Below are 56,550 nucleotides of genomic sequence, written 5' to 3'. Positions count from 1 at the left end.
GCTGTTTTGATGGCGAACCGCATTGACGGTCTGCCAGGCGATCAGCATCGCCATGACGGTCGTCTTGCCCGCGCCCGTCGCCAGTTTAAGCGCGAGGCGCATCAGTTCGGGATTTGCCTGCTCGTTTGCGCCCTTAAGATGGTCCCAGAACTTGGCGCCGCGGGCGCCCATTTTCGGCGCGACTTCGACCAACCAGATCGCTGTTTCGACGGCCTCGATCTGACAGAAGAAGGGCCGGATGCCGTCAAACTTATGAGTCCTCCAATGCTTCAGGAGTCGGGCGGTCTCCGGAGTAACGAGCCACTGGTCCGGATTGGGAAGGGCGCGCCACGTTTCAACGTAGGTTCTGACCTCATTGATGATCGGCGTCGGGTTGTACTCCTGCTCCTCCGACGACAGGCCATCGCCTCCGTCAAAGACCATTTGCGTCTGGCCGCGCGCCTGCCGACGCTTCTTTGGCTTCGGCACCGGCGTGATAAGATCGGAACGACGACGAGTTTCGATGATCCGATTCGTCGGCTGTCCGTCTGCGTCGAGTTCCCAATGGCGCGCCGGGTAGGCGTATGGCGAGTTAAGGATCGGGCGTTCGAAGAATCGCTCTTGCATGCAATCTCACTTCTGAAAATTGTAAGAAGGAGAACATTCGCTCTTGAATGATGCAAGGGACGAATATTGATTTGCCCGCTTTGCCGCCGCCAAAAGGGCCAATATCGATTTTGGCTCCCGCCGCAACCAGGCGAAAGAGTGCGAAAGGGCGTTAAGTCCCCCTTGGAGGCTCTGCATGGGCTGGTCCAGGGCCGGCGACTAACCCGCAGATCACGTACTAACCTGCCCTAACGGTTCATAGTCGCCGATCGCACGAGCGCCTCGGCCCGACGGGATTTCGACTCCATGCCATTCATGTGCGGCGATGCTGTCACCTGCCGGCAGAGGAAAACCGTGAACAATTTTCTCGAAGCCTTGCGGTGGCGACACGGTGGCGACAATTTCTATATTATGGCACCGTCGATTGAGAAAAATACGTCGTAACATATTGATTTTACTGGTGCCGCAAGAGGGATTCGAACCCCCGACCCCCTCATTACGAATGAGGTGCTCTACCAGCTGAGCTATTGCGGCAATTCCGTCTTGATCGAAAGCTCCGATCTTCGGCGTCACCTCTTAGCGATAAGCGCGGCGCTTCGCAACCGTCCTCTGCAAATCCAGTTCAGCACGTTCAGATTGACGCCGGCTGATTCATTTCCGCTTGACGTCGAAGAGCTGCGCGAACTCCTTGGGCTGTTCCTTTTCCTCGTCCTGCTGCTGGACCAAAGCGGCCATCTCCTCGGTGCGCGATTGCTCAGGCGCCGGCGGCTCCTCGTCTGTGACGACCGCCGCGCCCGCCTCAGGCTTTGCGACGGGCGGCTCGGCTTGCGGCGTCACTGGCGCTGAGGAGAGCGATTTGCTCTGCGCCTCACCGAGCAGCAAGGGTGGAACCGGTGGAAGAATCTGAGCGAAAACCGCTTCCTCCACTTCATCGCCAGAACTCAGACGTTCGACCGGCTTTTGCCAGACGAAGGCGTCGAGCTGGCCCGTCACCGGCGAAATCGGACGCCATTGGTCGGACGTTACCCCATCCGCGACCCAAGTCGGATCGCGCGGCGCGTGCGAGGCCCGCGTCAACCATTCGCGAAAATAGCCGGCGGCGCCATGCTGCTTCTCTTCGATCTCCGCCATGAAGCGGCACATGCGGGCGGTCGGTCGCTCCGGCCCTTCGATCAACGGCTGCATCGCTTCGCGGGCGGCCTTGTAATCGCCGGCCGCGATCGCCGCCTGCGCGATCATGATTTTGCTCTCGGCCTCGCGCGGAGCGAGCCGCGCGAGCGTCAGCGCCCGCGCCAGCCGGCCGGCGCTGGAGTCTCCTGGATGCAACCCCAGATAAATCTTGGCGAGATCTGGATGCGGCGTCGCTGCCCAGGAGGTTTCGATCAGTTTCGTCGCTTTGCGCACATCGCCGGAATCGCGAGCGAGCCTTGCGGCAAGCATAATGGCGGGGACGAGAGTCGGCGCGCGTTTCAGAGCGGCGCGCGCGAGCGTCAAGGCTTCGGCCGGTTGCGCGTCCGCTTTTTCGAGCGCAATCGCGGTCTCGAGAACCGCCCTCTGGCGCTCGCGAATCGTCTTGTCAAACAGTTTCGCGCCCGACGCGCCCTCGAGCAACGCCAATGCGCCTCGCCAGTCGCCGGCTGCTACCTTATGGTCGAAATTCGCCTTCGCCGCCCAGGGCAACGGCGCGATCTGATGCGCGGCATCCACATATTGCTGCGCCTTCTCGACGTCGCCCTGGCGCTGCGCCTCGACGTGAAGGCCACGCAGCCCGAGAAGACGCATATCGTTGCGTTTGCTCATTTCCTCAAACGCCGCCGCGGCCTGGCTCGCCTCCCCCGAAAGCTGGGCCGCCTGCGCTTTCAAAAGCAGCGCTAAAGGCTCGTCGCGGAGAAGCTTCTGCGCCTCGGCGGACGCCTTGCGCGCAACCAGCGCATCGCCAGCGCCAACCGCGATCATCCCGCGCGAGAGAGCGGCATAGCCTCTCTCTCGCCGTTGTCCCCGCGTCGCGAGCGCCATCAGGGAGGGAAACTTGAAGATGAAACGGATGACGCTCCATAAGGCGACCAGAGCCGCCGCCGCGACGAAAATGGCGCCAATGCCGACAAGGACAGAGGTTTCAATGCGATACCCCTGCCAATTGAGCACGAGTTCGCCGGGCCTGTCGACGAGCCAGGCCTCGCCAAATGCCAGAGCGATGAGGACAGCGAAGAACAGGAGGACGCGGATCATGTGTTTCCTGTCAAAAGCGCGATTGGGATGTTTGCGAGGCGCAGATCCTCGCGACGATCAAGACTTCGGCTTGCCTAACGCCGTCACCGCGTCCGCTTCGATCGCGCTCGCCGCAGCCACGGCGTCAAGACGCGCTTTCGCCGCCTCGCCCCATGCCGCCGACTTGACCTTAACCTCGGCCGGGAGCTGCGACCAAATGGCATAGGCTTTGGCGACGTCGAGGCGCGCCAGAGCCTTCTCGATCGCAGCGACGCGGCCGGGAAGGTCGGGATCATTGGGATCGCCTTGCCGATGAATGCGGACGAGATTTGCGGCGTCATGCGCGAGCCGATCGAGAATGCCGCTATCGTGCTTTTGCGCCGGCGGCGCGTCGAGCGTCGGCGCGAGAGCTGCGAACCGGTCCGCGAGGTCGCCGACGCTCGCAACCCCGGTCTTCGCGGCTGCGCGCAAGGGCGCAAGTTTTGCCGGATCTTCGCCAAGCGAATCCAGCGCGGCGAGTTCGTCCGCAAAAGGCTCGCCGCGCGTCACGAGCTGCAGCAAGCTGATCGCGGCGACGCCTTTTGCGGGAACAGCAGCCAAAGCCCGCGCGCTTTGAACCGCGGCCTCGCGATCCTGCTGCTGCGCCCTGACGTCGACCTTCGGCGCCGCGAGCTTTGTCTCGAGCGCGCTGACCTTTTGTTCGAATGCGGCGATTTTCGCTTCGAGCGGCGCAATGTCCGGCGCTTCGGCGGCAGGCGATTCGCCGCCCGCCTTCGGCCGCGCGGCAAGCTCCGCGTGCAGTTCATTCAAGGCCGAGTGAGCCGAGGCCGCTGCCTTGCCGGCGCTGTTCTCAGCGCCCGTCAAACGGCTTTCGATCGCGGCTAACGCGGCAGCGGAAGCCTCGCTCTTATGCTCCAGTTCCACAATATGCGCGTTCAATTCGGCAACATGGTCTCCGTCGTCCGGAGCCTGCTGCTGGTCCAGCATGCGCAATGCGAAAGCGCCGCCAAACCCGGCCAGCGCTCCTAGGATCAGCGCCGCGGCCAAAACAGGCGCACGCGAAGGCTGTTTCACCTTTTCGATCCGAGGCGCAACTTTTGGCTGGCCAGGGGCGATGGTCTCTGGCTCCGGCCTCGCCCCGCCAAGCGAATCACCGCTCGACGCCGCCTCAGGCTGGGGGATTGGGGTTGTCGCGGTTTCGCCTGACGCCGCCAGAGAGGAAGTGTCCTCCGCATCGCCATCTGGCGCTGGGCCAGCTTGGGTCGTCTTTTGAAAAAGCTCGTCCTTATCGTCAGCCATCCAGCGCCCTCGCCTTTTCGCCCTTTGTAAAGCAACCCATGGCCGATCGCAACGATGAAGCCCGGTGTGCTGTGCTGTCGAGGCAGCCGCGGATATGACGCTGACGGAACGTCAGATAAGGCGACGGCTGGCGATCGTCCCCGCCGCAACTTCGACTGATTTGCCATGCTCCGCCCAGGCAGACGCCTGCTTGGCGAAGCCGCCTGCGATCCTGCCGCCAAAGCTTCTGAAAAAGAATAAAGAAACCGAATGCAAGAAATACATACGATAATTTCAGGCACAATTCTCGTTTTCTAAAATCTATCTGCCTGAGACACATGTATTCATCGCCAAATACGGTCATGTAGTCAAACATACCCGAAATATATGCACTAAATTTACAATTGACTATTTCCATAAATGAAACGATACCAGAACATGAATGAATTATTCGTAATTATATTTTATCAGCTCACCCGATCGGGTTTAGCACAAGCCCAAATATGATAAATGATATGCCACAACATTTACATGTTGTTGACATAATTTGCAATTACCCGAAAGCTTACGGCTCCGGTCAAGGCTCTGCTTCGGCGGCGCGGTTGGAGCAGATGCTACAAGGAGTGGTGGCCATGCCGGGAACAATAATTCGATTTTTCAATAGATTGCGCTATTTACCTTTAATCGGGCGAGCATCTCTCGCCGGTTGCATTGCCCTTTTCTGCGCCGCGCCTTGCGCGGCCTGGGCTAAAGCGACCATCATCAATGCGCCTTTTACCGCCAATCCGGGCGATTTCATATCCCTCGAGGGCTCGGGCTTTGGCGCAGCGCCGCAGGTATTCATCACGCCCGGCAATACGAATGTCAGAACCCAGGTGCCGGTCACGAAAGGCCAGGACAATGTCGTCGTCCTGCGCATTCCCAAAAACTGGGCGTTCAGCCTCTACACGGTTCAGGTCTACGATAATGCGTCGTCGACCAGCAACTCGGTCGCCATCAATGCGCCGCAGGCTTTTCAGTTCTGGCGAGCGGACATCGCCCCGGGCCGACCCACCCGCCTCTATGGCCGCAATCTGCTCGTCGCCGGCGGATCGCCAAGCATCATTTTGCTCGATACGCAAACCAACGCTCAACTGGCGGCCAGCGTCGCCCCCAGCAACAGCACTTTCTTTTTTCTCACTTTCATACCGCCGTCCGGCATTGTCGCGGGTCACACTTACAAGGCCATTGTGTCGAATGGGCTAGCCTCGACCACCACAGAAGCGACAGTGCTCGGGCATGCGGCCGGAGGCGACTATTTCGGCGTTGACGCGCCCTGGGCCTATGACTTCGTCACGAAGAACGGACCTGGCTATAACGCCGGCGTCGCAGGCACGAAACAGTCTGACCACCATATCTTCAACGTCAGGACGGACCCGAGCCTGAACCCTGTCGCGAGGGGCGACGGCGTCACCAATGACGCCGGCGCGATTCAATCGGCGCTCGACCAGGCGTCAAGAAACGGCGGCGGCATCGTCTACCTTCCGGCGGGAACCTATAATCTCGGAGTGACAGGCATCGACATCCGGGCCGGCGTCGTTCTCCAGGGCCATAGCAACGCGGACACGAAAATCATCTTCGGTCCGACGTCCGCTCAGGGCTCGTCCTTCGGCATGTCGGGCATTGAAATTCCCGACAACGCGGCGCTGACCGGCATCGCCGATCTCTCGATCCAAAATGTCGATCTCACGAGCCAGAGGGTCGTCAATCTCGACACGCGAGGCGGGAGCATCAGCAAGTTCTTCATTCAGCGCGTCAATTGGGAACTCGGCAGCGGAGCGTCTATTTTTCCGGTCGGCGATCGAATCAGCATTATGAATTCCAACTTCCATCAGGCAGTTAACTTCCAGAATGGAAGCCCAGCGACCGGCGGATTGGGACCAATTTATATCTTCGGATCAAGCAATCTCGTGTTCGTGGGCAACACCATCAAATGGGCGACCGATCAGGTTCTGATGAATGACATGGTTAATGCTTTCATCGAAAGCAATCACTTCACGCGCAGCGCGTCCGATAAGGTTGCCGCGACGTCGGCGATGGCCGCCGCCGCGTGCTGCACAAGCACGCCGGTCGGGACCGGTCAGATGGTCAGTCGCAGGCTCGGACGCCAGTTGACGATCCAGTTCGGCAAAAACATCATTATTGCAAACAACATCTTTGACGTGTCGGACGGCTCCCTCGACAGCACCCTGAACGATGGCGAAACGTTCCTGAATGAATCGAGAGGCCGGGAGGACGAAGGCGTCGTGACCTCGGCAAATAGCACGAGCGTCAGCGCCAACGCCAAAAGTTGGAATTATTATTCAAATTCGATGGTCATCATCGTCAGCGGCGCGGGAGCCGGGCAGTGGAGACACATCACACAGTTGAGCAACAACAGCACCTTCACCATTGATCAACCCTGGGACGTCGTTCCTGCGGCGGGCGATCATTTCACCATCGCGGTTCCTTCTTTTGAAAACGCCTGGATCAATGGCAACACCATGAGCAACAATCCCCAAGGGATCAGTCTGTGGGCAGGCGCATTTCTCAACACCAACGTCTCTTCTAACAAAATGACGGACAACGGCGGCATTTATCTCAATCCGATATCGACCAATTCCGACGCCGTTGGGCTCCCCGAGTTCAGCGTGTCGCGAAACATCGAGATAAAAGGAAACACTCTCGCTAACATAAACTCTACGAGATCACCCTTTATCAACATAAACTTGACGAACATCTGGCCGAACACCTTTTGGGGGTATAGCACACTCGGAGTCGAAGTACGCAACAACAGTATCACGACGCGCTCAGGCACCTATTCTTACCCATACCCGCAAGGCTTTCAGAATGTTGTCTATTACCAGGGGCAGACTCCTTATGTGGAACAAGGCAAGTCAGCTCTTGTCGGAAATATTTTCCAGGGAAATGCCTGCATCAATTGCCCGGTAGACTTCCAGATCGGGACCGGGGATCTCGATACGGTCATCTGGAATTCATATACCGTAAACTCCCCCGGAGTTACCTCGACATTGCTGCTCGATACAAGCCAGTTGAATTACTGGGTTCCGGGATCGATTGGCACAGTGATCGGACATGATTGAACGCGCCTTGTTGCTTCATTCGGTCTGAACCGGCCGGCTCGCGCTAGATCGGACACGACGGAGAAATCCGTCGTGTCCGCGCCGTTCATAACCGTAGAACGGCGGCCGCCGAGCCACACCTACGATCGCGAGAATCGCTCGCATTGTCTGCCAATCCCACTCGCCAGCCCCTGACGGCGCCGCGCATCGCGCAGTCCAGCACGGCGCAAGACTGGGATGCTTTTCTTCTTGCGATGATTTCCCGCGCGCTGGATCCGATACAACGCGCAACGGATCTTTGAGGATGGAGTTCGATCGACATGCGGCGCGATCGCCCGGCGCAGGCCACTGACTTTTGAATTGCGATCAAGGACAGCGCGTTGAGGATGGCGTTGACGCGGCCATCGAGCGGTCGATCGCGCAGCTTCGCAGCGGCCGGACCGAGGACGCCCTGCTGGGTGTGCGCCCTTTGGACTCGCAGCAAGTTGCGAGTCCGGAAAAATCCACGCTCATCGGCCTGATTTGCCTCAGCGCCGCGGACTATGAGACGGCGCTTAACTGGTTCAACCGCTCGCTCAGCCTCGATCCCGCCAATGCGCAAGCCTGGCTCCATCGCGGAGCGGCGCTGCAGCAGCTTGGCCGGGCGGAGGCGCTCGCATGCTATGACGAGGCGCATCGTCTTGGACTCGCAGAGCCGGCGCTCTTCTATAATCGCGGCAATCTTTTGCGCGCGGCCGGCCGGCTCGACGAGGCGATTGCGTCTTACGATGCCGCTTTGCGGCTCAATCCTGCCTATCCGGAGGCTTTGCGCGCCGGCGCGCTTGTCCTGCGTGATCTCGGCTATCCGCAGGGCGCCATCGAATTTCTCGACGAGGCGGTGCGCCTCAGCCCGAGCTTTACCGAAGCTCTGATTGATCGCGGCGATATTCTGCAAGGTCTCGATCGTCTGGACGAGGCCATCGCCTGTTACGATCGCGCATTGAACAACGATCCGGACAACGCTGCCGCCTGGAACAACCTCGGCGCCGCTCTGCTGACGCTCGGCCGCTATGGCGAGGCTGACAAGGCGTTTGACGCCGCTTTGCGCGCCGACCCACATTCTCCTCAAGCCTGGAACAATCGCGGCAATCTGATGCTGGCGACGCAGCGCCCGGAGGCGGCGCTGTCCGATTATGAGCGGGCGCTCGCGCTGCGCGCTGACTATTCGGAAGCGTTGATCGGACGCGCGGGCGCGCAAAAGCAGCTCGGCCGGCTCGGCGAAGCTCTGGCCGGGCTGGATAACGCCCTCGCGTTGCAGCCGGACTCGGACCATGCGAAGAACAACAAAGCGGTCCTGCTGCTGCTGCGCGGCGAGTTCGAACAGGGCTGGGATTTTTATGAATCGCGCTGGATTATCAGCAGAACGCCCAAGCACGCGCTCAAGCTTGCCGTTCCCGAATGGGAAGGTCAGAAGCTCGATGGCAAAAACATCATCGTTTTCGACGAACAGGGTTTCGGCGACACGATTCAGTTTGTGCGCTTTTGCCTCATTCTCACCGAGCTTGGCGCCAACGTCACCTTCTTCTGCCGCCGGCGTCTGCACCGGCTTTTCAAGAGCCTCGCGCCGCCGCTTCGGCTTATTGACCGCCTCGAGCCGGGCGATCTTGGACGCGGTGAGCGCTTTGATTTTCAAATCGCCCTTTGCAGCCTGCCGCGCGCGCTGAAAACGCGGCTCCATTCGATCCCGACGCCTATTCCTTATCTTTTTGCCGAGCCGGCTCCTGTCCAAAAATGGGCGGCTCGGCTTGGCTCGCACGGCCTCAAGGTCGGGATTTGCTGGCGCGGGAGCGCCAATTTGAAGGCCGATCGCGGCCGCGCCGTGCCGCTCGCCCTGTTCGAGAGGCTCATAGGCGCAGGGACGACCGGCGAAGGCGTGCGGCTGATCAGCCTGCAAAGGCCGGCCGACCTGCCGCCGCAGGACGATCTCGCCGGCCTACCCTGGCTCGAACGGATGGGCGCGGACTTCGACGCCGGTCCGGACAGCTTCATCGACACCGCGGCTCTCATGCAGAGCCTCGACCTTATCGTCTCCTGCGATACCTCGACCGCGCATCTCGCCGGCGCTCTCGGCCGGCCCGTCACCGTTTTGCTGCAGCCCATTCCCGATTGGCGCTGGCTGCTCGATCGCGAGGATTGCCCCTGGTATCCCTCAATGCGGCTGATGCGGCAAAGCCGACAAGGCGACTGGAGCGAGCCAATGTCGCGCGTCGCGGAGGCGCTGCGAAATCTCGCGTCATGATAGCTTGAATTCTGACCAAGCCCGCGCCGATTCGCGATAGGCTCGTCGCCGCGTCCAAGCCAGCGCCCGCGAGAGGGAATAATCATTTCCGAAACGCGATGAGATGAGCGGCAAACGCAAGCGACGGATCTGTTAAAAACGCGCCCTCCCCGGCCGGAAGAGCCCGGGATCAGCGGTTCAGACGCGTTTGACCGCGGCCATGATGTAATTGATGCTCATATCATGCGCGAGCCGCCATTTGCCCGCCAGCGGATCGAAGACGACCCCTGTCTCATCGAAAACGCGCAGGCCCGCCGCCTCGAGCGACTTTCCGAGCTCAGCCGGGGTGATGAACTGGCTCCAGTCATGCGTGCCGCGCGGCGCCCAACGCAGCACATATTCGGCCCCGACGATCGCAAAGGCGAAGCTTTTGAAGGTTCTGTTGAGCGTCGCGGCGACGAGCACGCCGCCGGGCCGCGTCATCGCGCCGGCGTGACGCAAGAAGCCTTGTACGTCGCGCACATGCTCTAGCACCTCCATCGCGAGGACGACGTCGAAAACCTCGCCCTCGGCGTTCAGCGCCTCGGCGGTCGCGCAGCGATAGTTGATTTTGAGGCCCGCCAGAGCGGCGTGATCCTTCGCGGCTTCGATATTCCGGGGCGCCGGATCAATCGCGGTCACAACCGCGCCATGCCGGGCGAGCGGCTCCGCCAGAATGCCGGCGCCGCAGCCGATGTCGAGCACGCGCAGGCCGGCGAGCGGCTCGGGCCCATGACGGTCGCGCGGGCGCCCGTCGACCGTGAAATGGCGGCTCAGCAGATCGCGCAGATAAGCGACGCGCACGGGATTGAATTTGTGCAGCGCCGCCATCGGCCCGTCAGGGCGCCACCATTCGTCGCTCAGCCGGTCGAATCTTGCGACGTCCTCCGGATCGACGGTCGATTCGGGCGCGATTTTTTCCCTTTGAACCATGGTTTGCATTCCGCTGGGCTTTATTGCATTGACTCGCCGCGCCGGCCTTTGCATGAATGCGCCGCCGCGAGGCGAAGCGATATCGGCTTCGCCGCGCCGGCGAAGGCTGATTCGACTTGATAGGCTCCGGGAGCCTATCGACGCAAATCGGCCGCCGAATGACCCCTCTCGCGCAAGCCCAGCCAAGGAGCGCTTTTCGCCCCGATGTCCCGTCTAGTCATGAAGTTTGGCGGCACGTCGGTCGCAAACATAGAACGCATCCGGAATGTGGCAAGGCATGTCGCGCGCGAGCGCAAGGCTGGCTTTGACGTCGCCGTCATCGTCTCCGCCATGTCGGGCAAGACCAACGAACTCGTCGGCTGGTGCCGTGAAGCCGCGAAACTCTATGACGCGCGCGAATATGACGCGGTGGTCTCGTCGGGCGAACAGGTCACCGCCGGGCTGCTCGCGCTGGTTCTGCAGGACGCCGGCATCCCGGCGCGCTCATGGCAGGGCTGGCAGGTGCCGATCCTCACCTCCGATTCGCACGGGTCGGCGCGCATTCTCGACATCGACGGGTCGGCGATCATCAAGGGATTTGAAGCGCGCGGCGAAGTCGCTGTGATCTCCGGCTTTCAGGGCGTCAACAAGGACACCGGCCGCATCGCGACGCTTGGCCGCGGCGGCTCCGACACCAGCGCCGTCGCCATCGCCGCCGCGATCAAGGCGGACCGGTGCGACATTTATACCGACGTCGACGGCGTTTATACGACCGATCCGCGGATCGTTCCGAAAGCGCGACGCCTCGATCGCGTGGCATTCGAAGAAATGCTGGAAATGGCTTCGCTCGGGGCCAAGGTCCTGCAGGTGCGCTCGGTCGAACTCGCCATGGTGCACAAGGTCAAGACATTCGTGCGCTCGTCGTTTGATGATCCGGAAAATCCGCAACCCGGCACCTTGATTTGCGATGAGGAGGATATTGTGGAGCAGCAGGTCGTCACCGGCATTGCTTTTTCAAGGGATGAAGCGCAGGTCACTTTGCGGCAGGTGGCGGACCATCCGGGCGTCGCCGCCGCCATATTCATGCCGCTCGCCGAAGCTAACATAAATGTTGATATGATCATTCAGGTCGCTTCCGAGGATGCGGGATCGACCGACATGACTTTCACGGTGCCAGCCGCCGATTTTGAACGAACCAAAGCCATTCTGCTTAAGGCGCAGCCACAGATTGGTTTCGCCAGCCTCCATGGAGCGAATGATGTCGTCAAAATCTCCGCCATCGGGGTCGGCATGCGCAGCCACGCGGGAGTGGCCGCCCGCGCGTTCAAGGCTTTGGCGGAAAAAGGCATCAATATCAGGGCGATCACCACGTCCGAGATTAAGTTTTCGGTGCTGATTGAGGCGGCCTACACGGAATTGGCGGTCAGGACCCTTCATTCGCTTTACGGCCTCGATAAAGCCTGAAGCGCAAATTGCCGCGCATTCCTTCGCAAACGCCCTACATTCTCTTGCGGTCCGGGGTTTGCACTGGTTAAACGAACCCAAGGCAGGAGAGAGCAACGGCAAGGGCCTGCTCAGCGCTCTTTTCGCGCCCTTGGCGCATGATCATGAGGCCTCAAGGCCTGGACAGGAAACAGCCATGTATGGCGCCCTCGGCGGACCCCGTCTGCTGCTGCGCCGGCTTCGCGAAGTCATGGCGGAGCCGGTCAGTCCGCAGGCCAGGCTCGACAAGATCGTCGTTCACATCGCCGCCAATATGGTCGCCGAGGTTTGTTCGGTCTATGTCCTTCGCGCCGACGGCCGGCTTGAGCTCTACGCGACAGAGGGCCTGAACCGCGAAGCCGTCCATCTCACCACCATGCGGGCGAGCGAAGGCCTCGTCGGACTGATCGCCGAGACCGCCGAGCCGCTTGCTCTCGCCGACGCGCAAAATCACCCCGCGTTTTCCTATCGCCCCGAGACGGGCGAAGAAATTTACTCCTCTTTCCTCGGCGTGCCGATCCTGCGCGGCGGCAATACGCTCGGCGTGCTCGACATCCAGAACCGGGCGCGCCGGGTCTATACGGAAGAGGAAATCGAGGCGCTCCAGACGACGGCCATGCTGCTCGCCGAGATGATCGCCTCGGGGGAACTGCAATCGATCGTGCAGCCCGGCGCGGACATCGCCCTCGGCCGTCCGCTCAGCCTCAAAGGCTCCCCTCTCGCTGAAGGGCTCGGCCTCGGCCATGTCGTCCTCCACGAGCCGCGCATCATCGTCAAACAGCTCGTCGCCGAAGACGTCAAGCAAGAGATGGCGCGCCTCGACAAAGCCATCGCCGCGATGCGCGATTCGATCGACAATCTGATCGAACGCGGCAATATGGGACCGGGCGAACATCGCGACGTGCTCGAGACCTTCCGCATGGTCGCGCATGATCGCGGCTGGCTGCGCCGCCTGCGCGAGGCCGTGACGACCGGCCTCACGGCCGAGGCCGCCGTCGAGCGCGTTCAAAACGACGCGAGAGCCAAGCTGCAGCGCCACACCGATCCCTCGATGCGCGAGCGCCTGCACGATCTCGACGATCTCGCCAATCGCCTGCTGCACGAGCTGACAGGACAGAGTTTCGTCTCGGCGCATGATGAATTGCCCGATAATGCGATCATCGTCGCGCGCACGATGGGACCGGCCGCGCTGCTCGAATATGACCGCTCCAAATTACGCGGCCTCGTCCTCGAAGACGCGGGCGGCGGCAGCCATGTCGCGATCGTCGCCCGCGCGCTTGGCATTCCGGCGGCCGGCGACGTCGCCAATATCCTTGATTTCGTCGAGCCGGGGGACGCGATCATCGTCGACGGGGCGCTCGGCGACGTGCAGGTGCGGCCAACGCCCGACGTCGAACACGCCTATGCCGAAAAGGCGCGGCTGCGCGCCAAACGGCAGGAGCAGTATCGCAAGCTGCGGGATGTCCCCGCCGTCACGAAAGACGGCGTCGGGATCGACCTCCACATGAACGCCGGCCTTCTCGTTGATCTGCAGCATCTTGCCGAGACCGGCGCCATCTCGGTGGGCCTGTTCCGCACAGAGCTGCAATTCATGCTCGCCTCCCGCTTTCCGAAAATGAGCGAGCAGGAGCGGCTCTACCGCACGGCGCTCGATCTGGCGCAAGGCAAACAGATCACCTTCCGCACGCTGGATATCGGCTCCGACAAGGTGCTTCCCTACATGACCCAGCTGCAGGAGGAGAATCCGGCGCTCGGCTGGCGCGCCATCCGCATCGGGCTCGACCGGCCGGGGCTTTTGCGCACCCAGCTCCGCGGCCTGCTGCGCGCCGCCGCCGGTCGCGATTTGCGCATCATGTTTCCGATGATCGCAACGCTTGAAGAACTCAGCGCCGCAAGAACCCTGCTCGATCGCGAAATGGCGCACTTGCTTCGTCATGGACGCGAGCCGCCGAACGATCTCAAGGTCGGTATTATGGTCGAGGTGCCTTCACTCCTGTGGGACCTGCAGGAAGCATGCAGCCGCGTCGATTTTATTTCGGTCGGATCGAACGATCTCATGCAGTATTTCTACGCGGCCGACCGCGACAACAAGCGCGTGTCGAAGCGCTTCGACTCCCTGTCCGCGCCTTTCCTGCGCGCCCTGAAGCAGATCGTGGACACGGCTCGCGCGTCATCGACGCCGCTAACGCTCTGCGGCGAAATGGGCGGCCAACCGATCGAGGCGCTGGCCCTGCTGGCGATCGGCTACCGCGGACTTTCGGTCTCGGCCGCCTCGATCGGCCCTGTGAAGGCGATGACGCTTGCAACTGATCTGCGTCTCGCCCGCGCCTTCGTCACCGGCCTGCTCGTCGAAAAGACGGCTGGCCATAGTCTGCGCGACGCGTTACGCACATTCGCAGAAGATCAGGGGATACCTATATAAGTCGGGTCCCTGTTCCGCAAACCGCGTCCATTCCCTTCCATTTCAACACAATTATGCTGCCGCAAGAAAAGCTCGATCTCATCTTACGCCGCTTCGAGGAAATCTCCGCCCGCCTCAACGAGGCGGTCGAGCCGGCATTGTTCGTCTCGCTCTCGCGCGAACTCGCCGGGCTTGAGGGCGTCGCGGCGGCGATCCGCGACTATCGCACGCAGACCGCCGAAGTCGACGGCCTTGAGGCGATGCTCGCTGATTCGGCGACGGACGCCGAGATGCGCGGCCTCGCCGAAGAGGAACTGCGGGCCGCGCACATGCGTCTCGAGGAGTTGGAGCAGCAATTGAAGATCGCGCTCCTGCCGAAGGACGCCGCGGACGAAAAAAGCGCCATTCTCGAAGTGCGCGCCGGAACCGGCGGCGATGAAGCCGCGCTTTTCGCCGGCGATCTTTTCCGCATGTATCAACGCTACGCTGAATCGAAAGGCTGGAAGGTCGAGATCATTTCGGCCAGCGAGGGAACGGCGGGCGGATTCAAGGAGATCATCGCCGAGATCGTCGGCCGCGGCGTTTTCGCGCGCCTCAAGTTCGAATCGGGCGCGCATCGCGTCCAGCGCGTGCCGGATACCGAAACGCAGGGGCGCATCCATACGTCGGCGGCGACCGTGGCCGTGCTGCCCGAGGCGGAGGACGTCGACGTCGATATCAACGAAGCCGACCTGAAAATCGACACCATGCGCGCGCAGGGCGCCGGCGGCCAGCATGTGAACAAGACGGAATCGGCCATTCGCATCACCCATATTCCGACCGGCACGATCATTTTCGTGCAGGATGAACGCTCCCAGCACAAGAACCGCGCGCGGGCGATGTCGCTCCTGCGTTCGCGCATCTACGACGCCGAAAGACAAAAGCTCGACGCCGAGCGCGCGGCGGACCGGCGCTCGCAAGTCGGCTCGGGCGACCGTTCGGAACGCATCCGCACCTATAATTTTCCGCAAGGCCGCGTGACCGATCACCGCATTAACCTGACGCTCTATAAGCTCGACAAGGTCATGACCGGCGAGGCGCTGGACGAAATCATCGACGCCCTCATCACCCATCATCAAGCTTCCCTGCTGGCGGACAGCGAAAGCCAGAGGCTGTGAAGGGCCTCGCCGCGTCCTGGCTGATCTGGGCGCTTCTCTCCGCATGCTTCGCGGCGTTGACGGCGATTTTTGCAAAGGTTGGCGTCGCCAACGTCAATTCCGACTTCGCCACACTCATCCGCACGGTCATCATCGTCGGCGTGCTCAGCGCGATTCTCGCGGCGACGGGGCAGTTTCAGCCGCTCGCGTCGATTTCGCCGCGCACCTATCTTTTTCTCGCCCTCTCGGGTCTTGCGACCGGCGCCTCCTGGATCTGCTATTTTCGCGCCCTTAAGCTTGGCGAGGCCGCCCGCGTCGCCCCGATCGACAAGCTTTCGACTGTTCTTGTCGCCATCTTCGGCGTCGCTTTTCTGGGCGAACGCCTCAGCGGTCCCAATTGGGCCGGAGTCGCGCTCATCGCCTGCGGCGCGTTGCTCGTCGCCTACAGGGGCTGAGCGGGCCGCGCAAAGCTTTCGCTTCGAACCATTCGGCTTCCGGCGCGTTACCTCAGCTTACCAAAAGAGGTGATCCATGCTCGGGAAATTGCCCTCGTCGATCGGCCATGCGCTCAAAAATGTGAGGCCGGGGCTCGAAAGGCTGATCTACGCCGACGCTGCTTTGGACGCGCCTGAAATCATCAGGGTCGAGAGCGTCGCCTTTGACGACAACGAAGCGATCCCCCCGCTTTTCTCGGCCGATGGCGAGGGCGAATCGCCGCCGCTGCGATGGCGCGGGGTGCCGGACGGCGCCGCCGGCATCGTGCTTGTCGTTGAGGACGCGGACAGCCCGACGCCGGCGCCCTTCATTCACGCTCTGGCGATCAAGACGCCGGCCAGCGACGATGATCTCATTCCTGGCGCATTGACGCGTAAAAGCGCCGCGGCGACCGAGGGATTGCTGCTTGGCCGGAACTCTTTGATGCAGGCGTCATGGACGCCGCCCGATCCGCCGCCGGGCCACGGGCCGCACCGCTATGTATTCGAAATTTATGCAATTGATCATATCCCGGAGCTCAATGAGCCTCCCGGCAAAAAGGAAATCCTTAAAATCCTGCGTGGGCACACGCTGGCCAAGGGGTGCATGATCGGAATCTACGAGCGCAATGCCTAACTTATGGGCTGAGACGCATGGAACTCGAAACGTCGTCGGCGCTTTATGACGCGAATTTGACGTTGCGAGGGACACGCGTCTGGCGGTCCCTTCAGCCGACAGAGATGAACGGGACCACACATGCTGATTCGCTACGGATACGAACTCACGTTTCAATGCTTTCAACCCACATTGATGGTGTGTCTTCTCGATTCGCATCCCGAATATGATTATCGCATCCGCTACAAAACCCCCTTTAGCGCCGATCCGTCGATCGCGACGCATACCTATCTGGATTCATTCGGCAATCAGGTCCGGCGGTTCGTCGCCCCGGCCGGCGACCTTACCGTTTCGCGCGATTTCGTCATCGAGGACAATGGTCTCCCGGACGGTTATGAGCAACACGCCCAGGAAGTCCCGCTGGAATTTCTCCCGAGCGAAACGCTGGTTTATCTCCTCGGCAGCCGCTACTGCGAGACCGACAAGCTCGGCGACATCGCCTGGCAATTGTTCGGATCGGCGCCGCGCGGCTGGGCGCGGGTGAAGGCGATCTGCGATTTCGTCTGCAACCATCTGACCTTCGGCTATCAATATGCGCGAGCGACGCGCACGGCCTATGAGGCCTATAATGAACGCATCGGCGTTTGCCGCGATTTCGCGCATCTCGCCGTCGCTTTCTGCCGCTGCATGAATATTCCGGCGCGCTACGCCAACGGATTTCTTGGCGACATCGGCGTTCCGCCGGATCCCGCGCCGATGGACTACAACGCCTGGTTCGAAGCCTATCTCGACGGCCGCTGGATTACCTTCGACGCACGCCACAATACGCCGCGCATCGGCCGCATCACCGTGGCGCGGGGACGGGACGCCACCGATATTCCGCTCGCGACCTCTTTTGGCCCCCATATTCTCAAGGGCTTTCGCGTCTGGACGGAAGAAGTCGACGAAACGCTCGTCCGCGGCCTTGAACGGCAAAGCGCCTAGAGCGCTTTCAATCGAATGGAGGCATTCGATCGATCAGAAATCGCTCCAGATTCAAAAGCTGGAGCATATTCTTGTCGATCAGATCGACCGATCTGATCGGAATATGCTCTACTAGCACGTAGAAAGGCCTGCGCGACGGTGTGGCGCCAATGCTGCGCCCTTAACGCAATTTTTAATTGACGCCTCTTGCGAAGACCTCGCGCCTTGACGAGGCGCCGCAATAAAGCCACGGTTCGGTCAGACGGCCCAGATCCGGGCCGCGCGGCGGCGTGGTTGGTCAGATGCGTCAGGTTTTGTGTAGAGGCGGAGCGTTTCCTTCGCGCGCGCGTTCGAATGTGCGTCCTTCGCCCGCGCGAAGGAATGCCCGGCTTGGCGCGGCGTCGATCCTGCGCATCACGCCGCTGGCCTGCATCGCCGCCTTGGTCCTCGGCGGCTGCTCCACCATCAATGGCTATCTCGCGCCCGTGCCCTCCTCCTACGCCAACGCGCCGGGAACAACCCACGTCGAAATGGTGGTTGCGACGACGCGCACGCGGGCTGAGAGTTCAGCGATCATGTTTGCGGGAGGCAGAGCCCTTGAGCCCGGTTTCGCCGATATGATGGTTTCGATTCCGCCGGACGCCAATCGCACGATCGGTCAGGTTCAGTGGCCAAAGCAGCTTCCGGGCAATCCGGAAACCGATTTTGTGACCCTTAAGGCCGAGGTCATCAACAAAGATCAGGCGATCGCCACATTCTCCCGGCTTCTCAGCGAATCGAATAAAAGCGAGGCGCTGGTCTTCGTACATGGCTTCAATGAGCGCTACGAAAACACTGTTTATGGCTTCGCGCAGATTCTGCACGATTCGGGCGCTCTTGGCGAGGTCGCGCCCGTTTTGTTCACCTGGCCCTCGAAAGGCAATGTCTTCGCCTATGGCTATGATCGCGAAAGCACAAATTATTCTCGCGACTCTCTCGAAGCGCTTTTGCGCTATCTAGTCAAAAACCCGAAGGTCAAGAAGATCTCGATCCTCGCCCATTCGATGGGTAATTGGGTGACCCTCGAAGCGTTGCGGCAAATGGCGATCCGCGATGGACGCGTCGCCAAGAAGATCAAACTCGTCCTCCTCGCGGATCCGGACGTCGATGTCGACGTCTCCCGCGAACAGATCGCGGCGATGGGACCTGATCGCCCGCATATCGCATTATTCGTGTCCGAAGACGACCGCGCGCTTGCCGCGTCGAAACAATTGTGGGGCGCCCCGCGCTTAGGGGCCATCAATCCGGATATCGAGCCTTACAAATCCATGCTCGAGCGGGAAAATATCACCGTCATCAATCTCACCCACCTGCCTTCGCACGATCAATTCAATCACGGCAAATTCGCCGAGGATCCGAAAATCGTCGAACTGATCGGCCGCAGCCTCGCGTCCGGCCAGGCACTGACCAATTCACAAGTCGGCTTCGGCGAGAAAATCATGGAAACGACGGCGAGCGCCGCGTCGTCGGTTGGTCACGCCGCCGGCCTCGTTGTTTCCGCCCCTGTCGCCATCGTCGATCCGGAGACGCGCGATCATTTCGGCGATCAGGTCGATCAATTCAGCGAATCGGTTCAGCAAATCGGGCCGCACGTCCCGCACTGAGCAGCAGCGCCGGCCGCTCAGTCCTTTACGCTTATCGGCAATCCGATGCGGATTGCGCGTTGCGCAAGCATTCTGCGGACCGCCATTCAGGGCTCGATGGCGGCGGCGGTTCCATGTTTTGAGCTAGGTCTGAGCCGGCGGCGCGCTTTGGCGTGAGGCGGAGATCGTTCTCGATCTATCCGGGCCGGCTCGCGACTCGCCGCGGGGGCGAGTCGCTGAGCGGATTGGCTTTTCGAACGCCTTGCTACTCAAGCGGCGAGGGCGAGTTTCACAGCCGTTCCGGTAGCAAGAATGCGCCGGAGGCTTACGCCGGTTTCCTCGACAGGAACAACCCCGTCCGTCTCATAATTAACATCGATGATTGCATCGGCGTCGACATCTTCCGCCTGACGGATCAATTCGCGCAGAGCGAGTTCACGCCAGTTGCTTTGGCGGCCGTCGACCTGCACGACGTGCCAGGCAGAAGCGGCCTTGATCTTGCCGATGGGATAAAGAACACGGCCTCCATCAATAGAGTCCGTTGTGCTGATAAGCATTTTAGTCTCTCCGATACCTATTCAGCGATAGCCGCCTAGAGTTTCCCGAAACTTAACCCGGGGTCATTGTCCCGGCGTTGAGATCACTATCGCTCGTTCAAACTGAACAGTAGGTGACATATCACACCCTGCTGCATTGCAGCATTCACAATAAATTGCAAAGCGTTTTATTAAATAAAACAATCAGATATAGCCTTAACGGAGGATTAACTCCGCGGCTCCGGGCGACGCCAGAAAATGGGGTGTGCGCAAAATCAGTGGCGGAAATGACGGAATCCGGTGAATGCCATGGCGACCCCCACGGCGTCCGCCGCCGCGATGACCTCCGCGTCGCGCACGGATCCCCCCGGCTGAATGAGCGCCGTCGCCCCCGCCTCGATTGCCGTCAGAACGCCATCGGGGAAAGGAAAAAACGCATCGGACGCGACCACCGAGCCGACGGCAAGGCTGCGCGGCAATCCAGCCGCCTTGGCGGCGTCCGCCGCTTTCATCGCCGCGATCCGCGTCGAGTCGACGCGGCTCATCTGCCCGGCGCCAATGCCGACCGTCGCGCCGTCCTTGGCGTAGACGATCGCATTCGACTTCACATGCTTCGCGATCCGGAACGCGAAGGTGAGATCGCGCCATTCAGCTTCGGTCGGCGCGCGCTTGGTGACGACGCGCAATTCCATATCGTCGACGACGGCATTGTCGCGCCCCTGAACCAGCAGGCCGCCGGCGACAGGACGAAGCGTCAGGCCGCTGGCGCGCGGATCGGGCATGCCGCCGGTCAGCAGCAGGCGCAGATTCTTCTTCGCGCCGACGATCGCGATCGCCTCTTCGTCGGCCTCAGGCGCGATGATGACTTCGGTGAAGACCTGGACGATTTCCGCCGCCGCCCTGGCGTCGAGGCGGCGATTGAGGGCGACGATGCCGCCAAAGGCGGAAACCGGGTCGCAGCGAAGCGCCAGCGCATAGGCCGCCTCGATGCTGGCCGCCTCGGCGACCCCGCACGGGTTTGAATGCTTGATGATGGCGACGGCGGCGGTGCGCTCGGGATCGAACTCGGCGACAAGTTCGAAAGCCGCGTCCGTATCGCCGATATTGTTATAGGAGAGCTGCTTGCCCTGCAGCTGCCGCGCGGTGGCGACGCCATAACGCCTTTCGGGCGTCACATAGAAAGCCGCCTTCTGATGCGGGTTCTCGCCGTAGCGCAGGGTCTGCGCGAGCTTGCCGCCGAAAGCGCGGAAGGCCGGCGCATCCTCGCCGATCTGTTCAGCGAGCCAATTCGAAATCGCGGCGTCGTAAGTCGCCGTGCGGGCAAACGCCTTCTGCGCGAGCTTCTGCCGCAGGGCGAGCGTCGTCGCGCCGCCATTCGCCCGCAGTTCCGCGAGCAGAGGCGCGTAATCTTCGACCGAGACGATGACGGCGACGTCATTGAAATTTTTGGAGGCGGCGCGGATCATCGCCGGACCGCCGATGTCGATGTTCTCGATGCATTGGTCGAAATCGGCCCCTGCGTCGATCGTCGCCTGAAACGGGTAAAGGTTCACCACGAGAAGGTCGATGGGGCTGATGCCATGCGCCAGCATCGCCGCCTCATGCTCGGGGTTTTCGCGGATGGCGAGGAGGCCGCCGTGCACTTTCGGATGCAAGGTTTTGACGCGCCCATCCATCAGCTCCGGAAAGCCGGTGACGTCGGCGACGTCCAGGACCTCGAGCCCCGCCTCGACGAGCGCCTTATGGGTGCCGCCGGTCGAAATCAGCTCGATGTCGAGAGCGGCGAGGCCGCGCGCGAAATCGACGAGGCCGGTTTTGTCGGAGACGGAGATCAGCGCCCGTGCGGCGCGACGGAACTCGATCGGCATTGAGGCTTCCACCTGCTGGCTGCGTAAAGCAGGCTGTTAGCATGAAGCTGGAGCCGATCCTATCTTCGTTTCATCGCGGCTTCGCCTCCGCCAGATTTTCGTCGAGGCCCTGCCTTGCGAGGCCCGGCCGCCCCTCCCTCTTGCCGCGCGCCGCGAGTGGCGACGTAAAACGGCGCAGCCGCAGCGCGTTGAAGACGACGAAGATGGACGAAAACGCCATGGCGCCGGCCGCCAGCATCGGCGACAGCATGACGCCGAAGGACGGATAAAGCGCGCCCATCGCCACCGGAATCAGCAGAATATTGTAGGCGAAGGCCCAGAACAGATTTTGTTTGATATTGCGCATCGTCGCCCGGCTGAGCGCGACGGCCGTCGCCGCCGCGCCGAGATCGCCGCCGATCAGCACGACATCGGCCGCCTCGATCGCGACATCCGTACCGCTGCCGATGGCGAGGCCGACATTGGCGGCGGAGAGCGCCGGCGCGTCATTAATGCCGTCGCCGACAAAGGCTGTCGCGCCGCTCCTCGCCTTGATGCGCTCGACCGCCTCGACCTTGCCCTCGGGCAAGACCTCGGCGACGACCGCGTCGATGCCGACGGCCCTGGCGATCGCCTCGGCGGTCTTCTGATTGTCGCCCGTGATCATGACGAGATCGAGCCCCTCGGCCCGCAAGGCGGCGACAGCCTCTTTCGCGCCGTCCGCGATCGGGTCGGCGACGACGATCAGCGCCGCGAGCGTTTCGTTAATCGCCACGTAAAGCGGCGATTTCGCCTCTGCGCCGAAGCGCCCCGCCTCCTGCGCGAAGCCGCCGACGTCGACGCCGAGCCCCCCCATGAAGCGATCGGACCCGACCGCCACGCGGCGGCCATCGACGATGGCCTCGACGCCAAGGCCGGGTTTGGCGTCGAATTGCTCGGCCGGCTTCAGAACCAGGCCCTCCCTGCGCGCCGCCGCCGCTATGGCGACCGCCACCGGATGCTCGGAGCGCGCCTCGACGGCGGCGACGAGCGCCAGAACGTCTGCGCGCGAAAAGCCCGCCGCTGGAACAAGGTCAGTCAGTTCGGGAGCGCCCTTGGTGATCGTGCCTGTCTTGTCGAGCGCTACAGCCTTGACGTCGGCCAGTTGCTGCAGGGCGTCGCCCTTGCGAAACAGGACGCCGAGTTCCGCGCCACGCCCGGTGCCGACCATGATCGAGGTCGGCGTCGCAAGCCCCATGGCGCAGGGGCAGGCGATGATCAGCACGGTGACCATGGCGACCAGCGCATAGCTGAAAGAAGGCGTGGGGCCAAGGAAGAACCAAAGGAGGAACGTTAGAACCGCGACGGCGATCACAGCCGGCACGAACCAGCCCGTCACCTTGTCGGCGAGGGCCTGGATCGGCAGTTTTGCGCCCTGCGCCTGCTCCACCATGCGAATGATGCGCGCCAGGGCCGTATCCGAGCCGGTCTTGGTCACTTTGAAGGAAAAACTGCCCGTCGTGTTGATTGTCGCGCCGACAACCTCGGCGCCGGCGCCTTTGGGCGCTGGACGCGGCTCGCCGGTCAGCATCGATTCATCGACGAAGGAGGAGCCCTCAACCACGACGCCGTCGACGGGTATTTTTTCGCCCGGCTTGACGAGGACAATGTCGCCGACGACGACCTCATCGAGCGGCGTCTCAACGGGCCCGCCCTGCCGCAGCACAACGGCCGATCGCGCCTTGAGGCCGATAAGACGTTCGATCGCCGCGCCAGCGCGGCCCTTGGCGCGCGCCTCCAGCGTGCGGCCGAGCAGGATCAGAGTGACGATGACGGCGGCGGATTCGAAATAGACCTGCCCTGTTCCGGCCGGAAACAGGGAGGGCGCGAAGGTCGCGAGCGTCGAGTAGGCGAAGGCGGCGCCAGCGCCAAGCGCCACGAGAGCGTTCATCTCGGGAGCGCCGCGCAGCAACGCCGGAATCCCGCTCTTGAAGAAGCGCCAGCCCGGACCAAACAAAACGAGGGCCGTCAGCACGAATTCGGCGATGCGGGCGGTCTGCATCCCGACGCGCTCCATCACGAACATATGTACGGCGGGAAAGAGATGCGCGCCCATTTCGAGCGCGAACACGGGCAATGTCAGTAGTGCTGCGAGGAGGGTCGAGCGCGCCAGCGCTTTTCCTTGCGCGCGGCGGTCGTCGGCCTGCGTCGGCGCGGGCGCTTCAGGCTTGATCTCGCGCGTCGGATAGCCAGCCTCGGTCGCAGCCCTTGCGATCGCCTCGGCGCTGGTCGCTCCGCTGACAAAGCGCACCGTGCCGGCGCCGGTGGCAAGATTGACATGGGCCTCGACGACGCCTTCGACGTCCTTGAACGCTTCTTCCACCGTCTTGACGCAGCCTTCGCACGTCATTCTCGTGATGGAAAATTGCGCAGTCGTGAGGACGGCGGCGAAACCTGTCTTATTGATCGCTTCGATGACCGCTTCAAGATCGGCCGGTCCGTTAAAGCTGACGTCGGCGCGTTCGGTCGCTAGATTGACCGAGACGGAAGCGACGCAAGGGACAGCGCTGATGGCTTTCTCGACCCGCCCGACGCAAGAGGCGCAATGCATGCCCTCGACGGGAACGCTGACCGGAGCGGAGCCGACCTCGGACGGATGAGAGGACATCTAGGCTATCCTTTGCTGAAGACGCGGGCTTTCCTTTGGGTAAGAAAAAGCAATGCGATGAGACATTCTATGTAGATCATCGGCCGCCGCTTGAAATCAAGAGTAACGCCGTGGCGGCGGCGCGCAAATCTTGAACGGCGTCGTTGCAATGCGTGAGCCTCTGGTCAATAAATACGCCAAAACAACGAGATAAAGCCGCTCACCGAATGGATATGGATGTTGCGGCGTGTGCGCGCATAAACGGAGCCGACGGAAATATGCCGCTGGCGTTCTTTCGGACCCGGCGTTGAGCCTCTACATGGGGAGAGTGGAGGAGATAAATGTCGAAATCGATCGTCATCATCGTGCCGCACGCTCTTGGGACCGAAGCGGCGAAGAAGCGCATTTCGGAGCGCATCGACGTGCTGCGAACGGCCTATATCGACAAACTGGGCTATTCTGAAATCAGCTGGGCCGGCGATCAGGCCAATGTGCGCGTTGTCGCTTTTGCCCAGACCGTGACGGCGCAGATCGACGTCATGCCGGACAGCTTGCGCGTCGAGGCGCAACTCCCTTGGCTGCTTGCGTCATTGGCCAACAAGATCCAGGGGGTGCTGACCTCCAACGCGAAGGATTCGCTGAAAATCGGCTATACGCCGCCGAAAGGCTGAGGCTGAGCGATCGGCGCTGAGCCAAGGTCTCGGCGTCAATGAGATGAACGAAATAAAGGATTGAAAAGCGCCCCTCGGGACGCTCGCCATCCTGAAAGGGCGGTGGTTTCACCGCCCCTCCAAACGCCTTGGGCATGTGCGGAAAATCGCTTAATCGACGGCAACGATCACGTCGGATGATTTGATAATGGCGGTGGCCTTCTTCCCAACCGCCAGGCCGAGATCCTCGACCGCTTCATTGGTGATGGAAGCGGTGACGATTCCACCGCCCTTGAGCTCGATTTCGACATGCGCGGTGGTCGCGCCCATGTGGACTTCCTTAATGGTGCCTTCAAGCGCATTGCGGGCGGAAATTTTCATTCGAGTTTCCTTTTCTTGCCTTGCGGCGCCCGGATCCAAAGCGCCGTCTCCGGCTTCGGAGACGGCTAATCTATAACTATAATGATACAGTTTATAAATTCTTTTTAATACAGCTTTGACGAGGACTTTTCCCGCCGGCTCTTCTAAGCTTCGCAGCGGCGGATAGAGACGCCGGATGGAGAGCGGCGCCGAGAACGATGTTGGAAAGCCCCAGAAAACGCGCGGCGCGCCCGGCCCTCAAGGCCGCCCTTTCGGCGCGCGTGCTGCGTCACGATCTTTCAACGGCGATGACCACGCTTTTTTTCGAGGATGGCGAGCTGCGCGCGCCCTTGATCACCGATCCGATCGGCTCCGGCGTCATCGTCACCATCTATGCGCGCGATGTGTCCATTGCCTTGTCGCGGCCGATGGATGTGTCGATCACCAACCGCCTGCCCGGCGAGATCGTGGACATCTCTCATCTCGATCCGCCCTATGTCCGGGTGACATTCAGTCTCGGCGCTACACGCCTTCACGCGCTCGTCACGCGCGAATCGGTGGAGCGGCTGGCGCTCGTGCCCGGCCTTCGCGCCTGGGTCATGATCAAAGCTGTCGCGATATCGAGACGCGACCTCAAGCCGGATCGCGCTCCACAGCCGCGACCCTGGCCTTTGGATCAAAATTCCAGTCCAGGGAAGCCGTAAGTTCGTCCAGCGACTTTTTGGACGAGGCCGAGGCTTGGCGTCCAATAGACCGGTAGAGCGCGACGAGACGCTCCCCGAATTGCGTGATTTCCGCGCCGGCGTTGCGCCGCCCCGGGAAAGTCACGACCACAGGCGATTCGAAGCAGCGGTTCAGCATGTCGACGGTCAGCCAGCATTTTCGATAGGAGAGGCCGAGGGCGCGGCTGGCGCCGATGATCGAGCGCTCTTTGCGAATCATGTCGATCAAGGCCAGTTCCTCCGGTCCGAAGGAGGCGCCGTTCGGCCAATGGACTTCGATCGAAATGACGGCTGTCTCTCGCGAGCTGTTCGGCATGAGGCGTCCCTGAACTGGAGCATTGAAGCAAAGCAAATCGCGCCGGCCGCGAAGCCGCCGCGCTCAACCTTCTATCTCTTCGCAAAGTCGGACGGCAAAGCCGCACTCCCTTGGGCCTGATTCTGCCGCGGCTCCCAAGCAGGCGCCGCATCCGCCAGCCATTGCTCCAATATAGGATTTTATATCGCTGAGCGCAAAGGGCCAAAGGGCGAACGCCACAGAGGGTAGTGGGTCAGTTTGAAATTCGCCGGGGTTGACGGCGCTGGAATGGTCCCATCAGACATGCCATATTCTGCCCATGGTAAACGCGCCGAAGAAGCCTCACTTCAAGATTACCCCCTCCAAAGAGGGCGGGCATAAACACGTCATTCGGATCGAATGGCCCGATGGCGACGAACAGCTGCTAGACGATGTGTTTCAGTCGGAGGCGGACGCCCACGCTTGGGTCGAAAACGACTCTGAAGCTTGGCTCAAGAAGCACCCCAAGAATCAGCCATGACGAAAACGCCCAAGCGTCCCCGCGACCCGAACCAGCTCGCCAAGTTCGTTATCGAAGCTGCAACAGGCGAAGATGAGGCTATAGAGGATAGTCCGAAGCAAACCCAGGCAAGTAAAGGTGGCACAGCACACAGGCGCGGCGCGAGCGCCATCGTCCGCGCATGAAAAAGATCGCGCCCTACGGCACCTGGACTTCGCCGGTCACCACCGATCTCATGACCGCCGCCGCGATCAGCCTCGGCGGCCTCACGGTCGACGGCGAAACCCTCTACTGGCTCGAGGGACGCCCCACCGAGAATGGCCGCACCGCTCTGCTCCGGCGCCGCCCTGACGGCGTCATTGAGGAATTGACGCGGGATCCGATCAATGTCGGGAGCCGGGTTCATGAATATGGCGGCGGCGCATTCGGCGTTCAAAACGGCGTGATTGTTTTCAGCGAGCGCAGGGACGGCTCCGTCTGGGTTATCGAGCCTCGCCATCCGCCGCGAAAAATTGCAACGCCGGACGGCTGTAGATACGCCGATTTCGAACTCGACCTGCCGCGCCGGCGGGTCCTCGCGGTACGCGAAGACCACCGCGAGCGTTCGCCGACCGATCCCGAGGCTGCGATCGTCGCTCTGGACCTCGATGCCGCCGCCGAGACCGTGCTCGTCAAGGGGCCGGATTTCCTGAGTTCGCCGCGCCTTTCTCCCGATGGTCAAAAGCTCGCCTGGATCGCCTGGGATCACCCCCACATGCCTTGGGACGAGACCCGACTCTACTGCGCGGGCATAAAGGACGACGGCGCGCTCGCGGCGCCGGAGATGATCGCGGGGGCCGAGCCTGAAGCGATCGTCCAGCCGGGCTGGTCGGCAGCGAATATCCTGCACTTTTCCTCGGACCGCACCGGCTGGTGGAATCTTTACGCGCATGAGGGGGGACGCGACGTCGCGCTCTGCCCCGTCGAAGCCGAAATGGGCGGCCCGCACTGGGTGTTTCGCCAGCGATTCTATGCCTTTCTCAAGAGTGGCGGCCTCATTGCGTCGCTCGTCCAGGATGGCGTCAAGCGCACGGCGCTGATCACGGAGGGCGCATATACGACGCTCGATATCGGACAGGTCGCCGAATCTCCACAGCCCGTCGGCGCGGGCCTCGCCTATATCGCGACGCCGCCGACGGCGCCGCCGGCGATCATGCTGAAACTTGGCTTCGATCAGCCCGCCCTCCTCGTCAGAGCGGCCGCGCCTTCCGTTCTGCCGTCCGAGACCGTTTCGATCGGCGAGGCGATTACCTTCCCGACCTCGCACGGGCCGGGTCACGCTTTCTGGTATGCGCCGAAAAATCGCGATTTCGAAGGACCCGAGGACGCTTTGCCGCCTCTCGTCGTCCTGTCGCATGGCGGCCCGACCAGCATGACGACCAATCATTTCAACTTGCAGATCCAGTGGTGGACCAGCCGCGGCATCGGCGTCGTCGACGTGAATTATGGCGGATCGACAGGCTATGGGCGCGCCTATCGCCGCCTCCTCAATGGCCAGTGGGGCATTGTCGATGTCGATGACTGCCGCGCCGCCGCTGAATATCTTGTCGCCCGGGGCCTCGTCGACGGCGCCCGTCTCGCCATTCGCGGCGGCAGCGCCGGCGGCTTCACGACGCTCGCCGCGCTCACATCGAGCGACGCGTTCAGGGCTGGCGCGAGCCTTTACGGCGTCGCCGATCTCATGCTGCTCGCGAGCGACACGCATAAGTTTGAATCACGCTATCTCGACGGCCTCATCGGCCCCCTGCCCGAGACCGGGGCGCTCTACGCCGAACGCTCGCCGATCCATCATCTCGACCAGCTCGCCTGTCCGGTCATCTTCTTTCAGGGCGAGGAAGACAAGACCGTGCCGCCCAATCAGGCGGAAACCATGGTCGCGGCCATGTCCGCGCGGGCTCTGCCGGTCGCCTATTATTTATTCGCAGGAGAAGGGCATGGCTTCCGCAAGGCCGAGACGCTTCGGCGCGTGCTGGAGCTGGAGCTTGATTTCTACGGCCGCGTTTTCGGATTTTCAGCGCCCGGGCTCAGTGAACGCGTCAAAATCGCCAATATGTGAGCCGGCCGCGCTCAGGCCGCATCCCAGGGCTTGACGCCTAGCTCCGCCGCCGCCTTGGCCGCCTCGCCGACGCTGCGTCCGCCAAGCCGCAGCTTTGGTGCGATCTCGGCCAGAGGCACGAGGACGAAAGCCCGATTGAACAGATCCTTATGCGGCAGAACGAGTTCGGGTGAATCAAAAACCTGATCGCCATAGAATAAAACGTCGATGTCGATCAGGCGCGGGCCCCAGCGCACGCCGTCTTTGCGGCCCAATTCGGTTTCGACCGCCTTGACCTCGGCCAGCAGTTCGCCCGGCTGAAGCGTCGTCGTCGCCAGGGCGCAGGCGTTGGCGAAATCTTCCTGATCGAGATAGCCCCAGGGCGCCGTCCGATAGATTGACGAGACGGCGGCGACGACAACCGCCCCGCGCTCCTGCAGGCGCGCCAGCGCCGCAGCTATGTTTGCCGGTTTATCGCCAATGTTGCTGCCAAGGCCGAGGCCGATTTCGACGATGTTCGGCTTTTGAGGATCAGGCCCGGGAGATTGCATCGAAAACCTTGAACGCGGCGAGATGTTCGGCGGCGTCGTGAACCCGGAAAATGGCGGCGCCCTCCGCCGCCGCGGCAATGTTGGCGGCAAGGGTGGCGATGAGGCGCGGCTCGATTTTCAGATCGCCGGCCGGCGTCCCTTCAACGATGGCGCCGAGCAGCGATTTGCGCGACAAACCGACAAGGATAGGCAAGCCATAATGCTGCAATTTGCGCAAGCCCCGCAGCGCCTGCAGATTTTGCGCTTTTGACTTGGCGAAGCCGATGCCAGGGTCGAGGATGATGCGCCTCATCGGGATCCCGGCTTTGTCCGCAAGGCTGAGCGAGATATCGAAAAAACGGCGCATGTCCGCGATGATGTCGCAATCGCGATCCGTCTCCTCGCGATTGTGCATGATGACGACGCCGGTCTCAGTTTCAGCCACCACATCGGCCATCGCCGGATCTTTCTGGAGGCCCCACACGTCGTTGATGAAGGCGACGCCCTGATCGGCTGCGAAGCGGGCGACCGAGGCCTTTGACGTGTCGATCGAGACCGGCTGCTCGATCGACGACACGACAGCGCGCAGCAGCGGCTCGAGCCGCGCGCATTCGACATCCGCCGGGACGGGCTCATGCCCCGGCCTTGTCGATTCAGCGCCGACGTCGATGATGTCGGCTCCGTCGGCGGTCAGCTTTCGCGCTTGGGCCACAGCCGCCGCAGCGGTCTGAAATTGACCGCCGTCGGAAAAGGAGTCCGGCGTCGCATTGACGATGCCCATGATAAGGGAGCCGGACCCGATCCGGTTCAGGAAGCGGTCACGCTTGGCCTGCATCGAATGAGACTTTGTAGCAAGCTCGGCGGTTTGGCTCAAAGATCCTTGCCTTCCTGCTCAGGATAGCCGCAGCGCCATTTCACGACGAAACGCGTCGGGTGGTGATTAACCCAATCGGCGATGGTCGGCGGCGCGGACATCGCGCATTGCATCAAGCTTTCACCCTGATCGACGAAGGTCAGGTTTTGTTCCTGACATTGCGCGGGCTGCGCGAGAGAGCAAACGGTCAAAATCAATTCCATCAGCCCCATTGCTGAGTTCCTTTCAGGCTAATCCAGTTCAATGGCCCCACCACGGCGGTGAACATGCACAATGCACGAGACAAGCACAAGTTGCGCCGCTGCGCTCCGATGCCGGCGCTAATCTCTTTTTTGCGGTCATCACCGCACCGCTTCCGCCGCCTGGGCGATTTCCCGCCCTTCTGATCTCGCGCCGGCCGCCGCTGGCGGTTCGAAAACGTTAGATCGGCAGTTGGCGTCGCTTATCAACTTGTGCCATTTAGAGCCTGCTCCGGGCTGCATCATCGCAGGCCGCCCGTCGCGAGCCAAAAAGGAAAGAGCGGAGGAATCGTCATGCAATTCCAAGGATTCACGCCTTCGCCCGCCGCCCTCTCTTCGCGCGGATTGGCGCGCGCCTTGGCCGTTACGATCGTGACGGCTATCGTCCACGGCAACGCCTTCGCCGAGGCGGCAAAGCCGGAACCCGCTAATCCCGATTGGCCCTGCAAGCAGATTTTGGTGGAGCAGATTTCCCTGCCGGCCGTCTGGGCCGGCCCTTCGATCGAGGGCGTTGACTGGCGAGGCGATGAGGCCGTCGCCGATCTCGTCGCCCACCTCGCGGCGCGCAAAACTCCGATTGAAGCGGCCGAACATTCAATCGAGGCTTTCGCCGCCTCGGCCGGCCCGGACAAGAAAGCAAAGCTTGTCGCCTTGTTTGCAGGGCTGTTCGAAACGCTCAACAGTCAGCGGATCGAGATCATCGACGGATTATCCCGATTCGGCCGTAAGCAGAAAGCGCTCGCCGCGAAGATTCGCGCTGAAAACGCCGAGATTCAAAAGAGCCCGGACGCATCGCGCCCCGCTGGTCCCTCCGTCGAAGGCAACGCCGCCGCTCAAAAGCTCGAATGGGATCTTCGCCTCTTTGATGAAGGGCGCGTCTCGCTATCCTATGCCTGCGAGGCGCCGACGCAGGTCGAACAAAGGCTTTTTGCCCTCTCAAGGGCGATCCAGAACAATCTGGACTAATCACCGAAAAAAATAGCGCGCCCCGCAGGGCCCGCTATTCTAGACGCTCTAGGCTCGCTCGCGAATCAGCGCCCTTAATGCGCCGGCTTCAGTTCACCCTGGGCTTGTCGTTCTCATCAAGAAGAGGCACGCCATAGTCCTGCAGGATCTTGTCGATTTCGCCCTGATTTTCGGCAATGAGCTTGTTCAGCGTGCGTTTCCATTCCTGATCGCTATGACGGACGCCCATGCCGATTCGATAGATCATGCGCGGCCCGATTTTCTCGTTCACCAGCGGCGTCACCGTCACCGAAGCCTTGGAGGTCTTGGCGAGATTGCCTGCGATGGGGCCCCAGAGAATGGCGACATCGATAACGCCATTTTCAAGGTCTTTCATCATGTCCGCTGTCGGCGCGTCGGCGCGCGTATCGATCACCAGCGGATAGGATTTGATGCCCGGCAGCAGCCCGTCAACCGCAAGGTTGGTCGCTGGCGGGGTTCCGGCAACGATGCCAATATGCTTGCCTTTCAGCCGAGGATCTTCGAGCGTCACGACGCCATCGAGATCGCCGCCCTTTTTCGTGACCATCGCATAGGACGCGCGGTAATAGGGGTTTGTGACCTGGACGAAGTCGTCGCCTTGCGGCACCCCCATCACGACGTCGCACCGGTGAGCGTTCAGCGTGTTGCGGATAAAGCCGGTGGAGTTCGGATAATAGACGTAGGCCAGCGGCTTGCCGAGCTTTTGGGCGAGAAGGGCGGCGATCTTGTTTTCAAAACCTTCGCCGGCCTCATTGGAGAACGGCAAATCGCGCGGGTCGGTGCAAACGCGCAGCACGTCCGGATCGACAAGCTCGATCGCCGCGTCAGCGGCGCCCTCGGCCAATGCTGCGAACCGCGAGCCTAACGGCGCGAGGAAAGCGATTGAAAGGACGAGAGGCCAGATCCGTTTCATTTTTCCAATCCCAGACATTCTTTTTCCGCCGCTGTCGCCGCGGGCAGTTTGTCGACGTGGCCCGCGGGCCGTCCACGCGCAACGGCGTCAGTGGAGCGCGCACGAAGATAAACGTAAATATCGTCCAGATAGCACATGACATTTTTGTTATCGCCGAAGGCCGGCATAACATTTTCCTGGCTGCTGGTGACGTTCCTCCTGCCACCCACGACAATGCCGACGAACTCGGCGTAACTCATCGTTTTCACGGAGTTCTTCAGGGCAGGCGCATAGCTCGAACCTTCGCCGTCAGGGCCGTGGCAGACGTGGCACTCGGAATGATAACGGCGAAATCCTGAATAGGCGAACCAGTCGAGCTTTCCATCGGGCTCAATCTTGTAGGTTGGATCGCCCTTCGCGTCGACCCATTTGCCGAGATCGTCCTCTTTGACGGCTGCGGGATCTCCGGGGGCGTCGGCCATAGCCGCGCTTGCGGACGAGATGAGAAGGGCGGCGGACAAGGCCCGCGCCAGAGAGCTAATGTGCACGAAAACATCCTTGATTAGATGGCGCCAGCCAACAGAACCCCGGCGCGCAGGAGCGCCGGGGTCCAAGTTCACATCGTTCAACCAGGCAGACTATTTGCCGTGGAGGGCGAACACGGTCAGCGTGCCGCCGAGAGCCGTATAGTTCGACAGAGCGGCGTAACCGCCGACGGCGCCGAGACCAGCGTTCGGATCCGTCAAGCCCGCCGCGAGGCCGATGCCGGCCCAGCCGCCGACGCCCGAGAGAATCGCGACATACTGCTTGCCGTTGTGCTCATAGGTGTTGACGTTGCCGATGATGCCCGACGGAGTCTTGTACTTCCACAGTTCTTCGCCCGTCTTGGCGTCGACAGCCTTGAGGTAGCCTTCAAGCGTGCCGTAGAACACGACGTTGCCGGCGGTTGCGAGCGCACCCGACCACACCGAGAACTGCTCCTTGTCCGACCACACGATCTTGCCGGCCTTGGCGTCCCACGCGATGAAATTGCCCATGTGGCTCTGGCCTGGAGGCGGATACATGGACAAGGTCGCGCCGACATAGGGCTGGCCAGCGGTGTAGCTCACTCTGAACGGCTCATAGTCCATGCAGACGTGATTGGTAGGCACGTAGTTCAGCTCCGTGATGGGCGAATAAGCCGAAGGCTGTTCGTCCTTGGAGCCGAGGGCCGCGGGGCAGATGCCCTTATAGTTGACGTCTTCGCCCTGGGAGCCCGGCGCATATTTGGCGACGACTTCCGGGCGGCCATAAGTCTTCGAGGACTTATCCATGTCGACCTTGGTCGCCCAGTTGACGGCCGGATCGTATTTTTCGGCGACCAGCAGTTCACCCGTTGCGCGATCGAGCGTGTAGCCGAAGCCGTTACGATCGAAGTGCACCAGGACTTTCTTGTTTCCCTGATTCTGCAGCACCATTTCATTGATGCCGTCATAATCCCACTGATCATGCGGCGTCATCTGGTAGATCCATTTGACTTCGCCGCTATCAGGATTACGCGCCCAGATCGACATTGACCAACGGTTGTCGCCGGGACGCTGCACGGGGTTCCAGGTCGATGGATTGCCCGACCCGTAATAGACGAGGTTCAACTCGGGATCATAGGAGATCCAGCCCCAGGTCGCGCCGCCACCGATCTTCCATTGATCGCCTTCCCAGGTATTGGTGCCGGAGTCCTTGCCGACCGGCTTGCCGAGTGCGGTCGTCTTCTCAGGATTGATGATGGTGTCCGCATCCGGGCCCATCGAATAGCCGCGCCATGCGAGCTTGCCGTCCTTGATGTTATAGGCGGACACATAGCCGCGGACGCCGAACTCGCCGCCGGACACGCCGATCAGCACTTTGTCCTTGACGACGAGCGGAGCCGAAGTTCCGGTCGCGCCTTTGGACGGATCACCGTCTTTCACGGACCATGCCGGCTGACCGGTTTTTGCGTCAAGCGCAACCAGCGTGGTGTCAGCCTGATGCAGGAAGATTTTGCCATCGCCGTAAGCAACGCCGCGATTGACGGTGTCGCAGCACATCACCGGAATGACGCTCGGATCCTGTTTCGGCTCATACTTCCAGATGATCTTGCCATCATTGTTGAGGTCAAGCGCGTAGACGATGTTCGGGAATGGCGTCGAGAAATACATGACGTCGCCGATCACGAGCGGGCCGCCTTCATGGCCGCGCAGAACGCCGGTGGAGAAGCTCCACGCCGGCACCAGATCTTTAACGTTCTTGTTGGTGATCTGGTTGAGCTCGGAGAACCGGGTATTCGCATAATTGCCGCCAGGCATTACCCAGTCCTTGGCGTTCTTCTGCATCTTGACGAGCTCGTCATTGGCGAAGACCGCGCTGTTCGCCATGAGTGCAGTTGCGGCGACACAGGACATCAGTAGAAGTTTGCGCATGAATTTCCTCCGGACCGTTTGTCTTTCGCTGCTGCGAAGCTTATCTTGCTTCGGCAGTGCTTTTCCGCGTGTTTTTTCCGGCAGCGTGTCACCACCTCAGCGGGACGATGCATGACCGCACGACCCACTCCGTCTTCGAATAGAGCAACGACCCCGACCGTTAGCTCATGAAGCCGGAAAACTACGTGACCTGTATATATTGGGCTGCGACCCGACACAATAGTCCTCGCGCAACGCGCAAGCCCGCCAAATCGGCCGGAAAGAAGGCGCGAGCAAAGCTTGGGCCATGCGCGTAGGCCTTTGATTCAAAAACAACATCCAGAAAGCGCGAGTGATTCTTGTAGCGTCTTACGGATAAGCTCGCGTCCAAAAGCGGCCATAAAAAAGCGGGAACTTTTCTTGCAGCAAAAGACAAATTTTGCCGCAATATAATTGCTGCATTGCAAGAAATTCAATCCTTCGCGATCGCACAACATTTTTGCCGCGCGCATCGCGGCCGCGGCCGTTGATTTTCAGACCGGGAATGCCGCCGCGGCGACTCAGAAGCAGCGAACTTCCGCTTCAGCCTGTGCGCGGCGCAATTCGTCCGAGGTCGCTTTGGCCTGTGGGCTGTTGCGGAACATCGTGCCGATCTGGCCAAGCGCCTGATCCATGCTCACGACTGTCTCCGCCGCCACAAAGCGATCGTAAGGCAGGAGAGAAGCGATGACGTCGATCGAGCAGGAGCAGCGCTTCAAGACATCGCGCGTCTCGCCGTTGGTTTTCATGCAGACGTAAACATAATCGGCGCGCGCCTCTGTTGGATAATCATTGACTTCAGCGGCGAAGGCGGGCGCCCCCGCGAGAGCGGCGCCGATGACGCACATATTTATAAGGGCGATTTTCAACATTGCGGTTTCATGGCTCGAGTTGACGATGCGGCGGCGCATGCGGTGGAACAATTCGCCAGATCCTGACCCCGCCGCCAGCGGTCGTGGGCGAAGATTGCGACGAAGGCGCCGAAGAGGACCACTCCCATCAGCGCTCCAACCGGCGCCTGCGCCTCGCGACAGCTACAAAGAAACAGATGAAGGTTCGCCGCCGGCGCGGAGCCGCCGCAGGATAGCTTGAGGCCAGAGCGATGGCCAGCGCGAAACGCGCCCGGCATCCGCAGCCGAAGAGCGGGCGCGGCTGGCGCCCCTCGTGGGTCCCGGCGCTGCTATTGAGGGCGCGTCGCCGCGAAGGCGGGAACGTCGGCGGTAAAATCCGCGAGCCATGCCGCAAGCTGGGGGTAGGCCGAGCGCCAGCGCCCCTCGAAACGCAAATCAAGATAGCCGAGGACGCAGGCGAGCCCGATATGCGCGACATCACGCTTGCCGGACGGCGGCGCGCCTGCAAACGCGGCGAGTCCGCGCGCTGCTTTATCGGCCTGCCACGCCAGCCATTTTTCGTCTTGTTTCGCAGGTTCGCGCCGGCGCTTCTCATAGACCTGAAGCACGCTGGCGTCGAGGACGCCATCGGCGAGAGCCGCCAGCGTGAGCGCATGGAATCTTGCTTTGGATTCGGCGGGAATGAGCGCGTCGCCGCCGGCAAGATGATCGAAATATTCGACGATGACGCGGCTGTCGAAATAGGTAGCTCCGCCGGGCAAGGTGAGAACTGGAATTTTGCCGAGCGGATTATGGTCAAAAAGCCCGCTGTCCGGGTCGTTGGCGTCCGTCGTAACGACACGGATCTTCTCGCTCAGCCCCGCGATGGCGGCGGCGAGGCGCACTTTCCGCCCGAAGGGCGACGGCGCCGACGTTCGCAAAATCATCATCTCGACATTCCCAATCAAAGCGCGAGCGCCGGGCCGCCCAATACGCGCCCGACCAAAGCCAAAGCACAATGCGTTCAGGTGCAACCGCATACAGCTTTAGTCTTTGCTTTAGTGCATGATGTGGGTCCGAAAAATCTGCAACTTTTCGGCATCATGCCCACGTCTTTGTTCCGACGCATGATGTGAGTCCGAAAAGTCTGCAACTTTTCGGCATCATGCTCCGAAGCCGCGCGGGACCGATAATCAACGTTGAGCCGCGCGCGACGCTCAATCAACCGGACAGGCGTAGATCGCCTTGATTCGCGAGGTCACGCGCAAGCTCGGATAGCCGTCGGCGACATTATTCATAAAGAATGTGCCGCTTTCGCCGGGCTCGACAATGCCGCCCGCGGTCAGGGTAACGTCTTGCAGGGAAAGACTCTGAGTCCCGATTTCAACGCGGCGGATGATTTTGCCGGGCAAAACATTGTTCACGTCCCATGTGAACGCATTGGCGAAAGCAACGACCGAGGGGCTGGCCGAGCGAATCTTTTTGAGGTCCGCGTCATCCACGGGCTGCGGCGCGCAGCCCTTGATCTTGTCGCCAAGGCCCGCCTCAATCAGCCGCGCCTCGGCCCGCTCCGCGCACACGTCGCGGCAGTCCGACATCAGATCGCGGATGCCTTGGTCGTCGATGTCGGGCGCGGTCATCTTTTCCTTCAAACAGACATGAAAACAGGTTTCAGCGGCTCTTCCAGAGCTCATCGCCGCCATGAACCCGGCGGCTCCAGCGATGAAAACCAGCGTCGATCTCAGCATCGAGCGCATCCTTCCCTTTTGCGTTTTTCATTTCGGCCTGCCCGATCGTTCACAAAGGCCGCGAAACACATAACGAGCGCCAGAGCCGCTTAGTTTCGGCGCAGCCATTCGACCAAATAATCCGCCCGGGGAGCCTCAAGGCTCCGCGCAAGGCGTTGGCTGAGGCCCGGCAGGATGCGCCTTGCCTCCGCCTCCAGCGTAAAAGGAGGATTGGCGATGATCAGCCCGCAGCGCGTCAAGGCGCCTTGCGGGCGCACATCATCGATCTGAAGCTCGATTCGAAGGACCGATTTGACGCCGCTGCCGGCGAAGCCCTCGGCAAGCGCTCTGGCGAAGGCCCCTACCGCCGCTCGATCCTTGACCGGATGCCACAGCATGAAAACGCCGGACGTCCATTTGCGCGCCGCCGCGGGCAGCGCCCGCGCCAGGCGGTCGAACTCGGCGGCGTCCTCGAAAGGCGGATCGATCAGAACGAGGCCGCGCCGCTCGATCGGGGGCACAAAAGCCATGAGGCCGGCGTAGCCGTCGATCTCCATCGCCTTTGCGCGCCGATCGCGCCGCAGATTGGCCCTGAGCCGCTGGAAGGCGTCCGGATGAAGCTCGCAGGCGAGGATTTTATCCTGTGGCCGAAGCAGCGCCGAGGCGATCAGAGGTGAGCCGGGATAGAGCGGCGAATCGGCGCCGATGAGCGGCTTCACAATGTCGAGATAAGGCTCAACAAGCGCCTGCGCTTCGGGCTCGAGCGGGCTTGCGGCGAGGCGCAGCACGCCGGTTCGCCATTCGGCGGTCTTTTCCGCCTGCGGCCCTGCGAGATCATAAAGGCCGCTGCCGGCGTGCGTCTCGATGTAGCGCAGCGGCGCCGGCTTTTGCGCGAGGTAATGCAGGATTCGCGTCAGAAAAATATGCTTGAACACATCGGCGAAATTGCCGGCGTGAAAGTCATGCGCGTAATTCAAAGGTCAAAGCGCCGGCGGAACGGCGATCTGCCCGATTGGACAGTGACGGCGGCTGACCTCGGGACATGCGTGAAAGTCGCGCAGATCCTTCGAAAGACAGACCCTGACTTCCTGCAGCACGCCGCGTGAGCACGCGACTCCGATCATTCCGGGCCGCAAACGCCCATTGGCGGCGAGAAACGCGCGCTCGATATCGATTGCCGTCCAGGTCTGATCCCCTTTGGCGTTCTGAAAGGGAGGCGGAATGGCGATAGCCTCGCGCGCGCGGCGCACATCGTTGAAGTAATCCGTCGGGCTTTTGCCGGCGCAGACGCCATGCTTGCGCCATTCATGGCGCGCCAGCCCTTCGCTCGGATAAAGGCCGGCCGCGCTCTGGAGAGCTATCCGGGACGGGCTTGCCGCGCCAAACGGGCAATCTTGCGGATAGCCGTGCTCATATTGCGGCCAGAGCCCATGTACGACAAAGCCGAGGTTGGCGCCAGGAGCGCACTGGCCCTGCGCCCGAGCCCCGGCAGGCGTACGGCAAAATCCCGGCGACCAGGACAGCGCCAGGACATAAAAATCGAAGTCGGCGGAGGCGCCGCGCCCCATCGGCGCCGGTCGCAGCGAACCGGAAGGCGCGCTCGGAGCGGCGTTGTCCGGAGCGGGAGCGGCTTTGTCGGCGCAATTGTCGAGGATACAGTCATCCGCGGAAGCGGCGAACCCGGCGCGCGAAAATGGCCCGGCGGCAAGGACCAGACAGGCCAGAACGATCGTCGCGATGGCGCGGCGCCAGCTTGCCGCGCGCGCCAAAGCAGCGCCGAGCCTATGGCGAAGCATCGCCGGGTCTTTCGTCAGGGCTGCGCCATCTTGCAATTGGGCGCATCGGAGTCGTTGCGATCGAGGCCGACGACGCACCATTCGATGCCGAACTGGTCGCCAATGCCGCCGAGATCCTTCGAAATCGAGTAGGACACCGAGCGCACGCTGGCGTCGCTCATGATGACGTGGGCCTGACAATAGCGCCGCGGAATATAGTCGAGACCATTGGAGCGGAAGCCGATTTCCCTGATTTCCTCGAAGGCCGCTATCTCGAGGCCGGTGCGCCAGAATTCGCTTTCGCGTTCGTGAAAGCGCGCCTGCACCTCGGTCAGCGGCGCCGGGTCGCCGCAGCCCGGCATATTGGCGGTGTCGAAGGGCTCATAGCGACGCTCGGACGGAACGATGGGCCGCGCGCCCGCAGAGGGGATGGAGACCGGGCCCATGGCGATCACCGCCGCCGCGGCAGCCACACTGAACATCTTATGCGCCATCATACCCGCTCCGCCCTGTCGCCGCTTTCGAGCGCCACAATCAATGCGACCCAAATTCGCGGGAACGATGCGTCGCAAAGTCCAAGCCGTCAAGAGCCCCGCCGGGAGCATAAGGGATCACAAACAGGCGATTCCGACGCCCGCGCTCCCCGGGCGTCGGCGCTTATATCTGAAACCGGAGGCTCAGAGCCGCTTCAGGCCTTCCTCATAAGTAATGGCTTCAAATGTCTGATCGTATTTGGCCGCGCCATCGGCGATGACGTCAAGCTTTTCCGCCGTGTCGAACTTTTTCATTTTTGTCTTGTCGAGATAAAGGACGTCGATCAGCTCATTATAGACCGACGTATCGTCAATAGGAAAAACATATAACGACACGCCTTCAATGCTTATTTGATAGCGTGACGCGCGGTCGAGATCGCCGACATAAATAAAATACTTGCCGTCCGCCTTGGCGCTCGGGCCGAGGATTTCGGCAAGAGCGGGGAGTTGCTTGTAGCTCGTGAGCGAACCGGCAAGAAACGACAGGGCCGCGTCGCCTTCTTCAGTCGCGGCGAAAGCCGCCTCCAATGTGACCGGAGGATCGAGCGAGAGGGCTATTTCGCCGCGAAAGCCGAAGCGGCCCGCGCGATGCGTCGGCGCTTTAAGGGCGGGCTTCAAAAGACGGCCTTCGGCCTCGAGGCGCTGAAAGGCGGTGACGTCGATGGAGGTCATTTTCAATGTCCGTTTTCCCGCTCATTCTTGAAAGATTCAACAATATAACGGCCGGTTTTATGCGTAAGTCTTGCGGGCGTTGGCGCTTCGATTGATTTCGAGCGCCCTGTTCGAAGCGCGCGGGCCGCGCGGTGATCCAATCAGGGCGATTGGCGGAAAGCGGACTGTCCGAAAGCTGCGAAGGACGCCGCCGGATCAGGGCATGAGCATCCGGGTGGCGGCCTCATCCTTTTGTTCTATCGTGCATTTTTGAAAGAACCGACGCCCGCGCCGTTATCAATGCGCCGGCTCAGTGTCGGCTTTCGGACGAGACGTCTGCATTCTGAAGTCTCGCAACGCATTTATCGCGCCAACCCATGCTCAGAACATGCGCGCCGCGAAGACGGCGGCCAAAAACAGATAAGGCGGAGACCGGTTCGCGATACGAACCCATCTCCGCCCTATCTGTCGTTCACGCTCGGACCCGCCGCGGCGGAGGCCTTATCCGCGGTTATAAATATCCTCGATGCGGACGATGTCGTCCTCGCCGAGATAGGAGCCGGTCTGCACCTCGATCAGTTCGAGATCGATGCGGCCGGGATTGGCCATGCGGTGGATGCAGCCGATCGGCAGATAGATCGATTCATTCTCATGCACGAGAACGACTTCATTGTCGCGCGTCACCTCGGCCGTGCCTTTGACGACGATCCAGTGCTCGGCCCTATGGAAATGCTTTTGCAGCGACAGGCGCTGGCCGGGCTTGACGACGATGCGCTTGACTTGATAGCGCGCACCATTGTCGACCGATTGATAATAGCCCCAGGGCCGATACGCTCGCTTATGGCTCAGCGCCTCCGGCCGGTTCTCAAGTTTAAGCCGGTCGACCAGCTGCTTGACCTGATCGCCACAGGCTTTGTTCAGGACCAGCACGGCGTCCTGCGTCGTGACGACGATGACATTATCGACGCCGACGACGGTGGTCAGGTAATCATCCGAGCGCACATGCACATTGGAGGCGTTCATGATGACGCCGTGTCCGCGCGTCGAATTGCCGTTTTCATCGCGGTCCGACAATTCCCAGACGGCGCTCCAATTGCCGATGTCCGACCAGCCAATGTCCGCCGGGACGACGGCCGCCTTGTCGGTGCGCTCCATGACGGCGTAGTCGATCGAGATTTTTGGCGCCTGGCTGAAGGCGTCCTTGTCGAGCACCAGGAAGTTCAGATCGTGTTTTGCCTTGGCGACGGCCTCGGCGGCGGCTTCCGCGATGGCTGGTTCATACTTACGCAGCTCCGCCTGCATGACGTCGGCGCGGAAGAAGAAATTGCCGGAGTTCCAGAGGTAATTGTCGTGGACATATTGCTCGGCCGTCGCAGCGTCGGGCTTTTCGACGAAGCCGGCGACCTTCAGCACCGCGCCATCGCGGGCGACGGGCTTGCCGGTCTTGATGTAGCCATATCCTGTCGCGGCCGACGTCGGCTTGACGCCGAGCGTCACAATATAGCCAAGCGCCGCCGCTTCCGCCGCCTGCTTGCAGAGATCGACGAAACCTTGCTTGTTCTGCACGACATGATCGGCGGCGAGCACCGCGACGATCGTCTCGGGATCGGACAGCGCCGCGAGTTCAGCCGCGACAGCGACGGCGGGGCCGGAATCGCGCCGGACCGGCTCGAGAATGATGCGCGCCTCCCGGTTGATCTCAGCCAACTGCTCGGCGACGAGGAACCTGTAATCATGATTGGAAATGACGATCGGCGTTTCGAACACGCTCTCGTCGAGGATTTCGGTCGCCATCTGGAATGTCGAACGCGCGCCGATGAGGGAAATGAATTGCTTCGGCAGGCTTTCACGCGACTCTGGCCAGACCCGCGTGCCCGAGCCGCCGCACATAATGACCGGAAGAATTTTCGCCATTCTTAACTTCCCCGCAGGCAAATCGATTGATTTTCAACCCTGAGCGACTTTCGGGCGCTATAGCATGAGCGTTTCCGTTTAGCGATCACGCCGCAGCGTAATTGTTTCCTCCCAGATGCCGGCTTCTCCTCGGGTCTCGCGCTCAAAAGCAAGCTCGACCTGAATTGGCGCTTGCCAAAATCTATATATGCTGGCGTTCAAAAAGTCGCCTGTTTCCGGCAGCGCGGCCAGCCGCCGCGAGAATGCCGCGCGCCTCCCGCAAGGATTGAGGGGGCGCCGGCGCTGGCCTTTGTCAAAGAGCCGATTTAAGAGACTGAGGCATGGAAAAGCCCGATTTCCGCATGGAGCGGAAACTCCTGAAGCGTGATGTCTGGCCTGTCGCGGGCGTTGACGAGGCGGGGCGCGGGCCATTGGCCGGCCCGGTCGCGGCGGCGGCGGTGATCCTTGATCCGCACAATCTTCCGCGCGGCCTCAATGATTCGAAGCTTCTGACGGCGGAGGAGCGGGAAAGCCTCTATGAAGCGATCATGGCGCGCGCGCTCGCGGTCGCGGTCGGCTTTTCCAGCGCCGCGGAGATCGACGCGGTCAATATCCGTCAGGCGACGTTCCGCGCCATGCGCCGGGCTCTGGCGGCTCTCGCAAGCCCACCGCGCTATGTGCTGATCGACGGCAACGACCTCGCGCCGGGGCTTTGCTGCGAGGCCGAGACGATCGTCAAGGGCGACGGAGCCATTCTCTCCATCGCCGCCGCCTCCATCGTCGCCAAGGTCACGCGCGACCGGCTGATGCGCCGGCTCTGCGCCGTCCACCCCGTCTACGGCTTCAGCCGGCACGCCGGCTACGCGACGCCCGCCCATCTCGCGGCGATCGAGGCGCATGGCCCCTGCCCGTTTCACCGCATGAGTTTCAGCCCGTTCCGCGCGGCTCCGGAGCCGCGCGCGGATTAGAAATTGAAGTCGATCTGAATCACGCCGACATCCGCGCCATGCCCGCCAGCCAGAGTAATGGCCGGGCCGGCGAGCTCATGCAGATATTCGCCAAAAAGGGTAATATTCGGAGCGAGTCTCCATTGGGCGGTCGCGACGAGATTCGTGCCGATATAGGCCGCGGTGTCCGTCGGCGTCATGGTCTTTGGAAGCGGCGTAGCTCTCGAAACATAAACGGCGTCATATCTTGAGGCGCGCCACAATATCTCCGGCCCGAATCTGAAGGCAAAAGTTGGCGTCGGACTGACGATGAACGCCGGATAGACCTCGATCAGGTTTTCGAGCGTCTCGAGACCCGCGTAATTGAGCATCGTCGGGCGGGGAAATGGGGCGCTGAACGTGCCGATGGTCTTGCTGTTGGGGCCGCCCCCGCCGCTGAAATAGCTGGTTTGCAGTTGCAGGCCAGGGTTCCAGGGCAGGCTTTCAAAAGAATAGAGCACGCGCGTCGAGGCGCCGAAGGCCGAGATCGCTTTATTGTTGAACGTCCCGAACTGATAAGCGAAATCGCCGTCATAGAGCAGCGGTCCGAATGCGCCCCAGACCCGGCCGCCAACAGTGTGGCGATCTTCATTGCCGGTCAGCCCGACATATTGGGCGCCGATGTTTCGCCGATAAAAATAATACTCGTCCAGATGAAGTTGATTCGGAAGCAAGACCTGGCTGGCGTAGGCCGCGCCGAACACGCCCGAATGGGTGTCCCAGTCCGAGAAGGCGTCGAGCACCGATGTGACGGGCCTCGCGACGGCAAGATCGAGTGTAGCCTCGTTGGGAAATCGAGCCCGCAAGCGGACGCCGTCCTGGGTGGTGCGGACATTGGAGCTGTCGTTGATCCAGACAAAGCGCCCTGACCCAAGGAATATCTCCTGCCGGCCGAGGCGCGCCGTGACGTCGGCGGGGCCGACCGGCTCCTTCAGCTCGATGAAGCCCTGCTGGATGCGCCCTCGGTCCTGGTCCGTCGTACTGGGGCTGATCCTATTGAAGGCGTCATAACGGGCAAGCTGAAAAAAAACGGCCAGATGCCGATCGAAATGGAGATAGATGTCCCCGACGATCCTTTCGAGATCATAAGTATTTTGAAGCGGCGCGCGAAGACCGTGCCCCGCATTGTTCCATGACCAGAACTGCTGGCGGAACTCGCCGCCAAGGGAGAGATAGGCTTCAGAACCGATTCCAATCGGAATGTAGTGCAAGGCGTCGAGTTGGCCGGTCCTGTTGGCGGGATCGGCGAGATAGCTGAAATCAATATCGTAGAATTCGAGCGGATAAGCGCCCTTTCCGAGCGCGAAATATTGCGCGTGCGCCGCAGGCGCAAACAAAGCGCCGGCCAAGAATAGCAGCGGAAAGACGGCCGTTCGCGCGAAAGCGGATGCGAATGTTTTTCTCCGCGACGCGCGGGCCTTCTGTCCGAACGCGCAGTCCTGGCGCGGCTGCGGGCTAAGCCATCGCGGCCAGAAGGGCGAAAACGCAATCGTTGAGCGTCGGGGAAGAGTGAGGGAGGGCAACACGCGCGCTTTCTTATTTTAGTCTATAGATTTAATAGACTTTATCGCGCGCCAATGATTGGGCAAGCTTTTTTATCGCGCTGCGAAAGGGACTTTTCGATTGGCCGCGGCGGCCCAAACCTATCGCCTTCAGCGTCCGAAAACGGGACAGACCACGCTGACGCTGCGTAACGCGCCCTTCACTGACAGAAGGGTAAAAAAACTACGTCAGTAGCGTAGCGGTTTTTAATCATGCGTCCAGCATCCGCCGGAGCGGCAGCGCTCGCAGACGGCGCCCCATCTCAGATCAAGGTTCTGCGTGCTGAGAGTCAGGCGCCGCGCTCGCGAGCGCGCTTTCCGGCGGTTGTCGGCGAGCCGCTTCCCCTCAATCAGATCCTCATAGGCGACTGCATCGAGGAGCTGGCGCGGCTGCCCGCCGCCTCCGTCGATCTCGTCTTCGCCGATCCGCCCTATAATCTTCAGCTCGAATCAACCCTGTCACGGCCCGACCAGAGCATCGTCGACGCGGTCGACGATGATTGGGATAAATTCGCCAGCTTTTCCCATTATGACGCCTTCACCAGGTCCTGGCTCGAGGCCGTGCGGCGCGTCATGAAACCGGATGCGACGATCTTCGTCATCGGCTCCTATCACAATATTTTCCGCGTGGGGTCGCTGCTGCAGGATCAGGGCTACTGGATCTTGAACGACATCGTTTGGCGCAAAACCAATCCGATGCCGAATTTCCGCGGCCGGCGCTTCACCAACGCCCATGAGACGCTGATCTGGGCGGCCAAGGGCGCGGGCGCGAAAAATTATCGTTTTAATTACGAGCTGCTGAAAGCCGGCAATGAGGATTGCCAGCTGCGCTCCGACTGGCTGTTTCCGATCTGCACCGGCCATGAGCGGCTGAAGGACGAGTCGGGCCACAAGACCCATCCGACGCAAAAGCCGGAAGCCTTGCTCGCCCGCATTCTGCTCGCCGCCACCAACGCCGGAGACGTCGTGCTCGACCCTTTCTTCGGCTCGGGCACAACCGGCGCGGCGGCGAAAAGGCTCGGGCGTCATTTCGTCGGCATCGAGCGCGAGGAAATCTACGCCGCCGCCGCGCGCAAGCGCATCGCGGCCGTCGAGCCCTTGCCGCATGAGGCGATCGCCGCGACGCCGAGCAAACGTTCCGAGCCTCGTGTTGCTTTCTCCGCGATCGTCGAGGCGGGCCTGATCGCGCCAGGCGCCGAGTTGACGGACGAGAAGCAGCGCCATCGCGCAACCGTGCGCGCCGATGGAACCATCGCGATCGGCGCCGTCGTCGGGTCGATCCACAAGATCGGCGCCCTCACCCAGGGGCTGCCCGCCTGCAACGGCTGGACCTTCTGGCATTATGTGTCGCAAAGCGGAAAACGGGAGCCGATTGATTTGCTGCGCACTGTTGCGCGGAAAAATCTGCGCGAGGCTGAAGCGTGAGCTTGCCATTTTAGCGAGGACCGCTTCGGCGCGATCGGGCCGAAGCGGCCGTGTGTTGAAACCCTCGTTCAGCCTTGCGTCTTCTTCAGCGTGTAGCGCACGGTTTGAAGGCGAATGAGGCCGTCGCGAAACACAAAGGTGTCGACGCCGTCGTCGGCGTAGGTCGCCTCGGAGCGCGCTTTCCATTCCAGAAAGAGCGCGTCGCCCTCGAAGAGGACGGTCGGCACCTCCCAGTCCGCCTTCGGCAGATCGGCGAGCAGTTTGATGAATGTTTCCCGTACCCCCGCCTTGCCCTTCTTGACTCCATCAGGCGAAAGGATCACGGCGTCCTCGCTATAGTCGGAGACGACGCCCTCGAGATCCCCGGCGATGAGCGTCTCTGCATGATGTTGGAAAATCTCTTGCGGCGTGCGCGTTGCCATTTTGAACCACTCCTTGCGGCGACTCGTCTTTTTTGCGCAAATCGGCGCGCTTCCGCAAGGTCCGACGGCGTCCAAGCGCCTGGTTCTCATGGGATTCATGCGTTCGCCGCACCGCTTGCGCGGCAAGAACCATGGACGGGCGGCGATCGCGCCTGGCTCCGCCGCCAGAGCCGGCCATGGCAGAAACCAATTCCTCAGTCCTCCTTTTTGACCTATAAGGAATTCAGAAGCGCCAGTTGGGTTCGCGCGCCCAAGCGCCACTTAAACATTGCGCTGTTTGGTCTTTGCGATCCTGGCGGGGGAGGACTCTTATGCGCGGCTTGCCCGGCGTCGTCGCCATTGCCCTTGCAACCCTGCTTCCATCCCTCGCCCAAGCTCAAACCCCTCCGGACGTCCTGATCGCGGGGCAGACAAGAGAGGCAATCGGCGCGGTTGGTTTTGGAGCGCGCTGCTATCTGAACAAAGGCTTTTCGACCTTTCAGAGAAATGGCTCCAGCCTCAAGGCCGTCATTTCATTTGCCGAGATCGTCGATCAATCGTCCTTTGATTTGGGCGGCCAGGCGACCATGACATTCGCCTCGCCGACGAGCGGCAATATTCATTTCAAGCAGACCCCTACCCTGCCCGCAAATGTCAAGGACCCGCCGTTCTCGAACTATTGCGAAACCTATAATGCGACGGCTAAGCAGCTTGTCGTGCAATTCTCGATCGCGTTTCCAGATTGCACGCTTCCGATTTATGCCGTCTACGATGGCGCCTGACATGCTGTTGTGCTGAGTCATTGCCCGGCGTGATTTCGCGGAGGCCAAGATGCGCATTCCTTGTTTCGCTGCAGCCGCCGTAGCAATTGGCGTCAGCGCCGGTTCGGCGTTGGCGGGCGGCAATCCCTTTTTGGGCGAGATTGACACTTTCCTTACAATTTCTGCCCTGTTAACTGGGCTCCGCTGAACGGGCAGCTGCTTCCGATCAACCAATGCCAGGCGCTCTTTTCCCTGCTCGGCACAACGTTTGGCGGCGACGGAAGAACGACTTTCGCCCTGCCGCTGGCTAAACCGGTTCTCACTCTGACGCAGGGCGCCGGCCTGATCCAGGGCATATCACTGACGGGCATTTACCCAAGCCGGAGTTAGCCGTTAGCATCGGATGCGTGGCCTCTCAATGGCCGCCGGCGTCATCAGTTCGCGAGGTCCGTCGGGCGTTCAGGCGAATTCAGGCCGGCGCCGAGGCGGGTTTCATTGACGATGCCAACGTCGCGCGCCGAATGGCCAGTCGAGACGACAGAGCGGCCAGTCTCTCTCATTTCATAAATTATCGACGCTTTGCTGAGCTTGTCGACATAAAGCTCCTTTGCTCCGACCACTGATATTACGGACGCAAAAGCGAGGGCGACAAGGCCGATTTTAGCGCTTTTCATTTTCATATCTCCTTGCACCTGAGATCTTCAATTCTCGAGATGACGAAGATACATAGGCTACCTGGCCTTCTGGATAACCAAGGGTGGCTGCATTTAAATGCGCCGCTGGCGACAACAATGAAAACACGAAAGGCTTGGCCGCGCGGGCCTTGGCCGGCGGGCTACCGTGTCCGGTCTTAACGGCCGGACACCTACCTCAAGACGATAGCTGCTACTCCGCCAGCAGGCGCGACAGGGCGGCGCCTTCCGCCGCCCCAAGGTCGCAGGCGCCCCAGGTGCTGCGCGGTTCGCGCGCGAGGCGCGTCGCTGCATAGGCCTCGGCGAAAACGCCGTTCGTTTCATGAAGCGCGGCGAGCGCGCCGAGCCGCGCCAGCCTTTCTGCGATCATCCGCGCGCGGCTTTCGGCCTCCGCGCTGGCGGCAAGCTGCTTGATTGCTGCGGCGGCCGTTTTGCCCGGAGCGCCGCACGCCGCCGCCAGAGCGTCGATCACGCCCGCCGTCGCCTCGCGGTCCTTTCGCATGGCGCGCAGAATGTCGAGCGCCATGACGGAGCCGGACCCCTCCCAGATGGCGTTGAGCGGCGCCTCGCGATAAAGACGCGCCATCGGAAAATCCTCGACATAACCATTGCCGCCAAGGCATTCGAGCGTCTCATAGATAAAGGACGGCGCTGATTTCGTGACGAGATATTTCGCCGCCGGCGTCATCAGCCGGGCGTAGGCCGCCTCCGCCGGATGCGCCGCCGCGCGCTCATAGGCGCCGGCGAGGCGAAAGGCGAGCACGACATTGGCTTCGCTCTCAAGAGCGAGATCGGCCAGCACGGCGCGCATCGCCGGCTGATCCATGAGCCGGCGCTGAAACACTGTCCGATGGCGCGCATGATGGCCCGCCTGAGCAAGGCCAAAGCGCATCTGGCCCGCGGCGGCGACGGTGCAGTCGAGCCGCGTCCATTGCACCATATTGATGATGGTCCGCACGCCCGCGCCTTCCTCGCCGACGCGCTCGGCATAGGCGCCGATGAATTCGACCTCAGCGGATGCGTTGGAGCGGTTGCCGAGCTTGTCCTTGAGGCGCTGGAGCCTCAGCCCGTTGACGGCGCCGTCCGGACGAAAGCGCGGCGCGAGGAAACAGGTGAGGCCGCCCGGCGCCTGCGCCAGCACGAGAAAGGCGTCGGACATCGGCGCCGACATGAACCATTTATGGCCGGAAATCTCATAATGTCCGTTACAGGCTTTGGCCCCGGTAATCGTCGCGCGCACATCCGTGCCGGACTGGCGCTCCGTCATGCCCATGCCGATCGTCGCGGCCTTTTTCTCGAACCACGGCTTCATCGCGCCGTCGTAGTCGCGCGACAGAATATGCGGCAGCCATGCCGACAGGAGCGATGACGAGGCGCTGAGCGCCGCTGCCGCCGCATTGGTCATGGTCAGGGGGCAGATATGCCCGGCTTCGATCTGCGTCGCCATATAAAGCCGCGCGGCGCGTTCGGTGACGCGCGTGGCGCCCGCCTCGGAGGCCGAACCATGCAGCCCCGCCGCCATGCTTTTTTGCATCAATGCATGATAGGCCGGATGAAACTCGATCCTGTCGGCGCGCCCGCCATCCGGTTCGACAATGCGAAGGCGCGGCGGATTCTCATTGGCGAGGCGGCCGAGTTCGATCGTCCCGGCCGAGCCGAAATCCTTGCCGAAGGCTGCGAGCCCCGAGCAATCGGGGTCGACGCCAGCGCGCAAAACCGCCTCGCGAAGCGCGACGTCGGCGCCAAAGAGATCAATATCCTCGAAGCGCGGCGACTGATTGAAGGAGGCCGCTTCAAACCCGCCTGCGACGCGAGACATGGCAAAACTCCCGGCGCCCAATGCTGGGGCATGATCATTTGAATGATCTTGTCGATCATGCCCTATTCGAAGGCGACGACGAGCCCGAGTTTCTCGAAATCGGCTTCAATAGCCTGCATGATGATCTGCAATTCCTCAACGCCGATTTCGACGCCCTGATGCGGCGGATCCCAGGTCATGATCTGGTCCATGTCGATGACGAAATCGATCGCCTCCTCGGAATCCGGCGGTTGCGCCGCCGGCAGGATCGTCAAAACCTTGTCGGTCCACAATATGCGGATCGCGCCTTCCGTCAGGGTGATCCGCGGCCCCCCGCGTCGCGTGGCCATGCTCAACTCATCCCGTTCATGTTGTATTGACGCATGATCTCATCCATGAGCCCGAAACTTTAGACTTCCGTCGCGCCGCGCGCGGCCTCGACGACTTTGCGCATGAGGCTCGGCAGAGCCTCCCCGTCGAGCCTTTCCGCGGGCGTCCAGCGGCAACCCTCGGGCGCCGCGCTTGCCATCTCAACTTCGCCCACATAAACGGAAAGCTGCAAGGCAAAATGCGTGAATACATGCTCGACGCAGCCGTCGAGCTTGCGGTAGCGGGCCTTGATCGGCGCCAGATCCAGCGCAGATCCTTCGATGAAATCACCGCTCCAGGGCGTTCCCGGAATTTCCGTCATCCCTCCGAGCAGGCCCTTCGGCGCACGCGTGCGCACCAGAACCGCGCCATCCGCGCGCGTGACATAGAATGCCGCGCCGCGCCGCCGCGGACGGACGGTTTTGGGCGTTCTGACCGGAAAGCGCGCCGGATCGCCAAGGGCTTTGCCCCCGCAAGCCAGCGAGAGCGGGCAGATCGCGCAAGCGGGCTGCTTTGGCGTGCAGATCGTCGCGCCAAGATCCATCATCGCCTGCGCGTAATCGCCGGCGCGATGGTCCGGCGTGATCGCGGCGGCCCTTTCCCGGATGAGCGGCTTTGCCGCCGGCGTCGGCGTCTCGATGGCGAAGAGCCGCGCGACGACGCGCTCGACATTGCCATCGACCACCACGGCGCGCCGCCCGAAGGCGATCGCCGCGATCGCCGCCGCCGTATAGGGCCCAAGTCCCGGCAGCGCGCGCAGCGCCGCCTCATCGTCCGGGAAGCGCCCGCCAAACCGCTGGACGATCGCAAGCGCACAGGCGTGAAGGTTGCGCGCCCGCGAATAATAGCCAAGACCGGCCCATTGCCGCATCACCTCGTCAACGGGTGCCGCCGCCAGCGCCGCGACATCCGGCCAGCGCTTGAGAAAAGCCGCGAAATAGGGCTTCACCGCTGTGACCGTCGTCTGCTGCAGCATGATCTCGGAGAGCCAGACCGCGTAAGGATCGCTCGGCTCGCCGGGGGCGGCGCGCCAGGGCAGCGCACGGCGATGCCGATCATACCAGACGAGCACCGCGCTGGCGTGGGAAGTATTAGACGAAACGTCATACATGCGCCTCGTTTAGCCGCTCTCCTTCCCCGCGAAAAGCCATGACATCATTGCGGGGGAGCAAAGTGATGAATGAGCCGTCGCCTTTGAAGGTAAGCCCCGTTCCCGTGGGACGGCAAGGCGCGACGCCCTATCTCAGCGTGCGCGCCGCCAGCACCGCCATAGATTTTTACAAGCGCGCCTTCGGGGCCGTCGAAAGGGTTCGCATTGAACATGAAGGCTGCGTCGGCCACGCCGAACTGGAAATCGGCGACGCCCGCATCATGCTGTCCGACGAATTTCCCGATTACGAGGCGCTGTCGCCGCAGACCATCGGCGGCACGCCGGTGCTGATCCATCTCTATGTCGCGGATGTCGATGGCTTTACCCGGCGCGCCGAGGATGAGGGGCTGAAAGTGCTGCGCCCGGTGGCCAACCAGTTCTACGGTGACCGGGGCGGCAAATTCGAGGACCCGTTCGGGCATCGCTGGTGGATCGCAAGCCACATCGAGGATGTTTCAATCGATGAAATCCGCCGGCGCGCCGAAGCGCTGCACGGCGGGGCGCCCGAGAAAACCGGCTGAGCCGCGGCCGTTGCGACAGGATCATGCGCTGGAAAAGGAAGATCGCTTTCGTGTTCGACGCCCATTCGGGCTACCTCGCCCGGCCGGCGCAATATTTTGCCGCTGAGCCGTAAAAGCGCTAGAAAAAGCCATGCGAGCGTTCCGTCCCAAAGATCCCTGGTCAAGACCGCTCGCCGACCTTGTCGGACCGATCATCGATCCGACGTTGGCGCGGCGAGGATTCGGGCAATCCGACGTTATTTTGTTTTGGGACGAGATCGTCGGCGAGCGCCTCGCCGCGATGTCGCAGCCGATCAAGCTGCAATGGCCGCCGCGCCCGCGCGGGACGGCGGGCGGATCTTCTCCGGCCTCGCTCATCGTGCGCGTCGAAACGGGCTTTGCGCTGGAGCTGCAACATCGCGCCGGCGCCGTCATCGAGCGCGTCAACGCGCATCTTGGCTGGCGTTGCGTCGACCGGCTGCTGCTGAAGCAAGGTCCGCTCGAAAGGCGCGCGCCTGCGCGACCGCCTCGCACGCCCCCCGCTCTCGCGATCGTGAAGGCCGCTGAAGCGGCTGTCGGAAATATCCCCGACGAAGCGCTCCGCAAGGCCTTGACGCGGCTCGGGGCCTGTGTGCTAACCCGCTCGTCGCTGAGCGGCCGCGATTAGTGGGGTTCCTACGCCTTGATGCCGTTTTTCAGCTACGCCATGATCGTTTTGCCTGCGCCTTCAATCAGACGCACCGCTATCAATCAGAAGCGCCCGCAAACCAAAAAGTCGCCGCTTACGTGAAAAGAACGCGATAAAACAAACCATTAGAGATAATTCTCGCCCTCCGGATGGATCGAAACCCATGCAGACGCTAACCAAAAGCCCGGCCGTTCAGAGCCGCCGCGTCCTTTTCCGGATCGCCGCCGCCCTCCTCCTTGGACTTGCAGGGGGCTCCCCGGCATTCGCCCAAGGCTCCAGCGTGCCGGTCGATCAACTCATGGCTGGCGAGGCCTTGCCGGATCTGGCGCTCGGCAAGAGCGACGCGCCCGTCACGATCGTCGAATACGCCTCGATGACCTGCTCCCATTGCGCGGCGTTTTACGCCGAGACATTTCCAACCTTGAAAAGCAAATATATCGACACCGGCAAGGTGCGCTTCATCCTGCGCGAGTTTCCGCTGGACCCGCTCGCCACGGCAGGCTTCATGCTCGCCCGCTGCGCCGGCGACGACAAGCGCAACGCCATCGTCGATTTGCTGTTCTTGCAACAGAAGAACTGGGCGTTTACCGACAAGCCTGTGGAATCCCTCGCCAACCTCGTGAAACAGACGGGCATGGGCCAGGAAGCCTTCGAGACCTGTCTCAAAAACCAGGATCTTTACGATAAGATCAATAAGATACGCGATCACGCCTCGGAGAAGTTCGGAGTGAGCGCGACGCCGACGTTCTTCTTCAACGGCCAGAAGCAGACAGGCGAAATATCGCCCGAAAAGCTCGACCAGATTTTGGAGCCTTTGCTGAAAAGCTGAGGCTGCGGGCAGCCCATAAGCATTTTCAGGCGGTCGGGAAGCCGGTCCGCGTCAGGAAAGGGCGCTCGTCGGCAGGACGGCGCCCTTCCCGGCCCGCGGTACCTCAGAACATATCGAGGGCGACGCGGGCCTCGTCGGACATGCGGCTCTGATCCCAGGGCGGATCGAAAACGACGTCGACTTTCGCGCTGAGCGTTCCATTGACGGAGCCGACCGCGGTCTCGACCATGCGCGCCAGTTCACCCGCCACGGGACAGCCCGGCGCCGTCAGGGTCATTTCAACCTTGACCGCGCGTTCGGCCTCGAGCTCGACCTTATAGATCAGCCCCAGTTCGTAGATGTCGCAAGGTATCTCAGGATCGAATACGGTCTTGAAGGCCGCGATCGCGTCGTCGATGAAGCGAGCCCGTTCGGGTTGCGGAATGGAGCCGTCGAATATCCACTGCGGCTCGTTCGGCATGACGTCCGCAGTTTCGGCGGCTTGCAATTCGGCCATGGATCGGCTCCTCATCCTTCCGCGTGGACCGGTTCAAGGCCGGCGACGCTCGCTTAAACTTGTGTTCGCGGCCCGAAAATTTCAAACCTTCACAGTTGAGCATGACCGATCCGGATTAAACCGATCATACTCGCGCTCCCTTCTGCCATGATCCCAAAAATCTGCAACTCTCGCAGGATCACGCCTCAGGCGAACAGGCGCTCGGCCTTGGTCAAGGCCTCGGCGAGCTTGTCGACCTCATCGAAGGTATTGTACAGCGCAAAAGACGCGCGGCACGTCGATGTGACCCCGAACCGGCTCAGCAGCGGCTGCGCGCAATGAGTTCCGGCGCGCACCGCGACTCCGGCGCGGTCAAGAATGGTCGCGACATCATGCGCATGGGCGTTCTTCATCTCGAAGGAGATGATCGCGCCCTTGCCTTTGGCGCGGCCGAAAATGCGCAGCGAATTCATTTGCGACAGGCGCTCATGCGCATATTCGCTCAGCGCCGTTTCATGCGCATGAATGCGATCGCGCCCGAGCCGCTGCATATAGTCGAGAGCGGCCCCAAGTCCCACCGCCTGGATGATCGGCGGCGTGCCGGCCTCGAAGCGATGCGGCGGATCATTATAGGTGACGAGATCGCGGGTGACTTCCTTGATCATCTCGCCGCCGCCGAGGAAGGGCGGCATTTGCTCCAGCCATTTCGCCTTGCCGTAGAGCGCGCCGATACCGGTCGGCCCATAGAGCTTATGCCCCGTCACGACATAAAAATCGGCGTCGAGATCGCGCACGTCGACGGAAAGATGCACCGCCGCCTGCGAACCGTCGACGAGAACCGGAATGCCCCGCTCATGCGCTATGCGGATGATCTCCTTGATCGGCGTCACCGTGCCGAGAACGTTCGACATATGCGTGATGGCCACGATCTTGGTCCTGGGGCTCAGGGCCGCCTCGAAACGCTCGAGCGAGAACTCGCCCTCATCGTCGACGTCGACCCATTTCAGCACGGCGCCCTTGCGCTCGCGCAAAAAATGCCAGGGCACGATATTGGCGTGATGCTCCATGATCGAGAGCACGATTTCATCGCCCGCGCCGATAAAGGCCTCGCCGAAGGAGGCGGCGACGAGATTGATCGCCTCGGTCGCGGATTTCGTGAAGACGATCTCGTTCACGCTCTCCGCATTGAGGAAAGATCTGACGCTTTCGCGCGCGGCCTCAAAAGCGTCCGTCGCGGCGTTGGCGAGAAAATGCAGCCCGCGATGAACATTGGCGTATTCATGATAGGTCGCATGCACCATCCGATCGACGACGGCCTTCGGCTTTTGCGCCGAGGCGCCATTGTCGAGATAGACGAGCGGCTTGCCGTAGATCTCCATCGACAGGATCGGGAAGTCTTCGCGCACTTTGGCGACGTCGTAAGGCGCCGGCGCGACGATATGCTTGTTCATGCCTTTTCCCCCCGCGCAGACAGCCAGCGCGCGATTTCGGCGCGGAATGGCGTGGCCAGCTCCTCGTCGTCGAACTCGTCGAGAAGGTCGGCGGCGAAAGCTTCGAGCAGCAGGGCCTCGGCCTCGGCGAAAGGCAGGCCCCGCGCCTGAAGGTAGAACAGCTGGTCGTCATTGAGGCCGCCGCAGGTCGCGCCATGGCCGCAGGCGACGTCGTCGGCGAAGATCTCAAGCTCCGGCTTGTTGTTCATCGCGACATTGTCCGACAGAAGCAGCGCCTTGCTCAGCATCCGGCCGTCGGTCTTTTGCGCGTCTTTCTCCACATTGATCTTGCCCTGGAAGACGCCGGTGGCTTCCTCGTCGAGAACATATTTGAAGGTCTGGCGGCCGGTGCAGCCCGGCGCCAGATGTTCGACCAGCAAAGTCGTGTCGGCGTGCTGGCGCCCGCGCAGCAGCGAGACGCCGCGCAGCGAGCCTTCCGCGCCCTCGCCCTCAAAGCGCGCGAAAATCTGGCGGCGGACGACGCCGGCGCCGGTGATCAGCGCGAAACTGTCGAATTTGGCGCGCGCGCCGATGCGGGCAATGAGGCTTTCGATGCGAAGGCTCGCGGGCGCCATGCCGGTCATCATCGCGGTATGCTGGAATTTGGCGTCATCGGCGACCGAGACGATGAGGCAGCCATTGGTCTGGCCCGTGCGCGCGCCCTCGCCAAGGCTTTCCTCGGCGATGCGGACGGACGCGCCGGCGCCGACGACCACCGCCGAGCGCGAATAGCGCGCGGAAGGCTCGCTCAAGGCCGTCGCATAGACGAGACGGATCGGGTCAGCGAGGGCGACGCCCGGCTCAACCTCAATGACGACGCCATCCTGCATCAGCGCCGCATTGAGCGAGACGATCGTGTCAGTCCCGCCGAAATCCTGCGACGCGATGAGAGCGATCATCTCGGGACGCCCCTCACTCAGCGCGGCGGCGAGCGAACGCACAAAGACGCCCGCCGGCAGCGGGTCGGAGAGTTCGGGAACGAATACGCCGTCAACGATGACGAGACGCTGCGCTGGCGCAGATTTCGACAATTCGTCGCGCAAGGCCGCGATCGCCGCCGCGCTCGGCGGAGCCGCGAGCGGCAAAGCGGCGCGCATCAGAGCGCGCAGATCGGTATAATGCCAGGCCTCGATGCGCCGATGCGGAAGGCCCGCCGTATAGAATGCGCTGAACGCCGCCTCGCGCAATTTCTTCACATCGGCGCCGCCCGGCAGCCTGGAGACGGCCGCGTCGAAGGTTTCGGCCAGAGCCGTTTCCGCGGGCGTGCGCGCGGCAGTGATTTGAGCGCTCATCGTTGCTTCCTCTCAGGCAGCCGCATCTTCGACGGAATAGTCGCGATAGCCGCTCTTTTCGAGTTCGACGGCGAGATCCGCGCCGCC

At 61.7% G+C, this 56,550-nt stretch carries 54 protein-coding genes and 1 tRNA gene (2 of these 55 running past the window's edge); 20 read left to right on the top strand and 35 right to left on the bottom strand.

Annotated features, from left to right (window positions below):
• The 5 genes from SIN04_RS17380 to SIN04_RS17360 all read right to left on the bottom strand — a co-directional run.
• On the bottom strand, positions 1-606 hold the start of the coding sequence (locus SIN04_RS17380; protein WP_134491235.1) for a BPTD_3080 family restriction endonuclease. Its footprint begins 2,445 nt before the window's first position; only the first 606 of its 3,051 coding nucleotides appear in the window; the start codon lies at positions 604-606; the stop codon falls past the left edge of the window.
• A gap of 437 nt (positions 607-1,043) precedes the next feature.
• Positions 1,044-1,119 (bottom strand) — tRNA-Thr (locus SIN04_RS17375).
• 117 nt (positions 1,120-1,236) lie between these two features.
• Positions 1,237-2,814, bottom strand: a complete 1,578-nt coding sequence (locus SIN04_RS17370; RefSeq protein WP_134491233.1) for a heme biosynthesis protein HemY — start codon at positions 2,812-2,814, stop codon at positions 1,237-1,239.
• A gap of 57 nt (positions 2,815-2,871) precedes the next feature.
• Positions 2,872-4,092 (bottom strand): COG4223 family protein, encoded by a 1,221-nt coding sequence (locus SIN04_RS17365; protein ID WP_134491231.1) that lies wholly within the window; start codon positions 4,090-4,092, stop codon positions 2,872-2,874.
• A complete protein-coding gene (locus tag SIN04_RS17360) occupies positions 4,085-4,489 on the bottom strand; it encodes a hypothetical protein (RefSeq protein ID WP_134491229.1) in 405 nt (134 codons plus the stop codon). Before SIN04_RS17360 ends, SIN04_RS17365 begins: the two co-directional genes overlap by 8 nt.
• A gap of 214 nt (positions 4,490-4,703) precedes the next feature.
• Between SIN04_RS17360 and SIN04_RS17355 the strand changes: the two genes are divergently transcribed.
• Positions 4,704-7,193 (top strand): glycosyl hydrolase family 28-related protein, encoded by a 2,490-nt coding sequence (locus tag SIN04_RS17355; RefSeq protein WP_341264100.1) that lies wholly within the window; start codon positions 4,704-4,706, stop codon positions 7,191-7,193.
• Between the two features lie 334 nt (positions 7,194-7,527).
• A complete protein-coding gene (locus tag SIN04_RS17350; protein ID WP_134491225.1) occupies positions 7,528-9,450 on the top strand; it encodes a tetratricopeptide repeat protein in 1,923 nt (640 codons plus the stop codon).
• Positions 9,451-9,627: 177 nt separating this feature from the next.
• Here the strand turns inward: SIN04_RS17350 and ubiG are convergent, their stop codons facing one another.
• The gene (gene ubiG, locus SIN04_RS17345; protein WP_341264099.1) at positions 9,628-10,401 is read right to left on the bottom strand and encodes a bifunctional 2-polyprenyl-6-hydroxyphenol methylase/3-demethylubiquinol 3-O-methyltransferase UbiG; all 774 of its coding nucleotides are present in this window, start codon (positions 10,399-10,401) and stop codon (positions 9,628-9,630) included.
• Positions 10,402-10,605: 204 nt separating this feature from the next.
• Between ubiG and SIN04_RS17340 the strand changes: the two genes are divergently transcribed.
• The 7 genes from SIN04_RS17340 to SIN04_RS17310 all read left to right on the top strand — a co-directional run bounded on the left by SIN04_RS17340 (position 10,606) and on the right by SIN04_RS17310 (position 19,094).
• Positions 10,606-11,844 carry an aspartate kinase gene (locus tag SIN04_RS17340; RefSeq protein WP_134491223.1) on the top strand — a complete coding sequence of 413 codons (1,239 nt, stop codon included), beginning with the start codon at positions 10,606-10,608 and terminating at the stop codon, positions 11,842-11,844.
• A 175-nt stretch (positions 11,845-12,019) separates the two neighbouring features.
• Entirely contained in the window at positions 12,020-14,284 is a 2,265-nt protein-coding gene (ptsP, locus tag SIN04_RS17335) for a phosphoenolpyruvate--protein phosphotransferase (RefSeq protein ID WP_134491220.1), read from the top strand.
• A gap of 53 nt (positions 14,285-14,337) precedes the next feature.
• Positions 14,338-15,420 (top strand): peptide chain release factor 1, encoded by a 1,083-nt coding sequence (gene prfA, locus SIN04_RS17330; protein ID WP_134491218.1) that lies wholly within the window; start codon positions 14,338-14,340, stop codon positions 15,418-15,420.
• Positions 15,417-15,854: an EamA family transporter gene (locus tag SIN04_RS17325; protein WP_134491216.1), complete on the top strand. Its 438-nt coding sequence runs from the start codon at positions 15,417-15,419 to the stop codon at positions 15,852-15,854. Before prfA ends, SIN04_RS17325 begins: the two co-directional genes overlap by 4 nt.
• 76 nt (positions 15,855-15,930) lie before the next feature.
• Positions 15,931-16,509 (top strand): YbhB/YbcL family Raf kinase inhibitor-like protein, encoded by a 579-nt coding sequence (locus tag SIN04_RS17320; protein ID WP_134491214.1) that lies wholly within the window; start codon positions 15,931-15,933, stop codon positions 16,507-16,509.
• Between the two features lie 120 nt (positions 16,510-16,629).
• Positions 16,630-17,472: a transglutaminase-like domain-containing protein gene (locus SIN04_RS17315; RefSeq protein ID WP_134491212.1), complete on the top strand. Its 843-nt coding sequence runs from the start codon at positions 16,630-16,632 to the stop codon at positions 17,470-17,472.
• A gap of 335 nt (positions 17,473-17,807) precedes the next feature.
• Positions 17,808-19,094 carry an alpha/beta hydrolase gene (locus SIN04_RS17310; RefSeq protein ID WP_244605866.1) on the top strand — a complete coding sequence of 429 codons (1,287 nt, stop codon included), beginning with the start codon at positions 17,808-17,810 and terminating at the stop codon, positions 19,092-19,094.
• A 248-nt stretch (positions 19,095-19,342) separates the two neighbouring features.
• Here the strand turns inward: SIN04_RS17310 and SIN04_RS17305 are convergent, their stop codons facing one another.
• From SIN04_RS17305 to SIN04_RS17295, 3 genes are all read right to left on the bottom strand, one after another.
• Positions 19,343-19,630, bottom strand: coding sequence for a heavy metal-binding domain-containing protein (locus SIN04_RS17305; RefSeq protein WP_134491208.1), 288 nt, complete (start codon positions 19,628-19,630; stop codon positions 19,343-19,345).
• A gap of 254 nt (positions 19,631-19,884) precedes the next feature.
• Positions 19,885-21,477 carry a bifunctional phosphoribosylaminoimidazolecarboxamide formyltransferase/IMP cyclohydrolase gene (purH, locus tag SIN04_RS17300; RefSeq protein ID WP_174513811.1) on the bottom strand — a complete coding sequence of 531 codons (1,593 nt, stop codon included), beginning with the start codon at positions 21,475-21,477 and terminating at the stop codon, positions 19,885-19,887.
• Positions 21,478-21,547: 70 nt separating this feature from the next.
• Complete coding sequence (locus tag SIN04_RS17295) at positions 21,548-24,103, bottom strand: heavy metal translocating P-type ATPase (RefSeq protein ID WP_134491206.1); 2,556 nt, start codon at positions 24,101-24,103, stop codon at positions 21,548-21,550.
• Between the two features lie 320 nt (positions 24,104-24,423).
• On the opposite strand from SIN04_RS17295, the gene SIN04_RS17290 reads away from it, so the two are divergent.
• Entirely contained in the window at positions 24,424-24,753 is a 330-nt protein-coding gene (locus tag SIN04_RS17290; RefSeq protein WP_134491204.1) for a polyhydroxyalkanoic acid system family protein, read from the top strand.
• Positions 24,754-24,903: 150 nt separating this feature from the next.
• On the opposite strand, the gene SIN04_RS17285 is transcribed toward SIN04_RS17290, so the two are convergent.
• Positions 24,904-25,113 (bottom strand): TOBE domain-containing protein, encoded by a 210-nt coding sequence (locus SIN04_RS17285; RefSeq protein ID WP_134491202.1) that lies wholly within the window; start codon positions 25,111-25,113, stop codon positions 24,904-24,906.
• 197 nt (positions 25,114-25,310) lie between these two features.
• On the opposite strand from SIN04_RS17285, the gene SIN04_RS17280 reads away from it, so the two are divergent.
• Positions 25,311-25,796 carry a TOBE domain-containing protein gene (locus tag SIN04_RS17280; RefSeq protein ID WP_134491200.1) on the top strand — a complete coding sequence of 162 codons (486 nt, stop codon included), beginning with the start codon at positions 25,311-25,313 and terminating at the stop codon, positions 25,794-25,796.
• On the opposite strand, the gene SIN04_RS17275 is transcribed toward SIN04_RS17280, so the two are convergent.
• The gene (locus tag SIN04_RS17275) at positions 25,726-26,130 is read right to left on the bottom strand and encodes a winged helix-turn-helix domain-containing protein (protein WP_134491198.1); all 405 of its coding nucleotides are present in this window, start codon (positions 26,128-26,130) and stop codon (positions 25,726-25,728) included. The genes SIN04_RS17280 and SIN04_RS17275 overlap by 71 nt on opposite strands.
• A gap of 659 nt (positions 26,131-26,789) precedes the next feature.
• On the opposite strand from SIN04_RS17275, the gene SIN04_RS17270 reads away from it, so the two are divergent.
• Positions 26,790-28,703: a prolyl oligopeptidase family serine peptidase gene (locus tag SIN04_RS17270; protein WP_341264098.1), complete on the top strand. Its 1,914-nt coding sequence runs from the start codon at positions 26,790-26,792 to the stop codon at positions 28,701-28,703.
• Between the two features lie 11 nt (positions 28,704-28,714).
• Here the strand turns inward: SIN04_RS17270 and folK are convergent, their stop codons facing one another.
• Genes folK through SIN04_RS17255 form a run of 3 tightly spaced genes read right to left on the bottom strand, consistent with a single transcriptional unit; the run spans position 28,715 to position 30,298 of the window.
• Complete coding sequence (gene folK, locus SIN04_RS17265) at positions 28,715-29,233, bottom strand: 2-amino-4-hydroxy-6-hydroxymethyldihydropteridine diphosphokinase (protein ID WP_341264097.1); 519 nt, start codon at positions 29,231-29,233, stop codon at positions 28,715-28,717.
• Positions 29,214-30,047, bottom strand: coding sequence for a dihydropteroate synthase (gene folP, locus SIN04_RS17260; RefSeq protein WP_341264478.1), 834 nt, complete (start codon positions 30,045-30,047; stop codon positions 29,214-29,216). The genes folK and folP overlap by 20 nt, the downstream gene beginning before the upstream one ends.
• Positions 30,048-30,082: 35 nt before the next feature.
• A complete protein-coding gene (locus SIN04_RS17255) occupies positions 30,083-30,298 on the bottom strand; it encodes a hypothetical protein (RefSeq protein WP_134491194.1) in 216 nt (71 codons plus the stop codon).
• Positions 30,299-30,619: 321 nt separating this feature from the next.
• Between SIN04_RS17255 and SIN04_RS17250 the strand changes: the two genes are divergently transcribed.
• Positions 30,620-31,291, top strand: coding sequence for a hypothetical protein (locus SIN04_RS17250; RefSeq protein WP_134491192.1), 672 nt, complete (start codon positions 30,620-30,622; stop codon positions 31,289-31,291).
• Between the two features lie 88 nt (positions 31,292-31,379).
• Here the strand turns inward: SIN04_RS17250 and SIN04_RS17245 are convergent, their stop codons facing one another.
• From SIN04_RS17245 to SIN04_RS17195, 11 genes are all read right to left on the bottom strand, one after another.
• Positions 31,380-32,243: a substrate-binding domain-containing protein gene (locus SIN04_RS17245; protein ID WP_134491190.1), complete on the bottom strand. Its 864-nt coding sequence runs from the start codon at positions 32,241-32,243 to the stop codon at positions 31,380-31,382.
• Positions 32,222-32,707, bottom strand: a complete 486-nt coding sequence (locus SIN04_RS17240) for a c-type cytochrome, methanol metabolism-related (RefSeq protein WP_134492627.1) — start codon at positions 32,705-32,707, stop codon at positions 32,222-32,224. The genes SIN04_RS17245 and SIN04_RS17240 overlap by 22 nt, the downstream gene beginning before the upstream one ends.
• Positions 32,708-32,842: 135 nt before the next feature.
• Positions 32,843-34,639 carry a lanthanide-dependent methanol dehydrogenase XoxF5 gene (gene xoxF5 / locus SIN04_RS17235; RefSeq protein ID WP_134491188.1) on the bottom strand — a complete coding sequence of 599 codons (1,797 nt, stop codon included), beginning with the start codon at positions 34,637-34,639 and terminating at the stop codon, positions 32,843-32,845.
• Between the two features lie 539 nt (positions 34,640-35,178).
• On the bottom strand, positions 35,179-35,529 hold the full coding sequence (locus tag SIN04_RS17230; RefSeq protein WP_197731994.1) for a hypothetical protein: 351 nt from the start codon (positions 35,527-35,529) through the stop codon (positions 35,179-35,181).
• A gap of 308 nt (positions 35,530-35,837) precedes the next feature.
• Positions 35,838-36,437 (bottom strand): glutathione S-transferase family protein, encoded by a 600-nt coding sequence (locus SIN04_RS17225; protein ID WP_134491186.1) that lies wholly within the window; start codon positions 36,435-36,437, stop codon positions 35,838-35,840.
• Between the two features lie 267 nt (positions 36,438-36,704).
• On the bottom strand, positions 36,705-37,235 hold the full coding sequence (locus SIN04_RS17220) for a hypothetical protein (protein WP_134491184.1): 531 nt from the start codon (positions 37,233-37,235) through the stop codon (positions 36,705-36,707).
• Positions 37,236-37,324: 89 nt separating this feature from the next.
• Positions 37,325-38,191, bottom strand: coding sequence for a 23S rRNA (adenine(2030)-N(6))-methyltransferase RlmJ (locus tag SIN04_RS17215; protein ID WP_134491182.1), 867 nt, complete (start codon positions 38,189-38,191; stop codon positions 37,325-37,327).
• A 3-nt stretch (positions 38,192-38,194) separates the two neighbouring features.
• Positions 38,195-39,010: a ribonuclease T2 family protein gene (locus tag SIN04_RS17210; RefSeq protein WP_244605864.1), complete on the bottom strand. Its 816-nt coding sequence runs from the start codon at positions 39,008-39,010 to the stop codon at positions 38,195-38,197.
• 14 nt (positions 39,011-39,024) lie between these two features.
• Positions 39,025-39,471 (bottom strand): hypothetical protein, encoded by a 447-nt coding sequence (locus tag SIN04_RS17205; protein WP_244605863.1) that lies wholly within the window; start codon positions 39,469-39,471, stop codon positions 39,025-39,027.
• A gap of 195 nt (positions 39,472-39,666) precedes the next feature.
• On the bottom strand, positions 39,667-40,194 hold the full coding sequence (locus SIN04_RS17200) for a hypothetical protein (RefSeq protein ID WP_134491179.1): 528 nt from the start codon (positions 40,192-40,194) through the stop codon (positions 39,667-39,669).
• 480 nt (positions 40,195-40,674) lie between these two features.
• Complete coding sequence (locus SIN04_RS17195) at positions 40,675-42,087, bottom strand: mannose-1-phosphate guanylyltransferase/mannose-6-phosphate isomerase (RefSeq protein ID WP_134491177.1); 1,413 nt, start codon at positions 42,085-42,087, stop codon at positions 40,675-40,677.
• A gap of 320 nt (positions 42,088-42,407) precedes the next feature.
• Here SIN04_RS17195 and SIN04_RS17190 point away from each other — a divergent pair, with 320 nt between their 5' ends.
• A complete protein-coding gene (locus SIN04_RS17190; protein WP_134491175.1) occupies positions 42,408-43,034 on the top strand; it encodes a ribonuclease HII in 627 nt (208 codons plus the stop codon).
• On the opposite strand, the gene SIN04_RS17185 is transcribed toward SIN04_RS17190, so the two are convergent.
• On the bottom strand, positions 43,031-44,401 hold the full coding sequence (locus SIN04_RS17185) for an alginate export family protein (protein WP_166795971.1): 1,371 nt from the start codon (positions 44,399-44,401) through the stop codon (positions 43,031-43,033). The genes SIN04_RS17190 and SIN04_RS17185 overlap by 4 nt on opposite strands.
• 405 nt (positions 44,402-44,806) lie before the next feature.
• Between SIN04_RS17185 and SIN04_RS17180 the strand changes: the two genes are divergently transcribed.
• On the top strand, positions 44,807-46,018 hold the full coding sequence (locus SIN04_RS17180) for a site-specific DNA-methyltransferase (protein WP_134491171.1): 1,212 nt from the start codon (positions 44,807-44,809) through the stop codon (positions 46,016-46,018).
• Positions 46,019-46,086: 68 nt separating this feature from the next.
• On the opposite strand, the gene SIN04_RS17175 is transcribed toward SIN04_RS17180, so the two are convergent.
• The gene (locus tag SIN04_RS17175) at positions 46,087-46,440 is read right to left on the bottom strand and encodes a nuclear transport factor 2 family protein (RefSeq protein WP_134491169.1); all 354 of its coding nucleotides are present in this window, start codon (positions 46,438-46,440) and stop codon (positions 46,087-46,089) included.
• Positions 46,441-46,751: 311 nt separating this feature from the next.
• Here SIN04_RS17175 and SIN04_RS17170 point away from each other — a divergent pair, with 311 nt between their 5' ends.
• Together SIN04_RS17170 and SIN04_RS20295 are read left to right on the top strand one after the other, a co-directional pair.
• A complete protein-coding gene (locus tag SIN04_RS17170) occupies positions 46,752-47,201 on the top strand; it encodes a hypothetical protein (protein ID WP_134491167.1) in 450 nt (149 codons plus the stop codon).
• Positions 47,202-47,384: 183 nt separating this feature from the next.
• A complete protein-coding gene (locus tag SIN04_RS20295) occupies positions 47,385-47,570 on the top strand; it encodes a tail fiber protein (protein WP_423136031.1) in 186 nt (61 codons plus the stop codon).
• Positions 47,571-47,614: 44 nt separating this feature from the next.
• Here the strand turns inward: SIN04_RS20295 and SIN04_RS17160 are convergent, their stop codons facing one another.
• From SIN04_RS17160 to mutY, 4 genes are all read right to left on the bottom strand, one after another.
• Positions 47,615-47,854, bottom strand: a complete 240-nt coding sequence (locus SIN04_RS17160) for a hypothetical protein (RefSeq protein ID WP_134491165.1) — start codon at positions 47,852-47,854, stop codon at positions 47,615-47,617.
• A 211-nt stretch (positions 47,855-48,065) separates the two neighbouring features.
• Positions 48,066-49,691, bottom strand: a complete 1,626-nt coding sequence (locus tag SIN04_RS17155; RefSeq protein WP_341264096.1) for an acyl-CoA dehydrogenase family protein — start codon at positions 49,689-49,691, stop codon at positions 48,066-48,068.
• A 62-nt stretch (positions 49,692-49,753) separates the two neighbouring features.
• Positions 49,754-50,020, bottom strand: coding sequence for an Imm74 family immunity protein (locus SIN04_RS17150; protein WP_134491161.1), 267 nt, complete (start codon positions 50,018-50,020; stop codon positions 49,754-49,756).
• Between the two features lie 59 nt (positions 50,021-50,079).
• Entirely contained in the window at positions 50,080-51,150 is a 1,071-nt protein-coding gene (mutY, locus tag SIN04_RS17145) for an A/G-specific adenine glycosylase (protein ID WP_134491159.1), read from the bottom strand.
• A 65-nt stretch (positions 51,151-51,215) separates the two neighbouring features.
• Between mutY and SIN04_RS17140 the strand changes: the two genes are divergently transcribed.
• From SIN04_RS17140 to SIN04_RS17130, 3 genes are all read left to right on the top strand, one after another.
• Positions 51,216-51,710, top strand: coding sequence for a VOC family protein (locus SIN04_RS17140; RefSeq protein ID WP_134491157.1), 495 nt, complete (start codon positions 51,216-51,218; stop codon positions 51,708-51,710).
• 130 nt (positions 51,711-51,840) lie between these two features.
• On the top strand, positions 51,841-52,356 hold the full coding sequence (locus tag SIN04_RS17135; protein WP_134491155.1) for a DUF721 domain-containing protein: 516 nt from the start codon (positions 51,841-51,843) through the stop codon (positions 52,354-52,356).
• Positions 52,357-52,540: 184 nt separating this feature from the next.
• A complete protein-coding gene (locus tag SIN04_RS17130) occupies positions 52,541-53,206 on the top strand; it encodes a DsbA family protein (protein WP_134491153.1) in 666 nt (221 codons plus the stop codon).
• A gap of 103 nt (positions 53,207-53,309) precedes the next feature.
• Here SIN04_RS17130 and SIN04_RS17125 read toward each other — a convergent pair whose 3' ends face one another.
• From SIN04_RS17125 to sufC, 4 genes are all read right to left on the bottom strand, one after another.
• Entirely contained in the window at positions 53,310-53,702 is a 393-nt protein-coding gene (locus SIN04_RS17125; protein WP_134491151.1) for an iron-sulfur cluster assembly protein, read from the bottom strand.
• 185 nt (positions 53,703-53,887) lie between these two features.
• Positions 53,888-55,132, bottom strand: a complete 1,245-nt coding sequence (locus SIN04_RS17120; RefSeq protein WP_134491149.1) for a cysteine desulfurase — start codon at positions 55,130-55,132, stop codon at positions 53,888-53,890.
• On the bottom strand, positions 55,129-56,463 hold the full coding sequence (sufD, locus tag SIN04_RS17115) for a Fe-S cluster assembly protein SufD (protein ID WP_341264095.1): 1,335 nt from the start codon (positions 56,461-56,463) through the stop codon (positions 55,129-55,131). Before sufD ends, SIN04_RS17120 begins: the two co-directional genes overlap by 4 nt.
• Before the next feature lie 12 nt (positions 56,464-56,475).
• Positions 56,476-56,550, bottom strand: partial view of a Fe-S cluster assembly ATPase SufC gene (gene sufC, locus SIN04_RS17110; protein WP_341264094.1) — the 3' portion only. The gene runs 681 nt beyond the window's last position; the window shows 75 of its 756 coding nt (coding positions 682-756); its start codon lies off the right edge, out of view; it ends in the stop codon at positions 56,476-56,478.

Source organism: Methylocella tundrae (assembly GCF_038024855.1).
GTDB lineage: Bacteria > Pseudomonadota > Alphaproteobacteria > Rhizobiales > Beijerinckiaceae > Methylocapsa > Methylocapsa tundrae.
Note: the sequence above shows the minus strand (reverse complement) of the source record. Positions and strands in the feature narration are given on the sequence as shown.

Coding starts and splice junctions, on each gene's coding strand:
- SIN04_RS17370 (WP_134491233.1), bottom strand. CDS start 2,814: ATGATCCGCGTCCTCCTGTTCTTCGCTGTCCTCATCGCTCTGGCATTT.
- SIN04_RS17365 (WP_134491231.1), bottom strand. CDS start 4,092: ATGGCTGACGATAAGGACGAGCTTTTTCAAAAGACGACCCAAGCTGGC.
- SIN04_RS17360 (WP_134491229.1), bottom strand. CDS start 4,489: ATGGAAATAGTCAATTGTAAATTTAGTGCATATATTTCGGGTATGTTT.
- SIN04_RS17355 (WP_341264100.1), top strand. CDS start 4,704: ATGCCGGGAACAATAATTCGATTTTTCAATAGATTGCGCTATTTACCT.
- ubiG (WP_341264099.1), bottom strand. CDS start 10,401: ATGGTTCAAAGGGAAAAAATCGCGCCCGAATCGACCGTCGATCCGGAG.
- SIN04_RS17340 (WP_134491223.1), top strand. CDS start 10,606: ATGTCCCGTCTAGTCATGAAGTTTGGCGGCACGTCGGTCGCAAACATA.
- ptsP (WP_134491220.1), top strand. CDS start 12,020: ATGTATGGCGCCCTCGGCGGACCCCGTCTGCTGCTGCGCCGGCTTCGC.
- prfA (WP_134491218.1), top strand. CDS start 14,338: ATGCTGCCGCAAGAAAAGCTCGATCTCATCTTACGCCGCTTCGAGGAA.
- SIN04_RS17320 (WP_134491214.1), top strand. CDS start 15,931: ATGCTCGGGAAATTGCCCTCGTCGATCGGCCATGCGCTCAAAAATGTG.
- SIN04_RS17315 (WP_134491212.1), top strand. CDS start 16,630: ATGCTGATTCGCTACGGATACGAACTCACGTTTCAATGCTTTCAACCC.
- SIN04_RS17305 (WP_134491208.1), bottom strand. CDS start 19,630: ATGCTTATCAGCACAACGGACTCTATTGATGGAGGCCGTGTTCTTTAT.
- purH (WP_174513811.1), bottom strand. CDS start 21,477: ATGCCGATCGAGTTCCGTCGCGCCGCACGGGCGCTGATCTCCGTCTCC.
- SIN04_RS17295 (WP_134491206.1), bottom strand. CDS start 24,103: ATGTCCTCTCATCCGTCCGAGGTCGGCTCCGCTCCGGTCAGCGTTCCC.
- SIN04_RS17290 (WP_134491204.1), top strand. CDS start 24,424: ATGTCGAAATCGATCGTCATCATCGTGCCGCACGCTCTTGGGACCGAA.
- SIN04_RS17285 (WP_134491202.1), bottom strand. CDS start 25,113: ATGAAAATTTCCGCCCGCAATGCGCTTGAAGGCACCATTAAGGAAGTC.
- SIN04_RS17280 (WP_134491200.1), top strand. CDS start 25,311: ATGTTGGAAAGCCCCAGAAAACGCGCGGCGCGCCCGGCCCTCAAGGCC.
- SIN04_RS17275 (WP_134491198.1), bottom strand. CDS start 26,130: ATGCCGAACAGCTCGCGAGAGACAGCCGTCATTTCGATCGAAGTCCAT.
- SIN04_RS17270 (WP_341264098.1), top strand. CDS start 26,790: ATGAAAAAGATCGCGCCCTACGGCACCTGGACTTCGCCGGTCACCACC.
- folK (WP_341264097.1), bottom strand. CDS start 29,233: ATGCAATCTCCCGGGCCTGATCCTCAAAAGCCGAACATCGTCGAAATC.
- folP (WP_341264478.1), bottom strand. CDS start 30,047: ATGCAGGCCAAGCGTGACCGCTTCCTGAACCGGATCGGGTCCGGCTCC.
- SIN04_RS17255 (WP_134491194.1), bottom strand. CDS start 30,298: ATGGGGCTGATGGAATTGATTTTGACCGTTTGCTCTCTCGCGCAGCCC.
- SIN04_RS17250 (WP_134491192.1), top strand. CDS start 30,620: ATGCAATTCCAAGGATTCACGCCTTCGCCCGCCGCCCTCTCTTCGCGC.
- SIN04_RS17245 (WP_134491190.1), bottom strand. CDS start 32,243: ATGTCTGGGATTGGAAAAATGAAACGGATCTGGCCTCTCGTCCTTTCA.
- xoxF5 (WP_134491188.1), bottom strand. CDS start 34,639: ATGCGCAAACTTCTACTGATGTCCTGTGTCGCCGCAACTGCACTCATG.
- SIN04_RS17230 (WP_197731994.1), bottom strand. CDS start 35,529: ATGTTGAAAATCGCCCTTATAAATATGTGCGTCATCGGCGCCGCTCTC.
- SIN04_RS17225 (WP_134491186.1), bottom strand. CDS start 36,437: ATGATGATTTTGCGAACGTCGGCGCCGTCGCCCTTCGGGCGGAAAGTG.
- SIN04_RS17220 (WP_134491184.1), bottom strand. CDS start 37,235: ATGCTGAGATCGACGCTGGTTTTCATCGCTGGAGCCGCCGGGTTCATG.
- SIN04_RS17210 (WP_244605864.1), bottom strand. CDS start 39,010: ATGCTTCGCCATAGGCTCGGCGCTGCTTTGGCGCGCGCGGCAAGCTGG.
- SIN04_RS17205 (WP_244605863.1), bottom strand. CDS start 39,471: ATGTTCAGTGTGGCTGCCGCGGCGGCGGTGATCGCCATGGGCCCGGTC.
- SIN04_RS17200 (WP_134491179.1), bottom strand. CDS start 40,194: ATGACCTCCATCGACGTCACCGCCTTTCAGCGCCTCGAGGCCGAAGGC.
- SIN04_RS17195 (WP_134491177.1), bottom strand. CDS start 42,087: ATGGCGAAAATTCTTCCGGTCATTATGTGCGGCGGCTCGGGCACGCGG.
- SIN04_RS17190 (WP_134491175.1), top strand. CDS start 42,408: ATGGAAAAGCCCGATTTCCGCATGGAGCGGAAACTCCTGAAGCGTGAT.
- SIN04_RS17180 (WP_134491171.1), top strand. CDS start 44,807: ATGCGTCCAGCATCCGCCGGAGCGGCAGCGCTCGCAGACGGCGCCCCA.
- SIN04_RS17175 (WP_134491169.1), bottom strand. CDS start 46,440: ATGGCAACGCGCACGCCGCAAGAGATTTTCCAACATCATGCAGAGACG.
- SIN04_RS17170 (WP_134491167.1), top strand. CDS start 46,752: ATGCGCGGCTTGCCCGGCGTCGTCGCCATTGCCCTTGCAACCCTGCTT.
- SIN04_RS17160 (WP_134491165.1), bottom strand. CDS start 47,854: ATGAAAAGCGCTAAAATCGGCCTTGTCGCCCTCGCTTTTGCGTCCGTA.
- SIN04_RS17155 (WP_341264096.1), bottom strand. CDS start 49,691: ATGTCTCGCGTCGCAGGCGGGTTTGAAGCGGCCTCCTTCAATCAGTCG.
- SIN04_RS17150 (WP_134491161.1), bottom strand. CDS start 50,020: ATGGCCACGCGACGCGGGGGGCCGCGGATCACCCTGACGGAAGGCGCG.
- mutY (WP_134491159.1), bottom strand. CDS start 51,150: ATGTATGACGTTTCGTCTAATACTTCCCACGCCAGCGCGGTGCTCGTC.
- SIN04_RS17140 (WP_134491157.1), top strand. CDS start 51,216: ATGAATGAGCCGTCGCCTTTGAAGGTAAGCCCCGTTCCCGTGGGACGG.
- SIN04_RS17135 (WP_134491155.1), top strand. CDS start 51,841: ATGCGAGCGTTCCGTCCCAAAGATCCCTGGTCAAGACCGCTCGCCGAC.
- SIN04_RS17130 (WP_134491153.1), top strand. CDS start 52,541: ATGCAGACGCTAACCAAAAGCCCGGCCGTTCAGAGCCGCCGCGTCCTT.
- SIN04_RS17125 (WP_134491151.1), bottom strand. CDS start 53,702: ATGGCCGAATTGCAAGCCGCCGAAACTGCGGACGTCATGCCGAACGAG.
- SIN04_RS17120 (WP_134491149.1), bottom strand. CDS start 55,132: ATGAACAAGCATATCGTCGCGCCGGCGCCTTACGACGTCGCCAAAGTG.
- sufD (WP_341264095.1), bottom strand. CDS start 56,463: ATGAGCGCTCAAATCACTGCCGCGCGCACGCCCGCGGAAACGGCTCTG.